Origin of the sequence: Flagellimonas marinaquae (assembly GCF_003992675.1) — a bacterium.
In the GTDB taxonomy this organism is placed as follows: Bacteria; Bacteroidota; Bacteroidia; order Flavobacteriales; family Flavobacteriaceae; genus Flagellimonas; species Flagellimonas marinaquae.
Genome location: NZ_RZMZ01000015.1, coordinates 403700 through 461370, shown reverse-complemented (window position 1 = coordinate 461370; position 57671 = coordinate 403700). Strand labels below are relative to the sequence as shown.

Genomic DNA, 57671 nt, shown 5'->3' with positions numbered 1-57671 from the left:
AATGGCAATCCAAACAATGACATAAATTTTGATCGCACCGAGGAAACCGGTGTTTTACGTGGTTTTGAAGGTGGTGACATCCAAGGTATCACACAAAAAATCAAGGAAGGTTACTTTACCGATTTGGGCATCAATGCCATTTGGTTCACTCCGATAGTGGAACAAATCCATGGTGCAACGGACGAAGGAACTGGAAAAACTTATGGCTATCACGGTTATTGGGCCAAGGATTGGACGTCCATAGACCCTAACTTCGGGACCAAAAAGGATTTGGAAGAGCTGGTAAAAACAGCGCACGACAACGGTATCCGCATCTTGTTGGATGTAGTGCTTAACCATACTGGTCCCGTTACGGAAAAAGACCCTGTATGGCCAGATGATTGGGTGCGTACCGGTCCAACATGCGAGTTTACTACCTACGACAATACAACAGCCTGTACCTTAGTTGACAACTTACCCGACATCCTAACCGAATCCGACGAGGCGGTGGAACTGCCCGATGCCCTTTTGGCCAAATGGAAACAGGAAGGACGACTGAGCAAAGAACTCGACGAACTGCAACTCTTTTTTGAACGTACAGGATATCCAAGGGCACCACGCTATTACATTATCAAATGGCTTACGGATTACATCAATGATTTAGGGGTGGACGGTTTCCGCGTGGACACCGTAAAGCACGTCAATGAAAACGCTTGGTCCGACCTGCACAAAGAAGCTACTTATGCCTTTGAAATGTGGAAGAAGAAGCACCCAAATCAAATTTTGGACGACAACCCGTTTTACATGGTAGGTGAAGTATACAACTACGGAATTTCGGGCGGACGGGAGTTTGATTTTGGGGATAAAAAGGTAGATTTCTTTGATTATGGTTTTAAAAGCCTTATCAATTTTGAACTGAAAACCGATGCGGACAAAAGCTATGAGACGATTTTTTCAAAATACAACAAACTGCTCCAGACCAAATTAAAGGACAAAAGCGTACTCAACTACCTCACTTCACATGATGATGGCGCTCCTTATGACAAAGAGCGGAAAAAACCCTATCGCGCAGCCAATGTGCTCCTCTTGACCCCTGGGGCCTCGCAAGTGTATTACGGAGACGAAACCTCCCGCAGTTTAGTTATTGAAGGAACCGTAGGAGATGCCACATTGCGGTCGTTCATGAACTGGGAAGATTTGGACAGTCTTCCTGAGGTACAAAAAGTGCACAAACACTGGCAAAAGTTGGGACAATTTAGGGCCAACCATCCAGCGATTGGAGCGGGAAAACATAAGCGTTTGGCCAAATCACCATATGTTTTCTCCAGAACATACGTCAGTGGAGATTACCGGGACAAAGTGGTAGTAGGATTGGATTTACCTAAAGGTAAAAAATCGCTTTGGATCAAAGGTTTTTTCGGTGATGGCACAGTCCTGTACGACACCTATTCCGAAACAGAGGTTACTGTCGCCAATGGAAAGGTGCTATTGGACAACGATTATGATATTGCCCTATTGGAATTAGTGGAGTAGTTCCGTTACTGTCTGGAGTGCAAAGCAATCCGGTTGCCCTCCGTATCCAAAAACACGGCCATAAAACCGATTTCAGGGCTTATCTGGGTCTTGGACTGCACAATTTTTCCTCCGTTGGACTCGATTCGGTCCAATTCGTTCTGCACATCCAAGCTATTAAAATAGACCAGAACTCCTTGACTATCACTGGGCTTATACCAATCTTTATTTTGGATCAGTGAACCCGCAGCTCCGGGTTTGTCCATATCCGATGGAAACCAGCCCATTTTGGTGCCACCAAAATCCTGCAGTTCGATCTTCACTTGAAAAACCGTTTCGTAAAATGTTTTGGCCCGTTCCATATCCGTTACGGGAATCTCGAACCAGCCTACCATATTTCGTGTCATAATTATTGGTTTTCTAGAATTTCCTTCAAACTTGTAAGTCCCTCTTCAAAATCTCTTCCTACCATTTTATCCATGCTCATAAAAAGCATCATAATGCTCATGGGAAATTTATTTTTCCGGAAAAGCCCCACATTACCTGAGTTGTATCGGCATCCACCGTTTTGGTCTCCATATAGGCGTCGGAGGTAGATTTAAAAGGCTTGAGAAACCGAAGCTCGGATTCGATACGTTCACCATCCACTATTCGGGTTAACTCCTGCTCTCCTTCCCCAACATCCTTGTTGCCTTTCCAACTGCTAACAGCGCCTACTTCGCCATCGGTACCTACAAAGCTTTTTACCATGTTAGGGTCTCGCTTGCCCCAAGGCGACCATTCATCCTGATTTTTGAGAGATTTGAGATAGTGGAAAACAACACTCTTGGGACGGTTGACCTCTATAGATCGTGAAACATTATAGCTCTTGGGCGCAATGACCGCCAACAAAATTATAAGGGCCAATATGGCCGCAAGGATATAAAGTACTATCATGCCTGTAATTCATTGGTTGTCAACTAAAAGTACAAAAAAATCAGTCAGATAAGTACCTTTTGATTATTCCTTCAACATGCTTGATGGATTTTCTGGTCCACTCCAGGCGTTTCTCTAGTATTTCTTCCTCCGTTAAACGCCAGTCGAGGTCGGAATCCCGGACTTTTTGCGCCAATTGCTGAATGATAATAGCCGCCGAAACAGAAACGTTGAGACTTTCCGAAAAACCGACCATTGGTATTTTAAGGAAACCATCGGCCTGCCGCATTACAGTTTCGGAAAGACCCTCTTTTTCAGTACCGAAGAATATGGCTGATTTTTTTTCTGGAAAAAAATCGGGCAGCATACATGAATCATTATGGGGCGTTGTTGCAATAATCCGATACCCTTTATCCTTCAAACGGGAGATGCAATCTGCGGTGCTACGGTACCGATGCACGTCCACCCATTGCTCCGCGCCCACAGCGATGTTCTTGTCCAATCGTTTCCCAAATCGCTGTTCGATAACATGAAGCTCCTGTACCCCGAACACATCGCAACTACGCAATATAGCACTGGTATTGTGCAACTGATAAACGTCCTCGACGGCCACTGTGATATGTTTGGTCCTTTTTTGGAGCACGCTCAAAAATCGCTGTTTTCGCTCTGCTGTAAGGTAGGTCTCCAAGTATGTCAACAAATTATGGTCAATCATATAACCAAGATAAAAAAATGGTTTTTTTTAATGTACATTCGCTTGATGGAAAACCATACGCATGGAGCTTTTCAATCAAATTTCCTTTTTGGGATACAAGTTTATTCCTTGACTTTAGCCGCAACATCAACTCTTAAAAAATTATGGTTTTCTTTTTGAGGAAAACTCCCTATCTTTTTAAAGAACAAGGTTCCATATTTTGTGACATATGAAAACAAGTGTACTTCAAAAATCAATGCGGATCATCTTGGGAGGTTTAATGGTGCTGGCAGGTATTGGCCATCTGACCTTTCAAAGGGAAGAATTTCAGGCACAGGTTCCACGATGGCTACCCAGCAGTCCCGAATTCATGGATTTTTTGGTCGTTGCTTCGGGCGTAGTGGAGATTGGTCTTGGCTTGGCCATGATTTTTCTTTGGAAACACCAAATTAAAGTGGGAATCGTATTGGCCATTTTTTATGTACTCATATTTCCTGGAAACATTTCCCAATATACCAATGGAATCGATGCCTTTGGGCTGGACACGGACAGGAAAAGGTTCATTCGGTTGTTCTTTCAACCCGTATTGATACTTTGGGCGCTATGGTCTACAGGAGCATTAAAACATTTGATGAACAAATCAAAAGAATAATATGAACGCATCTTTTTATGATTTTGAAGCCAATAGCCTAAATGGCGAAAAAATAGCCATGGAGCAATTTAAGGGCAAGACCATTCTCGTCGTTAACACCGCAAGTGCATGTGGATTGACCCCACAATACAAAGGCTTGGAGAAATTGTACCAAAAGTACAAGGATAAAGGATTGGTGGTTTTGGGCTTTCCCTGCAACCAATTTGGCAATCAAGAAAGTGGGTCCGCAGAGGAAATACAAGAGTTTTGCCAGCTCAACTATGGCGTTAGTTTTCCTATGTTCGAAAAAATCAAGGTGAATGGCAGAAACGCACATCCCATTTTTAAGTTTTTAAAGTCCAAACTGGGCGGCGGTATTTTTGGCAGCAAGATCAAATGGAACTTCACCAAATTCTTGATCAATAACAAAGGGGTTCCTAAAAAGCGATTCGGTCCAACCACCATACCCAAGGATTTGGAAAAGGACATCGAAAAATTGTTATGACCATTAATAGGCTGCTTTAAAAAATAAATTGAAGCATATGTCCAAACCGAAAATTGTAGTGCTCACGGGAGCAGGGATGAGTGCCGAAAGCGGGTTGAAAACCTTTAGGGACGAAAATGGACTTTGGGAAGGTCACGATGTGATGGAAGTGGCTTCGCCCCAAGGGTTTGCCCGAAACCCTCAATTGGTGCTGGAATTTTACAACCAGCGCAGAAAGCAACTATTGGAGGTGGCCCCGAACCCCGGACACATTGCTTTGGCCCAACTGGAACAAGCTTTTGATGTGAGCATTGTGACGCAAAATGTGGACAATCTGCACGAACAGGCCGGAAGTTCCCATGTGATTCATTTGCACGGAGAATTGTTGAAAGTTCGCAGTACCATGGATGAAAACCATGTGCTGGATTGGGAAACAGATCTCGTTTTGGGAGATACTGACCCGAATGGACATCAATTACGGCCCCATATCGTTTGGTTTGGTGAAATGGTGCCGATGTTGGAAATCGCAGCCCAAATAACCCATCAGGCAGAAATATTGATTATCGTGGGCACATCCATGCAGGTGTATCCCGCCGCAAGTCTGATTCATTACGCGCCAGGTCAAATTCCTATCTATTTCATTGACCCTCGCCCGAACATCCGTTCCTCAGATTTTGAAAATCTTACAGTGATTCCCAAAACCGCGGCCCAAGGCGTTCCAGATTTAGTAGAGGAACTTCTTAATAATTGGCTCTAGCATCTTTTGCCCAAGACACCAAGGCGTTGATCTGCTCTTGGGTAAGTTTAGCATCCCCGTGGGTCCAAGTGTATTCCTTTAAGGGCATTTCGCCCTCTTTTACCTCCTCGATAAGTTCTTCCAATTTATGGTCCTTCTTTTTGGCATCATAATTCTCCCAATCAGAAAAGTTCAAATGTTTCTTCCCATCCTCAATATGGTCCGCCAACCAATACGAAACAGGGGCGATGTTGTTGTACCAAGGATACTCGGTATTGGCACTATGGCAATCATAACAAGCGGTTTTCAAAATGGCTTTAACCTCTGGCGTAGGGTTGGTCTCAGTTTCAAAAGCGGCTACATAATCACCTGTTGCCACATTTTTTTCAGGACGGTAAAACTGCATACCAACAAGCACCACCAAAAGTACTATTGCGATTTTTTTTGCTATTTTCATTGGATAAGTATTTTGGTAAATATATTGAATTTTCATGACCGCGAAACAGCTCCATCTCGCACTTTCTTCTGGTAGGGTCCCAAAAGCCCAAATTGATGTTTTGGTAGGGCAACTGGAGAAAGAGCCAGCATTGGCCGAAGCACTTTTCCAATACGTTTTGCAAGAAGACAAAGAAGGTACCTTTAATGCAAGCTGGACTTTTGACCATTTGATGCGAAAACAGCTTCACTATCTGCTGCCCTTTATGGAAACCTTTACCGATAGGCTTTCGCAACTACAATCAGAATCCTGTATTCGGCCCATAGCCCACGTTTGTGAAATGGTATGCGAAGCCTACTTCAAGAAAAAAGACCCTGCCTTTGTAAAAAAGGTTACCAACGACCAGTTGGAAAAAATAATGACAGCCTGCTTTGATTGGCTCATCGGACCCATGAACATTGCGCCCAAGGTATTCGCCATGAGCAGCTTGTATTACCTAGGTTTCAAATTTGATTGGGTGCACCCCGAGTTGAAACAGGTTCTGGAGGACAATTACCCTATCGGGACCAGTGGTTACCGAAACAGAGCCAAAAAAACTCTGGATAAGTTGGCCCAATTGGGCGTCTAAACTGTAGACTTTAAGTATCTTTGGAGCTTTCAAAATTTTCTGGAACATGTCGTTGACCCAACTAAATGCCATTTCACCCATTGACGGTAGGTATCGAAACAAGACCAAGGCCCTTAAAGACTATTTTTCGGAAGAGGCCCTGATTAAATACAGGGTTCTTGTTGAAATTGAATATTTTATAGCGCTTTGCGAGATTCCCTTGCCCCAGTTGGCAGATTTTGACAAAGGACTATTCCCTGAGCTACAGAAGATTTATCAAGATTTCACCACCGAAGATGCGCAAATCATCAAGGATATTGAAAAAACTACCAATCACGATGTAAAGGCGGTGGAATACTTTATCAAACAAAAGTTTGATGAACTCAACCTTCAAAAATATAAGGAATTCATCCATTTTGGATTGACATCCCAGGACATCAACAATACCGCCATTCCACTTTCTATCAAGGAAGCCATTAACGATGTATATGTGCCATCTTACATGGAGGTTTTTGAAAAATTGAAGGAATTGGCAAAGGAATGGGAAAACATCCCCATGTTGGCACGAACGCATGGGCAACCGGCCTCCCCGACGCGATTGGGGAAAGAAATTGATGTTTTTGTGGAACGCTTTAAAGAGCAGTTCAATCTATTGAACGACATTCCAAGTGCCGCAAAGTTTGGCGGAGCAACGGGAAATTACAACGCCCATAAAGTAGCCTACCCAAACAACGATTGGAGGACTTTTGGAAAGCAGTTTGTGCAGGAGAAATTAGGTTTGCACCACTCCTTCCCTACTACCCAAATTGAGCATTACGACCACATGGCCGCTTTGTTCGATTGCCTAAAGCGCATCAATACCATTTTGATTGACTTGGACCGCGATATGTGGACCTACATCTCTATGGATTACTTTAAGCAAAAAATCAAAAAAGGGGAAGTGGGCTCATCGGCCATGCCGCACAAGGTAAACCCTATCGATTTTGAGAATTCCGAAGGAAATTTGGGCTTGGCCAATGCGGTTTTTGAGCATTTGTCCGCCAAACTGCCTATTTCCCGATTGCAGCGAGACCTTACGGACAGCACCGTTCTGAGGAACGTAGGTGTGCCTTTTGCACACACCTTGGTTGGATTTCAATCCACTTTAAAGGGGTTGAACAAATTGGTCTTGAACCCCACTAAATTTGAACAGGATTTGGAGGATAACTGGGCCGTGGTGGCAGAGGCCATCCAAACCATCTTACGCAGGGAAGGCTATCCCAATCCTTATGAAGCGCTCAAAGGGTTAACGCGTACGAATGCCAAAATCAACCAGAAATCCATTGCAGATTTCATTGAAACCTTGGAGGTGTCGGATGGTATTAAGGCGGAGTTGAAACAAATCACCCCAGCAAGTTATACCGGGGTTTAGGCTTGTTATTGACGGAGGCCAATACAAAAAATTGATGGCTTAAACCATCACTAAAAGGAAAGAAGTTTTCTATTCCTTTTTCTCGATGTTGACCCTATGCGGATATGGTATTTCGATGCCGGCTTCATCCAAGGCCAGTTTACTGTTTTCGTAAGTATCAAAGTACACATCCCAGTAATCATCCGGCTCACAAAAGGGACGGACGGCAAAATTCACGGAACTATCCGCCAGCTCCAGTACATTTACGGAGGGAGCTGGGTCTTTCAAAACCTTGGGATTGGAAGTAAGCACCTTCATCAACACCTCCTTGGTTTTTTTGATATCCTCCCCATAACCGACCCCGATTACGGTGTCTACCCGAACTTTGCCTTCGGCAGTGTAGTTGATGATGTTCCCATTGGCCATGGCTCCGTTGGGCACAATGGCCAATCTGCTTTGGGGCGTTACCAATTTAGTGGTAAAGATTTCAATGCCCTTTACCTTTCCCAAAACACCTTGGGCCTCGATAAGATCACCAATTTTGTATGGCTTAAAAATCATAATAAGTACCCCACCAGCAAAATTGGAGAGTGACCCCTGCAAGGCCAATCCTACGGCCAAACCTGCAGCAGCGATAACTGCGGCAAAGGTAGTGACGTCGACCCCTAAACGGGAAATCACAATAATGATCAAAAATATTTTGAGTGCCCAAGCGAAAAGATTCAGCAAAAACTTTTGGAGGGATTCATCGTATTTGCTTTTGGACATTACTGAGCGGGTCCCTTTGATGATTTTCTTTACCACCCACATCCCCAAGATATAGATGATGAGGGCTGTTAGTAATTTGGGACCAAATTCCTTACTAAGTTCAATACCGTAATCGAACCATTCCTGCGCTTTTTCCATAAGGTTGAATTTTTGTTAGTGTGCTTGTTATGAGACACTAAGATACTAAACCAAGTCACAGTTTAAGGAATGGAGTTTCATTGAACATAAAAAAAGGGCGACAAAAGTCGCCCAGATTTGATGCATATAATGATTGGTCTTAGCCTTTTAAAAAGTCTCCAATTTCGCCAAGGCCTTCACCTTTGTAGTCGGATTTTTGAATGGCCTGCATTAATTGGATAATGTGGGCGGGGTTCATGTCCTTGCCCAGTACACGTACCAGGGCAAATCCCTTATCTTCGCTATCCCCATAAATAATGACTTCATCGATGGCGTCTTCGTCGCCCAAATATTTGATCACGCCCTTTCCATATTTGGAATTGATTTTCATCAGCTCTACAAAATCGTCGCCTTTAAGGATTTCGCGTACTTTCTTCTTCTCGATTTCATATTCTGCTGCGTTGTCAGCATTCTTTTTGAAGGCCAGCAGGTTGAACTTACGCAGGGATTCGATGGCCTCCTTTTGGGTCGGGTTCAAATCCTCTTCATTCAATTTTAGGATGCTTGCGGGTACGTCAATGGACAAAAAGTTGGGGTTCTCCGAATTGTCCACGTAATATTCTTGCAGGCTAGGCTGCGAAGCACAGGAAGCCAGAAGCACTGCTCCGGCCAATACTAGTGTTTTTACAATATGTTTCATCTGTTTCATTTTTTGATTGATAGAATACCTTAAAATTGGTTGACAGTAATGAGTTGTTGTTTCTTGTGTTTTGTTACAAGTCGCACCCGATTACTGTCAACCGATAGGTTTATTTAGTTCTTTTTACTTGCTTCGTTCAATTCTTCAGGCAAGTTCATCTTTTTGGTCAAAGAGCTAATGTTGTTCAAATCTATATCACCGGTTAGTGATAAAATTACTGTTTCAAATTTATGCCCGTTGGCCTCCACATCTTTCATACCCGTTACAAACATCAATAGTTCGCTTACATGGTCGGCATCCTTACCTTCCTTAATGTAGAACTTCACGTTGGCATCTTTGTCCTTAATTCGCATTAACTCTTCCATTTTGGATGAACTCAGATAGCTGTCCACCGAAGATTTCATATCGTCACCTATCTTCTTGTTTTCAGTGGTGAACACCTTCAAGCTTTTTAGACTATTCACTATGTTAATGAATTCTTTTGCTTCTGGATCATCTGTTTCGATATCCATTTTGGCCAACAGGTTGAACATGCTCTTGTTCACGATTACCGTAGTTACATCATCCAGATCTTCGAACTTGTCAAAAACTGATTGTGAAAATCCTGCCAAAGGCAACACGGTCATTACTGCGATTAAAATATACTTTTTCATTTTGTTACGTTTTTTAATTGTTACTGTAAATTTTTTGTTTTGCTTCTTCAAACTCGTTCAGGTAGGCCACTTTTTCTGTTCCCCGACTAAAGTTTTCTGCGAGGAGCTCAAAAGCTTTTTTGGTTTCCTGATAGGCGTACTCCGCCTTTTGCTGTTCCAAGCGTTTTGTTTCTTGGTACTGATTGCCAAAATAAATGCCAAAGGCGAGAACTACGGCCGCTGCTACGGATAGCCACTTGTAATAGTTTACTCTAGGTTTTAATGGTACCTGCTTGGTGTACTTTTCTTCCTTGGCTTTGGAAAAGTAGTTGAACATGGGTTTGTACTGTTCCAAGTGAGGTGCAACCTCATCTTGTGCAAAATACGCCCTAAGTGTTCTTTCTTCGTCCACTGTGGCAGTGGCCTCGAAGTACTTTTCCAATATTTTCTCTATGTTACCCAATTCCATAGTTGTGTTTTTTTATTAATTCTTCTCGTACTGTTTTTCTAGCCCTCGACAGCGCTACGCGCACTGCAGTGGGTTTCATGTCCAAGAGCTCGCATATCTCGTCGAACTCATATTGCTCCACATCCCGTAGCTGCAATATCATTTTTTGTTGTTCTGGCAGTTCTTCCATGATCCGTTCCATCCAACTCACACTGTCTTCGGCCTCCAATTGTTTCTGTAGGGAGGTGTTGTCGTCGCTGTAATTGCTGTGGACCAGTTTTAGGTTCCCTGCTTGTTTGGACTTTAAGCGGTCCAAACAAAAGTTTTTGGTCATCGTCATGGCAAAGGCCTCAACATTTTTGTACTCTGACATGGACTCGTTCTTTGACCATAGCTTCAACAAAATTTCCTGAGTGGCATCTTCTGCTTCTTCCCGGGAAACCAACAGTCTCTTGGCGAGCCTGTACAGTTTATCCTGAAAAGGTAAAACCACATTTAAAAATTCTGTTTGTTTCATTTGGTTGTCTTCGTTGTTTTTATGTCTTTCTTATCGACCTACACTATCACGACGACACATATCGAAATTTGTTACAAAAAATTTGAAATATGCCGTTATAAGCCTATTTTGCAGGGAAATTCTACATGGTAGACCATGTAATTTTACTCAAATCAACCTTTACATCTGATAGATTTGGAACAAAATTTGAGTAAATTCACTAAAAATTGAATTATGAAAAAGTATTTCTTCCTGTTTTTAGGGGTGTCTTTGTTTTTTTTATCCTGTAACAGTGATGATGATGGTATCCAAAACGGTCCTACCCCAAATCCCGACCCCAGTGCGAATGTAATTGCACAAGATTTTATGTGGCAAGCCATGAACCTCTGGTATTTTTGGCAGGGCGATGTCGCCGACCTCGCCGATGACCGATTTGCTACCGATGCAGAGTACACGGCTTTTTTGGAATCGTTTACCGACCCTGAAAGCTTCTTTTTAGAGACATTGCTTTTTGAAGAAGACCGATTCAGCTTTGAGAATGAAAATTACGAAGAGTTGGTGAGCAGCCTTTCTGGTATCTCTCAAAGTAATGGGGTGGAATTTGGATTGGGACTTATCGGTGACACCAATAATGTTTTTGGTTTTGTACAATATATTTGGCCCGATTCTGATGCATCTACCAAAAATATTTCACGAGGGGAGTTCTTTACCCGTGTGGATGGAGTACAACTTACGACAGGAAATTACAGAGAACTCTTATTTGGGGACAACAGCACCTATACTCTCGGTATGGCCACGGTTTCCAATGGGGCCATATCCGATAGTGCCAAAGAGGTGACCTTGACCAAAATCGAAAACCAAGTGGAAGACCCCATTCTTGTGGCCAAAACTTTGGATGTAAACGGCACCAAAGTGGCCTATTTGATGTACAATCGCTTTTTGGGCAGTTTTAATGAGGATTTGAACGATGCGTTTGCCACCTTTAAGGCCGAGGGTGCCACAGAACTGGTGTTGGACGTAAGGTATAATCCAGGAGGCTCCGTGAATACTTCTCGCCTATTGGCAAGTATGATTTATGGTACCAATACCAGCGACGTGTACATTAGACAACGTTGGAACGATAAGATACAGGCGCAGTTGTCGGATGACTTTCTAACCGACTACTTCGCCAATTCCACAGGAAGCAGCCCTATTAATTCTTTGAATTTAAGTAGAGTTTTTGTCATAGCTACCGAGAGTTCTGCCTCTGCCAGTGAATTGGTGATGAATGGACTTGCACCTTATATAGATGTCATCCATATTGGTGAGACCACTAGTGGAAAAAATGAATTTTCCATTACCTTGGTGGACGACCCTGGTAATTCCTTTGTCTACAACAGTGATCGAGAAGGTAATATCAATCCTCAAAACAGCTGGGGATTACAGCCTTTGGTGGGTAGAAATGAAAATGCAGCTGGCTTTTCCGATTACACCAGCGGTTTGGTTCCCGATATTGCCATCAGTGAAGATTTGACCAATCTTGGGACCTTGGGTGAAGTATCCGAGCCATTGCTTGCTCGTGCGCTGGAAGAGATTGCTCCAGGGATTACCAAAATGGACTTCACAGTGGAGATGCCTGCGGATGCCTTTACCACCTCAAGAATCCATACACCTGTAAGGGACCATATGTACTTGGAAAAACCTTTGCAATTGAACAAATAAAAAAAGCGGCCATCTGGCCGCTTTCTTTTTTAAAGGTTGAGACTGAAGCCCAATCTAAAGTTGCGTCCCCTTGTGGTAAATCCTAGCAATTCCCTATAATCCTCGTTCAGCAAATTATCCGCATTCAGGAATACGTTTAACTTGTTTTTGATCAACTCATGCCGGATGGCAAAGTTTAGCAAGGAAAATGGTTCCAAAGCGATATCCGAAAAGGTATTAAAATCGGTGTCAAAACGTTCGCCGGTATAAGCATAATCCAATGATGCGTTGGTACTTTCGGAAAACTGGTACCAAAGCGATAGGTTCGCCTTGTGTTTCGGGATACGGATGGCGTTATCGCCTTTGCGTTCCGTGAACGTATAATTCGCATTGACGCTAACATTGTTCCATGGCAACCATGTGGCTTCTACCTCTACTCCATTGGCATCGATCTCATCCGCCACATTAATGCTTGTGAAATTAGCATCAAAACCAATCGCATTGGTTTCATTCCTATCAAAATAAAGGGTGCTGATTCTGAACGTGTTGTCCAATTTCAACTCCACTCCACCCTCAATGGTGGTGTTTTCTTCAGGTTCCAAATTGGGATTTCCGCCAAAGGCGCCGAACAATTGGGTTAAATTAGGCGTGATATAAGAGGTGGCATATGAACCCAATAATTTCACATAGCCATTTTCAGTATCAAAAACGAACGAAGGATTCACATTATATACAAAGTGGTTTCCGTATTCCGAATGATTATTGAGCCGAGCACCCGCATTCAAATTCAGACCAAAATCCGAAACATACACAACATTGGCGTAAGGGTCCACAATGGTAAAATCAACCTCCTGCGTGAACCTTGCCTCATCCTTGATGTAGTTCACCCCTAAAATGGTATGGAATTGCTCCCCGAACACATATCTATGGTACAGATCAAGCACCCAGTTATTGCCCTCCGTGGTACTCTCACCAAAGGTGTCGTTGGCTATGGATTCATAATCCGAGTAGGCCGCATTTAGGTGTACAGAACCTTTGCCATAGCTATATTCCGAGGATAGTCCAACCCGTTGTTGTTCGTTCTCGCCCAAATTTGGGGCATCCATCATGCTGGCGTCATATTCATTTTTAAACTTGGTCTGGTTTCCATACACCTGAAGCTCAAATTGTTCCGAAAACTGATATCCTAACCGCACATTGGTGCTGAAATGGGAAAAAATATCCTCTTCGTTCTGTGGGGTGACCGCTGCGGACATTCCGCTTTTGTACCTGTTGGAAAAATCGACCCCGTAATTAAACTTGCCCAACGTACCGTTTACACTGGCCGAATTTTGGATGCTTCCCAAGTCGTAACTCTGGTCATCGGCAGTTTGATTGGTCCCAATACTGGTTTCAAAATTACCAGCCACTTCCCTCTCGGAACTCTTCTTTGTCGTAATGTTGATAACGGCTGTTGCGGCGTTGGTTCCATAAAGTGTACTGGCCGCCCCTTTAATAATTTCGATGGACTCAATGGTGTTAGGCGAAAGCAAACGAAGGTCGTACTCTGCCGAAAATGTGGAAGGGTCCGACACCCGAACCCCATCAATAACAATCAGTACTTGGCGGCCACGTCCGCCACGGGCAAACGCCCCAAGCACGACACCATCCCTACCACGGCTGCCCGCAATTTCGATACCGCTTTTGGTGTTGATGATTTCCGCTACGGTCCTGCCTTGGTTCCGTTGCAGTTCCTCTGTGGTAATCTTAATCACCGTTTTACCAGAGTTTTCTCGTTTCAGCTCAAATTTTGAATCGCTGACAACAACCTCGTCCAGTTCCTGCACTTTAAGTGAATCTTGCGGCACATTTTGCGCAAAGACCCCCTTACCCGCCAACAAGGCGGTAATCAACCATAAATGATTTTTTTTCATTTCGTTTAATTGAATAAACGGGAGAATAGTATGTGATGCATACGTAAACTTTTATCCCGAAAGTTTAACATTGTTTGTTTGAATTTGGCAGGTCTCCTGGCTTGCGTATTGTCGTCTACCTTCCCACCCAGTCGGGCAGTGGCTTTGAAGTTGAGACAATCACCTACTACGTACTGATGCTCAAAAACATCAGTGCCGATTCGGTACAGCTTACAGTTGCGGGAACAGCTCCGGTTTTGCACCGGATTCCCTTTTAATCCCACGGAAACATCCGTGCGAACCAAAATTCAAGACCAAAGCTAGTCATTCCGTTTAATCTTTTATCAAAATCTTTACAATGATTTTTACCGCCTGGCATATGTTGTTATTCCCCCGCAGTAGAAGTATCTGATGGACACACCTGTTACCGCATATCTTTGAGGAAATCCGTGTAATTCCTGTTAATAGAGATGGCTATAAACGAGATGAAATGTCTCGACTGCGCTCGAAATGACAAATTTGAAACGAATCATTACTTGCGACCCACTCAAGAAATACGCAAATAATCTTACTTTTGACCCATGGCAAAAAAACAGTGGTCACTTCCAGTCTTGGGATTCGTATTGTTGGTATTGATAGGGTGCAAACAGAAAGAAAAAGCACAGCTCCATCAAATTGAAACAGTGCCATCATCCATAAGCCACGCCAAAGGTTTTACCGTTACCAAAGAGGGAGACATCACACTGATTGAAGTTAGTGCAGCATGGCCTGGGGCAAAAAGTTTTACCTACGCTTTAGTTCCAAAGGAAAAACTCGCGGTAATGACTTTTCCTCGTGATGCCTACGATGCCATCATTGGAACGCCTGTTGAAAATATAGTGCTGACCTCCACCACGCATGTGGAACCCATCATCCAACTGGGAGAGCTAAATTCCATTGTGGGCTTTCCAAACACCGATTACATTTCGTCCCCAGCAGCGAGGGAACTCGTGCAAAAGGGAGCAATCAAGGATTTGGGAATGAATGATCGGCTCAATACCGAAATGGTGCTCGAACTGAATCCCGAGCTTATTGTTGGTTTTAGCATCAATGAGGATAACAATGCCTACGATATGATGCGCCGGGCGGGTATTCCAGTAGTGTACAATGGAGATTGGGTAGAACACAGTCCGTTGGGCAAAGCAGAATGGATAAAATTCTTTGCCCCCTTCTTTCAAAAAGAAGCTTTGGGAGATAGTATTTTTACAAAAATTGAAGCTTCCTACGACCAAGCAAAGAACCTTGCACAAAAAGCCACCTCAAAACCCACGGTGTTAACGGGCGGATTATACAAAGATGTGTGGTACGTAGCAGGTGGAAAAAGTTGGATGGCACAATTTCTGGAAGATGCCAATGCCGATTATTTGTGGGCCAACACCCCTGAAACAGGAAGCATTGGGCTGAGCCTAGAAACTGTTTTGGCCAAGGCACAGAATGCAGAATTTTGGTTCAATCCTTCCGCACAGACCACATATACCGAATTGGCCCAAGCCAATACCCATCATCGGGAATTTGAGGCGTTTACAAACAAAAAGGTGTATTCCAATGCCATTGACAAAGGAGAAAAAGGTGGGCTCATTTTTTATGAAACCGCTCCACAACACCCTGATATCGTACTCAAAGACCTTATCAAAATATTGCATCCAGAGCTATTGCCGGGGCATCAACTAAAATTCATCAAACCCTTACGCTAAATGCTAGCCTCCCGAACATATCGGTTATCCTTTGTGCTTTTGGTCTTGGCGTTGCTGTGCTCTTTGCTATTGAACATCAGTTCGGGTTCGGTGAGCATTCCGTTTTCCGATGTGCTTTCCCTTTTAGGAGGTACAACACCTGAGATTGCTTCTTGGGGCTATATTGTTTGGGAATATCGCGTACCAAAGGCCTTTACCTCCATCTTTGTTGGTGCGGGACTGTCGTTGAGCGGACTTTTGATGCAGACCTTGTTCAGAAATCCGTTGGCAGGGCCTTTTGTCTTGGGAATCAGTTCAGGGGCCAGTTTGGGCGCAGCTTTGTTGCTGATGGGCACCTCTTTGTTGGCTGGCTACACCGCTTTTGGATTTTTGGGCGATGTTACCTTGGCCATTGCAGCAAGTATCGGTAGTTTTTTGGTGCTTTTAGTGGTGATGGTTGTGGCACAGCGCGTAAAGGACACCATGGCGTTATTGATCATCGGTTTGATGTTCGGCAGCATTACCTCGGCCATTGTAAGCGTATTGGCCTATTTTTCAAGTGCCGAAAACCTACAGCGCTTCATATTTTGGTCGTTTGGAAGTGTAGGCAATCTATCGATAAATCAACTGCTGTTATTGGGGGGCATTGTCCTTTTGGGTGTTTTGCTGAGCATCACTTCCATAAAATCATTGAATGCCTTTCTTCTGGGCGAGCATTACGCACAAAGTCTGGGCGTGTCCTTGAAGAAATCCCGATTGATCATCATCATTGCCACGGGAGTATTGGCAGGTGGCATTACCGCCTTTGCCGGACCCATTGCTTTTGTGGGTTTGGCGGTGCCCCATCTTACCCGTCAAATCTTTGATACCATGGAACACAAAGTGTTGATTCCCGCTGTGATGCTATATGGTGCAATTTTAATGCTGCTTTGCGATACGCTGGCCCAACTGCCCAATTCCGCCAGCGTGTTGCCCATCAATGCCATTACCTCCTTGGTCGGGGCTCCCGTCGTTATATGGCTATTGGTACGTAAACGTAAAATGATGTTCTGATGGCAAAAACGGAGAAAAACATACTGTCCATTGCCAACCTGTCCATCGGGTACGGGAACAAAAGTGTGGCCAATAATATCGATTTCGATTTGGAAGCTGGAATGTTGTGTGGAGTTGTCGGCATCAATGGCATCGGAAAATCAACATTGCTACGCACCTTGGGGAGGTTTCAACCCAAACTTGGTGGAGCTATTTCGTTGAATGGCCAATCCTTGGAAAAATATGGCTCCAACGCGCTATCCAAAGTACTTAGCGTGGTGCTGACGGAACAACCTGCTTCCAAAAACCTTACGGTACAGGAATTGATTGCTTTGGGAAGACAACCCTACACCAATTGGTTGGGAACATTGACGCAAACCGACAAACAACAGATAGAGGCTAGTTTGGATGCTTTTTTGTTGAACGAACTTCGGAACAGTAAATGCCACGAACTTAGTGATGGTCAACTACAGCGAGTATTGGTGGCAAGGGCCATGGCACAGGATACTTCTTTAATCTTGTTGGATGAACCCACTACACATCTGGACCTTTATCACAAGGTACAGATCTTAAAAATGCTGCAACGATTGGCACATGAACGTCAAAAAACCATTCTGTTTACCACCCACGAAATCGACCTGGCCATACAGCTATGTGACCGAATCCTAATTTTGGACGGAAAGGAGCATCCCTTCGGAGACCCGTGCGAACTTATCGAGCAAAAACACTTTGATCGATTGTTTCCTTCGGAAATGGTACAGTTTGATGCTAAAACGGGTTCGTTTAAGGTTTCAAAATAGAGATTGCCAATAGTTGTTATGTCTAAAAAGTTCATTTTATCAAAAACTGTCAATTCGAGTGAAATTCCAAGGGAATTTTGTATCGAGAATTAGTTTTTGGATTTGAAATTTAAGTTCTCGATACGTTTTTTCCAAAAACACTCGAACTGACAAATTTCAACATTCATTTTATGGATTTCTGCTTTCGCAGAATGACATATTATCTTTGTAATCTGTTATCTTTATCCTTCAGAATTTTTTTAATGGGTGCAGAACTTATCTATATCATTTTAGGCTTCATCATTACATTGGCCATTGGATTAATTATCGGATGGCATATTCGAAAGTTAAAAACCAAAGCGAATGAAACTTTTTGGGAAAGCAAGGAAAGAGAATTTAAGAAAGTAGAATTTTCTTTAAAAGAGGAGATAGAGAAGATTCAAACCAAAAAATCTGAGCTTGAGATTGCTTTGGCCAAAGAAGAGTCTAAATCAGGACATCTGGAAGAAAAACTGTTCGAACAAAAACAAGAACTAGAAAAACTACAGGAAAAGTTCACCAAGGAGTTTGAAAACCTGGCCAACAAGATTCTCGACGAGAAAAGCGAAAAATTTACCAAAAGCAACAAAGAGAATATTGAAAACATCCTGACGCCCCTCAATAAAAAAATTAAGGAGTTCGAGGAAAAAGTTGAAAAATCGCAAAAGGAAAATATCAGCATCAACTCTTCGCTGAAACAACAGTTGGAAAGCCTGCAACAACAAAACCTAAAAATCACCCAAGAAGCTGAAAACTTGACCAAAGCTCTGAAGGGCGATAGCAAAATGCAAGGGAACTGGGGCGAATTGGTCTTGGAACGGGTTTTGGAAAAATCTGGATTGGAAAAAGACAGGGAGTACAGCGTTCAGCAAAGCTTCCAACGCGAAGATGGGAGTCGGGTGATGCCCGACGTAATCATCCACCTGCCCGATGGTAAAAAAATGGTGGTGGATTCCAAGGTTTCGTTAACGGATTACGAACGATTCACCAACGCGGAAGAAGAAGACAGACCAAAGTTTTTGAAAGACCACATCAACTCCTTACGAAGGCATGTGGAACAACTCTCCTCAAAAAAGTACGAAGACCTATACGAAATGGAGAGTCCTGATTTTGTGCTGATGTTTGTACCTATAGAGCCTGCTTTTGCCATTGCCATCAACGAAGACAACTCCCTATACAACAAAGCGTTCGAACAAAATATTGTTATCGTTACACCATCGACCCTATTGGCTACGCTGCGAACGATAGATTCGATGTGGAGCAATGAAAAGCAACAACGCAACGCCATTGAGATTGCACGACAAGCTGGTGCGCTATACGATAAATTTGAAGGATTTGTAAGCGATTTGACCAAAGTTGGAAAAAAGATGGATGAGGCGAAAAGTGAATATCGCGGCGCCATGAACAAATTGGTCGAAGGGCGCGGCAATATCGTAACCACCATAGAAAAGTTGAAGAAAATGGGGGCCAAGGCCAAAAAATCCCTTCCTGAACCTATTTTAAAAAGGGCCCATGAAGACGATTTGGAAGAGTTGGATTCATAACATACATTTAAACACTGACCATGAAAAAAATTGTAACCATTCTTATTACTGCCATTGTAATTGGCGTTACAGGATATTTTGCTTTTGTATATTACGTACCATACAGTGAGGGCTACCGTTCCGGGGAATTGATCAAGTTCAGTAGAAAGGGAGTCGTGGTGAAAACCTGGGAAGGGCAAATCAGCCAAGGGTTATCTGGAACCAATGTATTTTCGTTTTCCGTGGAGGATGGTGAAAAGGAAATCATTGAAAAAATGAAGGAGTATCAAGGGCAGTATATCAAAGTTACGTACAAGGAACGCTATGCTACCTTTTTCTGGTTGGGCGATACCAAATACTTCATCACCGAGGTGAACTCAGAGAAATCCCCGATTTTTAGGAATTAGACACGCCCCTAACCCCTCTTTTTAGAGGGGAACGTTGCGTCCCTCCTAGAAAGGAGGGATTGAGGGAGGTGTATTTCCATTCGCTTCAAATTGAAAAATATATTCCTCTATCGCCCTCAAAACATTATCCATATCGCACAATACTTGGGTATCGGAAAATCGTAACACTTGAATACCAAGCTCATTCAACCTTTTTGTCTTAACAACATCCTTCTTCCAAGTCCCTTCCAATTGATGAGAATAGCCATCCAACTCTATCGCCAACCTCAATTTATTACAGAAAAAATCAACAATATAATCGTCAATCGGTTTTTGTCTATGAAAATCATATCCGTGCATTTGGTCACGCTTTAGCTTTTGCCATAATCTAATTTCAGATTTGGTGGCATTCCTTCTGAGTAACCTTGCGAGTTCCTTGAGCTTTGGGTTATATTTGATTATCATAATGCATCATAGCTATTCCCCCGAGAAAAAGGATTCTATTAAAAACCCCACCAAAATATGAAAAAATTCAAGTCATCCCGAGAAAGCAGGGTATCCATCACAGAACTTATGCTGCCCTCCCACTCCAATTTTGGTGGGAAGGTACACGGGGGACATATCCTAAATCTTATGGATCAAATAGCGTTTGCCTGTGCCTCCAAACATTCGCAAAGTTATTGTGTAACGGCTTCGGTAAACCGCGTGGATTTTTTGAATCCCATTGATGTGGGTGAACTGGTGACTTTAAAAGCATCCATCAACTACACAGGAAAGACTTCCATGGTGGTCGGGGTCCGTGTAGAATCGGAAAATGTGACCACAGGAATGGTCAAACATTGTAATTCCTCTTACTTTACCATGGTAGCCAAGGGAAAGGATGGAAAAAACAAAACAGTTCCCGGGCTGATTTTAAAAACAAAGCAAGATATTCGACGTTTTGCCCGCAGCAAGGAGCGTAAGCAATCTGCCTTTCAGCGCGATAGCAAATACGAATCCAACAACTTTAAAGTGAACGAATACTTGGAGTTTTTACAGGGCGAAAACGTTAAGATGGATTTTGATTGAGCTCTGCAGCAGCCTCCTCATCCAAAAACCATACTAAATTACCAGATGACGGATTGACCAAAGACGCTGGATAAGCATCAGAGCCTTCGGTTTTATCTACCACAGCCTTCACTTTCTCCGCCTTTGATGCCCCTGTGACCAAAAAAGCTACTTCTTTGGCCATATTGATGACTTTTCCGTTGATGGACACCCGCTTTTGTCCCGAATCAGGGTGCGTGGCCACTACGCAATGGTCCTCGGCATCCCACAGCTCAATTTCATGTGGGAAAATGGAGGCCGTATGCCCGTCGTCTCCCATGCCCAAAATGATCAAATCGAATTGGGGTACACCTTCTACCCTATCCAAATTGATTTCGAGCAGATTGGCATAGCGCAAGGCTTCGCCCTTAGGGTCATTTTCTCCCAATATCCGGTGAATGTTCTCCTTGGGCACCTCAATTTTGGAAAACAGGTGCTCCACTGTCATTTTATAGTTGCTCTCATCGTCTGAAGGAGGCACACAACGTTCGTCTCCCCAATAAAAATGTATCTTCTTCCAATCCACCTTATCCGAAAAGCTTTCGGCCAGTACATCAAATACTATTTTAGGAGTGCTTCCTCCAGAGAGGGCTACATGAAACGTGCCCTTGTCTTTCACTTGATCCACAAAATAGCTGGAAAACTGCTCGGCTACCTCTTGTTTATTGCTATATATTTTTAAATCCATTTCGAATTAATTTTGGTTCTCGACTTTTCCTTCGACTGTGCTCAGGATGACATCTCGAACAGAAAACTGTTCATTGTCTATTGCTTATTGATAATCGTATCTAGCAGATTACACAATACCCTGGATCATCGGCCAAGTTTTCACTAGGATTTCGCCAATACCCGTCATCTTCAATCAAGTCATCCGCATTTTCTGGTCCCCAGGCACCAGCGGCATACCCGTACATGCGAACATCCTTGCCACTGCTCCAATAATTCAAAATAGGATCTACAAATTCCCATGCCGCCTCCACCTCATCGGCACGGGCATAAAGCGTAGCGTCACCTTGCATGGCATCCAACAACAAGCGTTCGTAGGCTTCCATCACATAGGTTTCGGCCAAATTGGCGTAGTAAAAATCCAAATTGGCGCGCTCTACCTTAAATCCTTGTCCCGGAACCTTCACACCAAACTTGATAAGAATCCCCTCATCGGGTTGGATACGGATAATCAATTTATTGTCCATCTCCTGCATTTCGGAGCCTTTGAATATTTGATGGTGCGGCTTTTTAAAGTGAATCACTATCTCCGTTACCTTGGTGGGCATTCGTTTGGCAGTCCTCACATAAAAGGGAACCCCGTGCCAACGCCAGTTGTCCACATAGAATTTAATAGCTGCGTAGGTTTCTGTGGTGGAATTAGGGTCTACTCCATCTTCCTCCCGATAACCTTTTACATCTTTTCCATCCACTTTGGAAGCCACGTATTGAGCTCGAATGGTATTCTCAAAAAGTTCTTTTTCGTCCGTCATAATACGGAGCGACTTCAACGCCTTTACTTTTTCATTCCTGATTTCTTCGGCATCCGCACCAATGGGGGGCTCCATCACCACCAAGGAAACAATCTGTAATAAGTGATTTTGGAACATATCCCGAAGGGCACCTGATTTATCATAGTAACCACCACGTTTTTCTACGCCAACACTTTCGGCATTGGTGATTTCCACCCGTTGGATATAGTTTCGGTTCCACAAAGGCTCAAAAATACTGTTGGAAAAACGGGTCACCAGTAAGTTTTGTACCGTTTCCTTCCCCAGATAATGGTCAATTCTGTAGATCTGGTGCTCCCTAAAATATTTGTGAAGTCCTTTGTTCAATTTCTGGGCCGTCTCCAAACTATAACCAAAAGGCTTCTCCACAATCAAACGTTTCCAACCGTTGTTCTGCGTGTTCATGCCAGCATCGGAAAGGTTGTGGGAAATGGTTTCGTAAAGCGTGGGCGGTGTGGACAAATAATAAATAATATTGCCAGAAGTATTGTACTTTTCCTTGAGCGCCTCCACCCGTTTGCGGAGCGTACCGTAATCCGTATCATAACTCTTGCCCAGATCTTCATAAAACAGCTTGTCCGCAAAAGCTTTTACCTTGTCTTTGTCCAGGTTTTCGATCTTTGCCGCCAAATACTTGCTTTCGTAAACCACGCGGTCGCGGAAAGCATCATCCGACAAATCACTACGGCTTACGCCAAGCACGACAAAATTTTCCGGTAGTTGCTTGGCCATATATAGGTTAAATAGAGAAGGTATCAGCTTTCTAGCGGTTAAATCACCCGATGCCCCAAAAATTACGAGCATTTGATTATCGGTCTTCTTCATAGTCTTTTTTGGTTTCTGGCAGATTATGCTCCGTGAACACCGCTCTTTCAAAAGGTGTCATTATTTTTGAGCATCACGAATATAAGGTTTATTTTAGGTTCTTAATTTAAGAAAGCACAACCTTTGGGTTGTCTTAACATCAAAAAAAGAGAAAATATATAATGGCGGATACGTATGATTTTGGCCTTGTGGGCCTTGGGGTAATGGGACGTAATTTTATTTTGAATGTGGCCGATAACGGATTCACCGCATTTGGAAACGATTTGGATGAAGAAAAAGTAAGCGCTTTGATCAAAGAAGGCGGTGACCCTGCCAAGGTAAATGCCACTTCCGATGTGAAAACCTTTGTACAGTCGTTGTCAACTCCGAGAAAAATCATGTTGTTGGTGCCCGCGGGAAAGATTGTGGATAGCGTTATCGAAGGATTGCTGCCCCATTTAGATAAAGGAGACATCATAATTGATGGTGGGAACTCCTTTTACACCGATACCGACCGTAGGGATGCCTATTTAAAGGAAAAGGGAATCAACTTTTTTGGCGCCGGGGTTTCCGGAGGTGCCGAAGGTGCCCGAAAAGGACCGAGCATCATGCCCGGTGGTTCCAAAGAGGCCTATCAACACGTAAAGCCTATTTTTGAAGCGGTTTCCGCTAAATACAACGGGGAACCCTGCGTGGCTTATTTGGGACCAAAATCTGCCGGAAACTATGTGAAAATGGTACATAACGGCATCGAATACGGTTTGATGCAGTTGACTTCCGAAATTTATGATCTGCTCAAAAAAGCGGGCGGACTCACCAACGATGAACTTCATAAGACCTATTCGGAATGGAATGAAGGACGTTTGCAATCGTTTTTGGTAGAAATCACATCTGAAATCTTTGATCAAAAAGATGATTTGACCGACAACGACCTCGTGGATATGATTTTGGACAAGGCTAAGCAAAAAGGAACGGGAAAATGGACCTCTCAAAACGCCATGGATTTGGGCATTCCAGTACCGACCATCGATATTGCGGTGAGCATGCGGGAAATATCCGCATTGAAAGACGAACGTATCAAAGCAGATGAGTTGTACGGCCGCCCCACCCCAAAAGCGGTGGACAAGGCTGATTTTACCGCAAAAGCGGAGCAGGCACTCTACTTTGCCTTTATCATTACCTATGCGCAAGGCATGCATCAGTTGGCCGATGCCTCCAAAGAATACGGGTACGAACTGGAACTGGGCGAAATTGCCAAAATATGGCGCGCGGGCTGTATTATTCGGGCAGCCTTATTGGCCGATATTACCGAAGCCTACCAAGCCGATAAGGATCTGCAAAACCTCTTGCTCTCCCCTTCTTTTGTGGAAAAAGTACAAAGTACGGTAGATGCCGCAAGGGAATTGGTCAGTTATGGAGCAGCCAACGGCATTCCGTTACCGGGATTGTCCAATGCACTCACTTATTTTGACGCCTACTCCAGCAGCCGTTTGCCATTGAACTTGATTCAGGCGCAACGCGATTATTTTGGCTCCCACACCTACGAGCGATTGGATCGTGAAGGCATTTTTCATACGGAGTGGGGGAAATAAAAAATGACCATGAAAAAAACACTTCTCCTTTTAGCTTTCACCCTATCCCTTTTGACCATATCCGCTCAAAAAGCACCCTACATTATTTACAACGCCAAAGGAAAAAAGGTTTCCTATAAAAAAATGCTCAAAACCCTTGAGGATAAGGATATGGTGCTCTTTGGGGAGCTGCACAACAATCCCATTGCCCATTGGTTGCAATATGAGCTTACGGTGGACCTACATTCCAAGCGACCGCTTATTTTGGGCGCCGAAATGATTGAGGCCGATAACCAAGATGAACTCAACGATTACCTATCGGGAAACATCGATTACAAAGCACTGGACTCCACAGCAAGACTCTGGAACAACCACAAGACGGATTATGCCCCCTTGGTGGACTTTGCCAAGGACAGTAGTTTGGTTTTTGTGGCCTCCAATGTGCCAAGGCGCTACGCCAGCATGGTGTATAAGGGTGGTTTTGAAGCCTTGGATTCACTCCCAGCCCAAGAAAAGGAATGGATTGCTCCTTTGCCCATTGCTTACGACCCTGAATTGCCCGGATACAAAAACATCCTCGAAATGATGGGCGACCATGGCAGCGCTACCTTGGTGATGGCACAAGCCATTAAAGATGCCACCATGGCCCACTTTATCCTTCAAAATTATAAGGAAGGCTCCCTGTTTTTGCATTATAACGGGGCCTATCACTCCAATAATTATGAGGGTATTCTGTGGTATTTGCAATTGGAACGGCCCAATTTAAAATACGGAACCATTTCCACCGTAACACAGGAAAATGTTCACAAACTGGAAGAAGAAAATAAGAATTTGGCTGATTTCATTATCTGTGTGGACCAAAACATGACCACAACCTATTAATTGCACTACTTTTTCAGAGGTATGTTCCAACAAGGGATAATTTCCTTATTTTTAGGGAACTAAATAACCACCCTCATGAAAAAGTTACTCGTCGCACTGCTACTGTTAGTGGCTACCACTCCTGTCACCTTTGGTCAAGTACAATCCAATTTGGAGCTGTTGGACATCTTCAATATGGAATATGTTTCTGACCCACAGATTTCTCCAGATGGTTCCAAAATCATCTATGTTAGAAATTTTAAGGATGTGATGACGGATAGAAACCTTTCCAATCTTTGGGTCATCAATTTTGATGGTTCCAACAATCGGCCATTGACCACTGGAAACCACAATGATTTTGCCCCCAAATGGTCACACGATGGGGAAAAGATCGTTTTCAAATCCAATATGGCGGATGACAAAATGAAGCTCTACTTAATGTGGTTGGATACCAAGGAAACCATGGCCTTGACCAATACGCCGCAGTCGCCAGGGTCGGTTTCGTGGTCTCATGATGACAAATACTTGGCATTTAACATGTTTGTTCCCGAAACCAATAAATCCATTGTTAAAATGCCCGGTAAGCCGGAAGGTGCCAAATGGAACGACCCGCCCAAGTACATTGATAAAATGAACTATCGTGGCGATGGTGCCGGATACTACAAAGGCGGTAACTCGCAATTATTCACTTTGCCCATCAGCGGTGGCACGCCAAAACAACTGACTTTTTCAGAATTTGACCATGGCAGCCCTATCTGGTCCAAAGACAACACCCATCTGTTTTTTAGTGCCAACTTCCATAAAGAGGAAGAAATGGAACCTGCGGACAGTGAGATTTACTCCATCAATTTTAACACTGGGCAAACTACTCCGCTAACCGACCGCTATGGCCCTGATGGAAACCCCGTGCTGTCGCCTGATGGCTCCAAAATCGCTTACTTGGGATACGATGACCGCCTACAAGGTTATCAACTTACTCAATTGTATGTAATGAATACAGACGGAACTGGTTCTCAGTTAATCTCTGGTGATTTTGACCGAGATGTGGAAGATATGGTCTGGAACAGTAAAGGCAATGGATTCTATTTTAGCTACACCGACCAAGGCTTGGGAAAATTGGCATCGATGAGTTTATCAGGCAAGGTAAACGATATTACGGATGGCTTGGGTGGACTTTCATTGGGAAGACCATACAATGCTGCAAGTTTTTCGGCCTCTTCCAATAATCGATTCGCCTATACCTTAGGACGTGCAGACCATCCTTCGGATTTGGGGGTTACGGATACCAAAAGTACCAAACGTTTAACCGCAGTGAACGATGACCTTTTCTCCTTTAAAAAATTGGGCAAGGTCGAAGAAATGTGGTGGGAGTCTTCCTATGACCAAAGAAAAATTCATGGTTGGGTGGTTACCCCTCCCGATTTTGACCCATCCAAAAAATATCCAATGATTCTTGAGATACACGGTGGTCCATTTCAGAGTTATGGAGCGGTTTACTCTGCCGAAATACAGGCCTATGCCGCAGCCGGTTATGTGGTGCTCTATACCAATCCACGCGGAAGCACGAGTTACGGAGAAGAATTCGGAAACCTGATACACCACGATTATCCCAACCACGATTATGAGGATTTAATGTCGGGTGTGGATGCACTTTTGGAAAAAGGCTACGTGGATAAAAACAACTTATTTGTAACCGGAGGTTCAGGAGGTGGTGTGCTCACCGCTTGGATTGTGGGTAAAACAGACCGTTTTAAAGCGGCCGTAGTGGCCAAACCTGTAATCAACTGGACCAGTTTTGTGCTCTATGCCGATGGTGCCCAGTTCTTTTCCAAATATTGGTTCGGCAAAAAACCATGGGAAGACCCCGAAAACTATTTAAGACGCTCTCCCCTCACTTATGTGGCCAATGTGACCACTCCAACCATGCTGTTGACGGGTGAAGAAGACTACAGAACCCCAATTGCAGAATCGGAACAATTTTATGCCGCATTAAAATTGGAAAACGTGGAAACTGCCATGGTGCGGATTCCCGGTGCTTCGCACGGTATCGCGAACAAACCCAGCAATCTGATTGCCAAAATTGCGAGTGTGCTAGCATGGTTTGATAAGTACAAGGGAGACAAATAAATTCAAGGAAGATGAGAGATGTAATAGTTCTTCTTTTAGTTTGGACCCTTATATCCTGTGGAGAAAAACAGGACAAAGTGATGGTGAAATAGCTTTTAAAACATATTTGATATAGTTCCCCCGCACAAAACAGTGTATTTATTAACCCATTAACTATATCATTATGAAAAATCAATTCGTATGTATTCTTTCAGCATTGCTGTTAGTTCTGTTTGCTACAAGTTGTGAGCAAACCACACCTGAACCGATGTCAGGAGAAGCCTATTCCGCCGAAATCCAAAAAATCATTGAAGCAAAAAATGAAAAAATCCAGGGATTTTACGCTTCGGGCATGATTGACTCCGCCGCTGTGCACTTTGCGGATAATTGTATTCAATTTATGCCCAACCAGCCAGCCATCGTTGGATTGGAAAATTATAAGGCTGCCTGGAAACAAAATATCCAGTTTGGAAAATGGCAGTTAGACCTCAATACCCAAGAAGTGAAAGCCAGTGGCGATTTGGCAACAGAGTACGGCAAATACAGCTTAACATTTACACCCAATGAAACCTCACCCATTCCCGCAATGGAAGATAAAGGCAACTATTTGGTGCTCTGGGAAAAAATGGATGGGGATTGGAAAGTGCTCTGGGATGCTCCCGTTACCGAGCTGCCGTTGCCTAGTCAGCCTATGGACACAACGATGGTAGAATAAATACAACCCACAAATGATTCAACAACTCCACATACCCTCAAACCCAGCTCTTTCACAAGTGGTGAATTTTATGACCTATGCGGAGTTGACCAAAGAGGACATCGTGGACGGATGGACAGCCATCTTCCCAAACGCTACTACCAATATGATGTTTAGTTTGGATGACGACATACTCGTCAATCGAACCTCAACGGTTAATTCTGTTTATACCTCTTGCCGTTCAACCGTGTTTTTTAAACCTTACGTGGGCATGAAGTTCATGACCATTCAATTTAGTAGTTATGGGCTTTCATATCTAAAAAAAATCCCGGCCCATGAACTTTTGGATACGCTGAGCCATCTAGATTTGATTTTTTCTGCAAGCGAGATTGATTGTATCTCAACACGATTAAAGGAAAGCAAATCCATTACAGATAAGTTTGCCATTTTGGAGATGTTTATTAGTAAGAAAATAGGATTACCTGAAGTGGACCCCAGGCTCCCCTACGCCTTACAGTTTTTGAATTCCGAACACTCCATTTCCATTGATGCATTGAGCCAATCCCTTTGTATTTCAAACAGAGGGTTACAAAAGTTGTTCAAAAAACATATTGGCATGAGTCCGGCCTACTATCGCAAAATCATTCGTTTCAATAAAACGGTCCAGTTACTTTCGAACAATTCCGAGAATTCACTTACACAGATTTCCTATGCCTGTGGTTATTTTGACCAAGCCCACTTCATCAAGGATTTTAGGGAGTTCGGTGGTGTCTCTCCTTCTGAATTTTTACGGTACAAAGCTAAAGGTTCGGATTTTTACAATTACCGGATTACAAAGTTGGATACCTTAGTTGACCTCATCCACTAAATTATCGAAACATGAAAAACATATTTACCGGATTGTTATTCATATCTATTTTGGGAACCCTTTATGCCCAACGCTACTCTGGACCTATTATCGATATGCACGTGCATGCATACAATCAGGAACTTGGAGGCATGATGTTTGGTATGGACCACCCAAATCCGCTCAAAAACGAAACGTACAAAGGGGTAAAAACGCCAGAAGAACAGAAAAAGGAGACCTTTAAAAAAATGGACAAACACAACATTGTGCTGGCGCTCACTTCCGATGGTCAATTATGGAAAGTCGACAATCCTGAACGCATATTGGTAAGCGGACGAAATATGCCATTGGACCAATTAAAAGAGATGGCATTAAAAGGAGAATTGGCGGCTATTGGCGAACTCAATCCATTTTATGGCGGAATTACTGCGGACGACCCTTCACAAAAACCTTTTTTTGACCTCGCTGAGGAACTGGGTATTCCTGTTGGTTTTCATGTTATGCCCGGTGGACCTCCTGGCGGACTTTATCATATGGGGATGAATCAAATCCGAGTAAAGAATGCCAATCCCAAACAGTTGGAAGAAGTATTGGTAAGCCACCCCAATCTAAAGGTATTTGTAATGCACGGAGGCTGGCCTTATTTGGAAGATATGAAGGCCATGCTCTACATGCATCCGCAATTATACTTGGATGTGGCTGCGATTGACTGGGTTTTGCCCAAGGCAGAGTTCCATAACTTCATCAAAGGATTGATAGATGCCGGTTTCGGGAAAAGAATTATGTTCGGTACCGATCAGATGGTTTGGCCCGAGACCATTGATATCGCTGTAGATGCCATCAACTCCGCTGATTTTTTGACCATGGAACAGAAAGAGGATATATTCTATGATAATGCCGCTGAGTTTTTGGGGCTATCCCAAACTCAAATTGACAGTCATAAGAACCCATACTGAATGATATCCGGAAGCATGAAAACCAAAAATTTACCATTTGTTTGCTGCCTTTTTATATGGTCTTTGACCTTTGGTCAACTTACAAAAAAGGATGCACCCCAAATTGAGGGAGTGGCCAAGAAGCTATTTGATGAAGGAAAAATACACGGTGCCCTTTTGGTTGCCGAGGGGGAAACCATAATTTATGAAGGGGCGTTCGGACTTGCCGACCGTAGCCTGAAAATACCCAATGCTCCAAAAATGCGCTTTTGGGATGCGAGCATAGGTAAAATGTTTACAGCTGTACTAATTTTACAACTGGTTGAAGAAGGTAAGGTTTCTCTGGAAGATCCCATCTCCAAACATCTTCCATGGTTCAAACACCGTGAGGCGAATCATATTACCATTCACCATCTTTTAAGTCATCGTTCCGGGTTCTTGAGCAAAGTTTATGAGGAAAGAGAAAAAGCTGAACACGACCAGAAAAGTCAGAGGAGTATTCTTGAGGAAAAAATTGCCAAAATAACGTTGGCCTTCAAGCCAGGTACAGCTTTTTTATACAGCAATACGGGATACGTCATTCTTTCTGAAATCATTATGGCACATTTAGGAAATGATTACAATCTCATTTTACAGGAAAAAATTTTCAAACCCTTGCACATGGAGGACACCTATTGGTCTGCGCCCATTTATGGACCAAGCATGCCCGTGTATTACCTTGAACACGGAAACCCGCTTCTACCGGCAGAGAAACTTGATTTTACAGGGCCTGGTGGGGAAAAAACAACCTTGCAGGATTTACACAAATTCATGTTGGCCGTGGGAACGGACAAATTGCTCTCAAAACAGTCCTGGACGCTTGCGTTTCAACCTCACTCCCTGCCCGAAGAAGCAAAAAGTGAATGGGGACCACACCAAAGTCCATACGGGTATGGGTTTAGCCTGATCGATTTCCCTTATATGGAAAATCAGTTTGCCGCAACAGTCAGTCATGGTGGAGCTTCGGCCGGAACTTCCAGCTATGCACTTCGTTTTATTGACAACGACCGTATTGTTGTGCTTTGGAACAATGAATTTAAAAACCCGGTACTATTTGAACTTTATCAAGCTTTAAGCGATATCGCCACGAAATAATTCATCATAAAATCAGAAGCCCGATTTACAATTGTAAACCGGGCTTCCTTTTGGGTAAATCAATAGCCAAGGCAGTAGGTGAAACTATCGATTTGGGACACTTAATTCCAGCCACCTCCCAAGGCGCGGTACATATTTACCTGGGCCAGCAACTGGTCTTTTTTGGTCTCTACAAGCTCCATACGGGACTCCAAAGCCTCACGCTGTGCCAAAAGCACCTCGATATATTCCACCCTTGCAGATTGGAACAAACGCGTGGAGAGGTCTATGGATTCCGTTAGGGCCTGTACTTGACCATCCTTTAATTCATAGCTCTTTTTTAAGTTATCGATGTTGGACAACTGGTTGGCCACCTCGATATAGGCATTCAAAATGGCCTTTTCATATTCAAAAACTGCTTGCAGCTGACGGTCCGTAGCATTTTTGTACTGAGCCTTTATTGCATTTCTGTTGATCAAAGGCGCTACCATATCACCAATAGCCGAATATAGAACGGATTCTGGAGTAGTGGTCAGGTATTTCGTATCAAAGGCTTCCAGCCCTAGACCTGCCTTTATGGTAAACTGAGGATAAAAATTGGCCTTGGACGCTTTGGTGTCCAATTTAGCCGCAGCCAATTCATATTCGGCTCTACGGACATCGGGCCGATTCTGCAATAATTGGGAAGGTATTCCAGCGTAAATGGTATCAATAGGTGCATCAATAAAATTATCGGATGCCCTTTGAATGTGCTGAGGTGAGCGTCCAATCAAAAAATTCAATCGGTTTTCCACTTCCACGATTTGCTGTTGAATCTCATATTTATGGCTCTGGTTTTTCATCACCTCGGCCTGAAAACGCTTCACAGCCAATTCCGTGGCTCGCGCGGCCTGCTTTTGCAGTTTCACCATGTGCAGGGCATTTTGCTGTATCTCCAGGTTTTGGTCTATGATGGCCATTTGATTGTCCAGCGCCATTAATTCATAATACGAATCGGCAATTTCCGCGACCAAGTTGGTCACCATAAAGTTTTTGCCCTCTACGCTGGAAAGGTATTCATAAACCGCAGCCTTTTTCTCATTACGGAGCTTCTTCCATACGTCGAGTTCCCAAGTGGCGAAGGCCCCGACCATATAATTGGTCAGGGGCTCGGGGAACTCTTCGCCTTCTTTTACCTCGAGGTTTTTTTCAACGGCGCCATTTCGGGTGTATTCGCCTACTTTGTCGACCTCAGCTCCCGCCTGGATATTGACAAAAGGCAAATACTCCCCTTTTTTGGCTTGAATCCTATTTTGGGCCATATCCACTTGCTGCAACATAATGTTCAGCTCTTGGTTTTTTACCAAGGCGGTATCGATCAATGCAACCAGATTTGAGTCCTTAAAAAACTGCTTCCATTCCACCAATCCTGTGTTTACGGTATCGGTTGACAAATTTTGGTAGTTTTTTGGGACCGCTACGTCCTCGTTCCTGATTTCTCTAGTGGGCACACAGGAATAAAGGACAATCATCCCTATCATTCCAATTAAAAGTGTTTTTCTATGATTCATCCTGATCGCCTTTTTTATTCTTATTTCCATTTTTTGCAGTCGTCATTTTTTTCAAACGTTGATTCATCAAGCGCAGACGGGCCTTCAATTTGAACACCGTGTCATTTCGATGGAAAAACTCCTCCGACATCGGTTCGTCGTGCTGATCCTTGATCAAACTTTTTCCATCCGCCATTTTTGCAAATACGTAATATAGGCCAGGAATCAACAGGACTCCGAAAATGGTTCCGACAATCATACCGCCCATCGCCGAACCGCCAATAGTCTTATTTCCAATGGCACCGGCACCTGTGGCAATGACCAACGGAATCAACCCTGCGATAAAGGCAAAGGAAGTCATCAAAATAGGTCGGAAACGTTGTCTGGCTCCTTCTATGGCCGCATCCCGAATGGTGGAGCCTTCGCGACGTTTTTGAACGGCAAATTCTACAATCAGAACCGCATTTTTACCCAGCAGCCCCACCAGCATGATAATACCGATCTGGGCATACACATCGTTGGCTAGTCCCATGGCTTTCAAAAGGAAAAAAGAACCGAAAATACCAACCGGAAGTGATAAGATCACCGCCAAGGGTAGCAAGAAGCTCTCATATTGTGCAGCAAGCACCAAGTACACGAAGATGAGCACTACTATAAAAATGTAGAGAGATTCATTTCCACGCTGCGCTTCATCGTAGCTAAGCCCTTCCCAGGCAATGTCGTAGCCTCTTGGCAAGGTTTGTTCTGCAACCTCCTCAATAGCCTTTATGGCGTCACCACTTGTAAAACCTGAAGCTGGCAAACCACGAATAGCAGCCGAGTTGTATAGATTATATCGGGTAATTTCGTTGGGGCCCAATCTTTTTTCCATGGTCATAAACGCAGAATAGGGCACCATTTCCCCTTCTTCGTTCTTGACGAAGAGTTTTTCCAAGTCGGATGGCATACTGCGATATTCTGGAGCAGCTTGGGTATACACCTTAAAGAAACGACCGAAACGGATAAACCCTTGCTCGTAGGTACTACCAATGAGAATGTTCAGGTTTTCCATGGCTTTTCCTATGGAAACTCCTTTTTGCATTGCTGCTTTATTATTGATTTTCAGCTCATATTGCGGATAATTGGCCGCATAGAACGTAAACAAACCAGCGAGTTCCTTACGTTCACGCAAGGCATCCATAAAATCATTGTTGATTCTTTCAAACTCATGATAATCTGTACCGTTGGTCTTGTCCAATAGACGCATCGCAAAACCACCTGATGAACCAAAGCCGGGTACTGCTGGTGGCTCAAAGTATTCGATGACCGCTCCCAGGTCTTTGGTCTCTTCCTCCAATTCTTCCATTATTTCGTGCACGGAATGTTCCCGCTGCGACCATGGCTTTAAGTTGATGAGACAAGTTCCGGCGTTGGAGCCCCGTCCTTCGGTCATGATTTCATATCCCGCCAAAGATGAAACAGATTCCACACCTTCGGTTTCCTCGCAAATGGCCTGAAGCTTTCTGGCAACATCGTTGGTCCGTTCCAAAGTGGCGCCAGGAGGCGTCTGGATGATCGCATAGATCATTCCTTGATCTTCATTGGGGATAAATCCTGCAGGAAGTGTCTGATTGGTAAAGAATATTCCGGCACAGAAAACGATCAACACACCAAAAGTGACCACTCTTCGGTTTACAATCTTGCTCAAAATACCTATATACCTACCTGTAAGTTTTTCAAACCTCCTGTTGAACCAATCTATAAACCGATTTACAGGTGATTTTCTTCTGGGCTTCCCATGATTGTTCTTCAGCATCATGGCACATAGCACTGGTGTAAGGGTAAGTGCGACCAAAGCGGAAATAATAATAGACCCCGCCATGGTAATGGAAAACTGTCTATAAAATACCCCAACGGGTCCCGTCATAAAGGAAATGGGAATGAATACGGACACCATCACCATGGTAATGGCAATAATGGCTCCACCAATTTCTCCCAACACTTCGTAAGATGCTTTATACGGTGTCAAGTTTTCCTTTTCCATCTTCATGTGGACGGCCTCTACCACAACAATGGCATCATCCACCACAATACCGATGGCCAAAACCAAGGCAAACAATGTAATCAGGTTAATGGAAAGTCCAAACAGCTGCATTACAAAGAATGCCCCGATGAGCGATACCGGTACCGCAATGATTGGAATCAAAGTCGAACGCCAATCGCCCAAGAAAAGGAATACTACTACGGCCACCAGAATAAATGCATCACGCAACGTGTGCAATACTTGTTCAATCGATGCATCCAAAAAGTTGGAAACGTCATAACTGATCTTGTAATCAATTCCAGGGGGCAATTCTTCTTCCAACTCGGAGAGCTTGTCCTTTACGGCATCTATAACATCACTACCATTACTTCCAAAAGTCTGTTTTAATACAATTGATGCCGATGGTTTTCCATCGAGATTGGAATAGATATCGAAGAACTCGCTTCCCAATTCCACATCGGCCACATCGCCTAACTTTAACAACTCTCCTTCTCCATTGGCTTTAATAATGATATCCTTGTACTGTTCAGGCTCATTGTATCGGTCTTGATATACCAATACATATTCGAGTGACTGTGCCCGTTTCCCCGAACTTCGTCCTAATCGACCCGGCCGAGCCAGAATACTTTGCTCTTCCATCGCTTTCAGGATTTCTTCTGCGGAAACATCGTATGCTCGCATTCTATCGGGTTTCAACCAAACACGCATGGCAAACTTGCGGCTACCCAGAATTTGGGCACTGGCGATACCATTGATACGCTGTATTTCGGGAATAATTTTGGTGTATGCATAATTGTACAGGAACTTTTCGTCATTGTTCTTGGCATCACTGTACAAATTCACATACATCAGCATACTGGGCTGTACAGGGGTAATGATCACCCCTTCACGTTGCACCAACTCTGGCAATAACGGCATTACTTGGTCTACCCGCGTCTTTACCCGAACCACAGCTTGATTGGGGTCGGTTCCCGGTTCAAAAATCACCCTCAGGGTTCCTTCACCGGCACTAGTGGCGTCCGACGCTATGTAGCGCATGCCCTGTACCCCATTGATGGATGTTTCCAGAGGTATAAGGGTTGATTTTACCAGAACATCAGCGCTCGAACCTGGATAAGCTATAAATATATTTACCGTAGTTGGGGCAATTTGCGGGAACTGCGAAATAGGCAGTTGTTTTATGGCCAACAGTCCCGTAAACACGATTATGACCGAAATCACAATGGCCAATACCGGCCTGTGTATAAATTTTTTAAACATTGCTTATGATTATGGGATTGTTACTCAGCATACAACTCTAGGTGTGACAATACGGATTCAGGTTTTTCGAATTCGTAATGAATCTTTTCCCCGTTCCGAACCATACGGATACCTTCCAAGAGTACTTTATCGTTTAATGAAAGTCCTTTTTCCACTACAAAAAGGTGCGGTAGCTCGGCACCTACAACAATTTCGCGTTGTTGCACTGTTCCGTTCTCATCTAGGACAAAGACAAATTTTTTGTCCAACACTTCAAAAGTGGCCTTTTGTGGAATAAGCATCGCTTTATCCAACGGTACCTTCATCAAAATGCTTCCGGTTTCCCCATGCCTTAAAATACCTTCGGGATTGGGGAACGTTGCCCTAAAGGCAATGTTTCCGGTTTCGTGGTTGAACTCTCCTTCAATGGTCTCCACAATTCCCGCCTGGTTGAACTTTTTGTTGTTGGCCATCAGCAGTTCCACCTGTTGTTTTTCACTTTTTTTGGTAGTGGTAATGTAATCCAGGTACTCTGCTTCGGGCACATTGAAATACACCCACATTTTAGAGTTGTCGGAGAGTTTGGTCAGCAGTTCTCCTTCATCCAAAAGACTTCCCTCCCTAACTTCGAGATGGTCCATTATACCATCGAAAGGGGCTCGGATGTCCGTAAAGCCCAAATGGGTTTCCGCCAGACTAACCTCTGCTTTGGCCCTATCCAATTCTGCTTTGGCCATGGCCAACTCATTGGCTGAAACAACGTTCCCGTCTGCCAATAATTTGGTGTTTTTATATTCAATTTCAGCCACTTCGGCCTCAGCCTTTGCCTTTTGCAGGTCGGCTTGGTAAACATTGGGCATAATATGAAACATGCGCTGTCCTTTTTTTACATGCTGCCCTTCATCTACATAAATATGTTGTAGGTAGCCTTTTTCCAAAGCCCTAAGTTCAATATGGCGTATGGAATGAATTTGGCAAACGTAATCTTTAGTGATAGAAGTGTCCATTTGGATTGGACTTGATACAAGGTACTTGGTCTCTTCCTTGTTTTCGTGCTTATTGGATTCGCAGCTCGCATAGCACATGGCTACAAGCAAGCCGATGAAGATGGAAAATCTCCTCATAGTTTTACTGGTTTAAAAAATATTTTGAAATGGTCAAGGGAAGTCCGAATCCACATAAAGGGACCTACCCTTGGTTATTGATTCTTACCCAAAGGGATGCAGTTGGTCGCAAAGCACAGGAGTAGCTTTGCTAGATGTAAATTCTAAATTCGGAATACTTGGAACCTCACATGCTTCTTTATGGTTGAAGCTGACTTGGGTCGAGATAACCCAAAATTGGTGTTGGATTCCAAAAAGAGTTGCCCCCAAGAGGCGGGAAATTCATAAGCGGTCGAGAAATTACCATTTTTTAGCGAAAAACTATGTGATGCTACTTCCTCTTCACGTTCTTCTTGTTCTTCAAGGTCAATTTCTACGAAATGTCTTTTTTCCAATCCCAGTTCAAGGGATTGAAATATTTCTGAGGAATGTTGACTCTCTAAATTCTGGAGATAACAGGCATTTTCCGCAATTGGTTTCTCTTGCGGATTTGTATGGAAATTAACGAATCCACATAACCATAAGGTAAGGAGTGGAAACAGATATTTTATGAATGCCTTTTTCATTTCGAGGAACAAAGCTATGTTACTCAAACTTCTCGAACAAATGGTAGTTGTTAATTATGGTTAAAATCGATTTATTCGCTATTTTTTTTGATGAAAAATTTCTAAAGACAGCTAAAAAATCAAATAAATATAAAATTGACTTTTCAAAAATTACCCAAATTGGCATAAAAGCATTAAAACCCTATCTTAGGTGTACCTGAAAAACAAAGGTTTCTATATGCGTTACCGTTTGCTTGTTCCTATAATTGTACTTGTTCTCTCTTTGGTTTCGTGCAAGGATTCCAAGAATCAAAAAGAGGATTCCGATGGTTTTCATACCATTTCCGTGAACAATGAATACCGTATTGACGTGCCCTTGTTTATGACGGGAACCACAGGATTGAACGAAGAGGCCTCGCTACAATTTCAGAGTCTAAGAAAAGAAGCCTATCTCATTGTTATGGATGAGCAAAAGTCCAGGTTTGAAGAAGTGTTCAGGGACTTGGAGCAGTATGACGATTCGCTTTCTGTCATACAAAATTACAGGGATGCCCGGCTACAAATTTTATCCCGTACCACCCAAATCACCCATAAATCTCCCTTTACATCACGATTGATATATGGCCTGGATGCAGAATCCTTGGAGCTCGATGCCAAGGTGAACGGAATGGATCAAGAAATCTCTTATTTTTTGACCTTTGTTGAAGGCCATGAAAACGTTTACATGATTATGGCCTGGACCTTGAAGGACAAGAAAATGGAGCATAAAAAAACCTTTAAAACGATTGCCGAATCTTTTCAATTAATAGATTAGCCAACCGCTTTAAAGGTCTGTATGGATAAAGAGATGGTTTACTACTTGCTCAAGTACATTTTTCTCCTAGCGTAGAGATTGTAAAACTCATCATCCTTTAAATTGTCAATAAACAGGATACTCTCGCCAGTACTCTTCATTTCAGGTCCCAGATTTTTGTTTACGTTAGGGAACTTGTTAAAAGAGAACACCGGCTGTTTAATGGCATAACCTTCCAATTGCGGGTTAAAGGTGAAGTCCTTTACTTTTTTCTCGCCCAACATTACCTTGGTGGCATAATTCACATAGGGTTCTTTGTATGCCTTCGCAATAAACGGAACCGTACGCGATGCCCTTGGGTTGGCTTCGATGATATACACAATATCGTCTTTCACCGCAAACTGGATATTGATCAAGCCCACCGTGTTCAGAGCCAACGCGATTTTTTTGGTATGATCTTTTATTTGCTGCAACACAAACTCGCCCAAGTTAAATGGGGGCAAGGTAGCATTGGAATCCCCAGAGTGGATTCCACAGGGCTCAATGTGCTCCATGATTCCGATGATGTACACATCTTCACCATCACAGATGGCATCTGCCTCAGCTTCAATGGCTCCATCCAAGTAGTGGTCCAAAAGCAGCTTGTTGTTGGGTATTTTTCGTAACAAATCCACCACATGGGCTTCCAGTTCTTCTTTGTTGATCACAATTTTCATACCCTGCCCCCCCAAAACGTAAGATGGCCTTACCAATAATGGAAAGTTCAGCTCTTCGGCCAAGTCCAAGGCTTCATCTGCAGTTTCAGCAACCCCGAATCGTGGGTAAGGAATATCATTTTCTTTCAATAGCGTAGAGAAACTTCCCCTATCTTCTGCCAAATCCAGCGATTGGAAACTTGTCCCAATAATGTTGATGCCATACTTGTCGAGCTTCTCGGCAAGCTTCAATGCTGTCTGTCCGCCCAACTGTACGATGACACCCTCTGGTTTTTCATGAAGGATAATATCGTAGATATGTTCCCAGAAAACAGGTTCAAAGTATAATTTATCGGCCGTATCAAAGTCCGTGGAGACGGTTTCTGGGTTACAGTTGATCATAATGGTCTCATAACCGCATTCGGCAGCGGCCAAAACACCGTGCACGCAGCAGTAATCAAACTCGATACCTTGCCCAATCCGGTTAGGTCCAGAACCGAGTACTACCACCTTTTTCTTATCGGTCACCTCGCTATCGTTGGCCACGTAACGCTCTCCACTTGGGGTCTCGATTTCTTCCTCAAATGTGGAATAGTAGTACGGTGTCACCGCCTTAAACTCAGCGGCACAGGTATCCACCAATTTATACACCCGGTTGATGTTCAAATCCATTCGCTTGCTGTGTACCTCACTCTCCCAACAATCCAACATGTGGGCAATCTGTCTGTCCGCAAAACCTTTTTGTTTCGCCTCTAGCAATAGGGCTTTTGGCAAGCTCTCTATGGTATATTTTGATATTTCCATCTCCAAGAAGTGCAATTCCTCGTATTGTTTTAGGAACCACATATCTATTTTGGTGATGTCATGGATTCGTTTTAATGGAATTCCAAGTTGAATGGCATCATAGATGACAAACACCCTGTCCCAACTGGGCACACGTAATTTCTCGATGATGGTTTCGTAATCCTTGTATCCTTTACCGTCTGCACCCAAGCCGTTTCGTTTGATTTCGAGGGACTGGGTAGCTTTGTGAAGGGCTTCTTGGAACGATCGCCCAATACCCATCACCTCGCCAACAGATTTCATTTGAAGGCCCAAAGTCCTATCGGAACCTTCGAACTTATCGAAATTCCACCTTGGTATTTTTACGATGACATAGTCCAAGGTCGGCTCAAACAAAGCTGACGTGGATTGTGTAATTTGGTTGTCCAACTCATCCAACGTGTAGCCTATCGCCAGTTTTGCCGCAATTTTTGCAATCGGGTACCCTGTTGCCTTGGAAGCCAAAGCGGAAGATCGGGAAACCCTTGGATTGATCTCGATAGCAATGATATCCTCTTTTTCGTCCGGGCTTACGGCGAACTGTACATTACACCCTCCTGCGAAGTCCCCTATACTTCGCATCATGTGGATGGCCATGTCCCGCATGCGCTGGAATGTTCTATCGGACAAGGTCATAGCCGGCGCAACGGTGATAGAATCCCCGGTATGGATACCCATGGGGTCCATATTCTCGATGGTACAAATAATGACCACATTGTCGTTTTTGTCACGTAGCAGCTCCAACTCATATTCTTTCCAGCCCATCAAGGCCTTATCGATCATCACCTCATGGATGGGGGATACTTCCAATCCATGGCTTAGCATGTCATCAAAATGCTCTGGATCATAAACAATGCCCGCACCTGCTCCTCCCAAGGTAAAGGAAGCCCTAATAACCAATGGAAAACCGAATTCCTGGGCAATCTCTTTTCCTTTTAGGAAGGATGTTGCGGATGCCTGTGGCGGCATACCAATGCCAATTTTCAGCATCAACTCCCTAAACTTTTCACGGTCTTCTGTAATGTTGATAGCATCGATGTCCACCCCTATGATCTCCACTCCAAAATCTTCCCAAATCCCTTTTTCATCGGCCTCAATACAAAGGTTCAATGCGGTTTGCCCGCCCATGGTTGGCAATACGGCATCGATATTTGGGTGTTTTTTAAGGATTTCTATGATGGATTTTGTGTTCAACGGCTTCAGGTACACATGGTCCGCCATGGTAGGGTCGGTCATAATCGTGGCTGGATTACTGTTGATCAAAATAGTTTCAATCCCATCTTCCCGAAGGGAGCGAAGGGCCTGGGAACCGGAATAGTCGAACTCACATGCCTGGCCAATGATGATAGGACCAGAACCAATAATCAGAATGGAATTTAAATCTTTTCTTTTGGGCATTTTCTATAGGGGTTTCTCGGTTATTTGCTTATATGTCAAAAAAAAGGTGTTACCTAGAAAAGTAACACCTTTAATTTAAATAATAAATACTATCATTATTTTTTATGTCTTGGCTCAGAGGAAACAGTTAATCTTTTTCTTCCTTTGGCTCTTCTTCTCGCAAGAACTTTTCTACCATTGGCAGTCGCCATGCGCTCCCTAAAACCATGCTTGTTTCTTCTCTTCCTTTTGGATGGTTGATACGTTCTTTTCATTTCCGAACTGTTTTATGGATTTGTTGATGGGAAGTAATCTCCCCTAAAAATTCTGGGCGCAAATATACGAAGACTTTTTACTTTGGCAAGTCCAAACCTAAAATATTTAAATTAGTTTTTAGTACTTTTGCGGGCACTTAATTAAAGGTAAAAACTCAAGACTGTATGTTCAACAAAAATATAAAGCTCGTCATTGCCGTCCTCATCATTGCTTATGCCGTATACCAGTTTATAGAAGGCAATATTGGCAACGGAATTGCATTGATCTTGCTATCCCTCGTGTTCATTTTTCTATACTTTCGTAATGAGTTTATCCTTTTGGCCTTTCTTAAAATGAGAAAGCAGGACTTAGAGGGTACGCAAAGGTGGTTGGCCAAAATCAAAAACCCTCAAGCGGCCTTGATCAAAAAACAACAGGGATACTATAACTATCTCCATGGTATCATCTACTCTCAAAAAAACCTAACTCAGGCCGAGAAATACTTTAAAAAGGCCTTAAAATTTGGTCTGACCATGGATTATGATGTGGCCATGGCCAAATTGAGCTTGGCGGGCATTGCCATGCAGAAGCGAAGAAAACGTGAAGCAACTACTTTATTGCAGGAAGCCAAGAAATTGGACAAAAACAACATGCTTACGGAACAAATCAAAATGATGCAGCAGCAGATGAAGAAGATTTAAGCATAAACTTCAACCATCAAAAAAATTCATCTTCCTACTTGATAGTCCATTTTGATTATGGACACAAAATCGCATTCGTTGATTCAGACGCACCATCCATCAATTGAAAAGGGGTATCCGTCAATTTGTGTGCTATTAAAAATCGTCAATCCCTTACCTTCACGCTTCGAAGTGGAATTTTGTTCCACCCTTTATTTAATTTACAATTCAAATTTTGCCTATTGATGAGAATAACAATTATTGGCGGAGGAATTACAGGATTAACCACTGCCCTTGCCTTAAAGAAAGTTGGTTTTCAATGCGAGGTTTTTGAAAAAGCGAGAGAAATAAACGAAGTCGGTGCAGGAATTTGGGTTCAACCCAACGCCTTAAAAATCTTGGATTGGCTAAACCTCGGCCAATTGATAAGGGATAAGGGTACCATTTTAAACCAAGTAGATATAACAAATCCCCAATTGGTTCCATTTAAGAAAACTACCAAAGAAGCGGTACAAGATGATCATGGTAATAAAATAGTGGCCATACTTAGGGCCGATTTGCAGAAAATATTGTTCGATGCGCTACCAGAGCAACTCGTACATCTTGGACAAGACTTTAAGTCTTACCAATATGAAAGCAATGAAATAAATGTTTTAATTGGCAATAAACAGGTTTCTTGTGATTTGTTAATTGGTGCTGATGGAATCCACTCTAAAGTAAGAACCGAAACATTTGAGAACACCGTTAAAAGATTTTCAGGACAAACCTGCTGGAGAGGTGTAGCCGATTTTAACCTTCCCAGCGAATTTGAAAGTTCAGGAATAGAAGTCTGGGGCAGAAAAATAAGGTTCGGATTTTCACAAATAGGCCGCAATAAGGTGTACTGGTTTGCGGTAATCAATGCAAAGCAGGGCGAGATTGATGAATTGGGATCAATAAAACCTAAATTATCAATACTTTACAAAGATTTTCATGAAGTGATTCACAAAATCCTAGATCATACAGCCGAAGAAAAAATCATTCGAAGCGATATCTCCGATTTAAAACGATTAAAATCATGGCACAAGGAAAATGTACTATTGCTCGGTGACGCAGCCCATGCCACAACACCGAATATGGGTCAGGGTGCATGTCAAGGCATTGAAGATGCGTACTATCTAGCAAACACTTTAAAAAAGCACAATGGTAACCTAAGGGTAGCATTGAATGAATTTGAATCATCCAGAAGAGAAAAAGTAGAGTACGTTGTCTCCAATTCTTGGAGATTTGGTAAAATGGCCCATAGTCTAGTAGGTCAGTTCATTTTAAAGAGCATAATACGTTTGACCCCGGAGCATAAAATTAATGAACAAATGAAAAAGCTCTACCATGTTAAAGAATTCTCTTAGTCCTAAAATACAAGACAATCATTCTCTAGAAAATGCGTATTACTCGGTTGCTCAATAACAAATCAGTACTGTTTGACCTATTGCAACTAGCCGATCCATCAAAAACCCATATTGAAGCCTATCTTACAAACGGGACCTGTTATCTGGCCAAGATTGGGGACGAAACCATCGGGGCAATGGTCTTGCAGGAGTTGGACGGTACAACCATGGAACTTAAAAATATTGCAGTCTCACCCTCACAACAAGGGAGGGGTTATGGAAAAGTACTTTTGGAATACGCCATCAAAACCTGTAGGGATTCAGGTTATAACAAATTAATTGTAGGTACGGGCAATTCCAGTATTGGACAACTTGCGTTTTACCAAAAATCAGGTTTTGAAATCGACCATGTTATAAAAAACCATTTCGTGGACCACTATGCCGAACCCATTTTTGAAGATGGCATTCAATGCAAACATATGGTTGTTTTGGAGAAAAGGCTTTCGTAATCATTCTATGGTTACATTTGTTTGATTTTACGAACAGTTTACCCATGTACTACCCACTATGCCTCAATGGCGTCGATGTCCACCCCTTATTCGGTAGTTTCCTAAAAGGAAGGCCGTTCATCTTTGATTTTTCATCCAATAACCCGAAAACATTGGACTACCCGCTGACGGACTTCCATCAGTTTAACCAAATGATTTTTGATGAATTAAAGGATGCATCCCGAAGCTGGGGCATTGGCAAGTATCTGGAAGAACGGAAAAGCCTCCTTCGCGACTATTCCAACATCATCGAAGAGGAACGGTATTATCATCTGGGTCTGGATATCATCGTGCCCTACAACATACCAATGTTTTCCCCTTTGGATGCCGAAGTCTACAAAACCGGAAAAGAAACTGTCCTCGGTAATTACGGGGGCTACATCATCCTAAAACATGATATGGACGGAGTGGTCTTTTACTCACTCTATGGACACTTAAAAACCCCTCACTTGGTACATGTTGGAGAAAAAATAAAGGCTGGTCAAAAGTTTGCCCATATTGGACAAGAAAGTGATAGCGGAGGTTGGTTTTGCCACGTGCATCTTCAGATTCTTACCCAAAAAGCGATTGACGAGGGTCTTATGGAGTGGGGTTATATTTCACCTGCACTACTACCTAAAGTAGAAACGCTTTTTCCGTCTCCTTACTTTCTGTTCAAGTACTAAAGCAACAAACTATTTTCCAGTACTCCCCACCCGGTAGTATCCCTTGTTCGGAATTTCGATGGTGTACTTTTTTCGTGATGCATTGTTCAAATGGGGTTCGCGCAGCCATGGGTTGTGACGCTTCAAAACCTTGTAATTGATTTCGTAAAGCTCGGCAAAATCGGCCCAGTTGTTTACTGCCGAATCCACTTCAACCGTAAAGGTGGGCACTTTTGTGTACATATCGTCCTCTTCCAACTGAAAACCATACTTGTCACGGTTGGATAAAATCTCCTTAATAGCCAGAATACGGAACACATAGCGTCCGGTCTCCTGTCCCAGCAACAAATCGTAATAATCCTCCACTTGCTGAATGTCCATGTATTTTTGAATGCCTGCGGGGCCTGCATTATAGGCAGCAGCGGTCAACGTCCAGCTTCCAAAACGCTCTTTCCATTTGTTGAGGTAATCGCAGGCTACCTGGGTTGCCTTTTCTATATGGTAACGCTCATCTACGTTATCGTTCACTTCAAGACCATATTCTCGTCCCGTACCTTTCATAATCTGCCAAAAACCAGTGGCGCCTGCAGGGGAAACTACATTCTCAAGACCGCTTTCGGCTACGGCCAAGTATTTGAAATCGTCAGGAATGCCATTCTTTTTAAGAATGGGCTCAATGATCGGGAAGTATTTGTTGGCCCGCTTCATCAATAAAAGGGCGTTCGATTGCCAATAGGTATTCACCAAAAACTCACGGTCTACCCGCTCCATAATCTCGGGGTCGTCTTGGGGCACCGGTTCGCCCGCAAAATTCAAATCTTGGGGTATTTCAATCGCACTGATTTGGTAGGTGTCCGCCACACTTTTATCCGTGGTTTCCGGTTCCGTTACCTTTTCAATGCTTTTGTCTTCCATTTCATTCGACTGAACAGCAAAAATCAAGGTGCTTACCACAGCTATCAATCCGATAAATGCCAATATATTTTTGAGGTGTTTCATGTCTTCCCTTTTAAAATGTTACGTAAAGATACTATTATAAAGACGAATTTATTTCAAAATAATTGTGGGGAGGTGCTCATTAAACCATTTGGCCCGATGAATGATCATGGTGTGGGTGCCATTTTTAACGGAAATACAATCTTTGATGTTGGTCATGGGAAAAACAGCATCCTTTTCCCCTTGAATGTGGACCACGTTATTAGGTGGAACTTCTTGGTCCCAATTCACAATTTGATCGATGGACCAATCAATATAATATTTTTCGCGAATGGATAGATATTTTTCGTAAAGATGCAGTCGTTTGGTCACGGTTTCGCCAAAGGCATATTTGGCCAAAAGTTCCACATTGTTCACCAGACCGGTGGGCAGCAGCTTGTGTACCTTGGTGTATTTGGCAAAAAGCATTCGTTTGGGCAATTCGTGCTTACTCTTCACGGATGAGACCACAAGTATTTTTTGAACAGGAATGATTTTGGCCATTTCCTGCACCAGCATACCGCCGAAGGACACACCTAGCAGCACAGGATCGGGCTCTTTGATCAGTGTGCACATTTTTTCGGCATAATCCTTCAGGCTCATCCCTTTCTCGGGTACAAACCATTCCAAGGTATGTGTCACAAACTGCTCGTCTGGAAGTTTGATGTTTTCAAAAATGGATGGGTTGGCAGCCATTCCCGGCATAAGATAGACATGGATTCTATTATCGGACATATGACACCAAATATCGATAAGGACTAGGAAATTAACAATATTTTGACTAATTTTGTATCCCTTTTGCAGCTTACCCCGCTTACTGAATGCATATTTTTAATCTTATGGGGTAATGGAAATGCCATTTTCAGGTAGTTCCGCTAAGTCATGAAAAAAACAAGTACTATATGACAACAATGGAAATCACTGACAATAGTTTCTTACGTCAATTTGAAACTAGGGTCAATGGGCATTTAGCCAAGATTGAGTACTCTTCTCAAGAGCGTAAAGTATTTTTGACCAAACTGGTTATTCCTGAAGAAATTACACAAGAGGGTTTTAAAGAGGATTTCATCAAAGCGGTTTTAAATGAAATTCAAGAGAACAACCTAAGAGTTGTCCCAACAAGCCCCCAAATTGCAGGATTTTTGAGAAAAAACAGGCAATACAAGGAAATGTTACCCGTTGGTATCCGCATCTGATCTAACCAATCATCAGAAAAGTATTGAAACCTCCTAGACCAGGAGGTTTTTTTATGCCGTTATGGCCTTGGAAACAAACTCAAACCGAACGAGTCCATCGGCATCAATGTCCAAGAGCTCCACTAGGTGCAAAGTATTCACCAAAGCTGGGTCCCATGGTGCTTTTACCTTCACATAGTTTTCAGTGAATCCGTGAATGTAGCCTTTTTTGTTTTCCCCTTCGAACAATACCGTTCGAACGCTTCCCAATTGGCTTTCATAGAAGGCCCTGCGTTTTTTGGCCGACAATCCGCGCAACATTTTGCTTCGTTTGTTACGCACTTTTTTGGGTACCACTTCGTCCATTTCGGCAGCCACGGTATTGTCCCTTTCTGAATAGGTGAACACATGCAGATAGGATATGTCCAACTCGTTCAAAAAATGATAGGTTTCCAAAAAATGTTCGTCCGTTTCCCCGGGAAAGCCTACGATAACATCTACCCCAATACAGGCATGCGGCATGGCTTCTTTGATACGTTTCACCCTATCCACATATAGATTGGACAAATACCGACGTCGCATTTTTTTTAGGATATCGTCGCTCCCGCTCTGCAAGGGCACATGAAAATGGGGCACAAAGGAATTGCTTTGCGCTACAAAATCGATAGTCTCGTTTTTGAGCAAGTTGGGTTCAATGGAGGAAATGCGCAGGCGGTGAATCCCATCTATGGTGTCCAAGGCCTTTACCAGATCCAAAAAGGTGTGCTCGTGTTTTTTGTTGCCAAACTCCCCTTTCCCGTAGTCGCCGATATTCACGCCCGTCAGCACAATCTCCTTAATGTCCTGCGAGGCGATTTCCTTGGCATTTTTGAGTACGTTCTGCAAGGTATCACTTCGTGAAATCCCGCGAGCCAGAGGAATGGTACAATAGGTGCACTTGTAATCACAACCATCCTGCACCTTTAAAAAGGCACGGGTACGGTCGCCAATCGCATAACTGCCTACATAAAAATCGGCGTCCTCGATTTCGCAGGAGTGCACTTCTCCCTTATCATTTTTGGTGAGGTCGTTGAGATAATCGGTGATTTTGAACTTTTCCGTAGCACCCAACACCAAATCCACCCCATCCACTGCGGCCAACTCATCCGGTTTTAGCTGCGCATAGCAACCTACTGCAGCTACAAAAGCATCGGGATTGGCTTTTTGGGCCTGCCTTACAATGGTCTTAAATCGCTTATCGGCATTTTCCGTGACCGAACAGGTATTGATCACATATACATCCGCTTCTTCCGAAAAGTCTACACGCTCAAACTCCTCTTTTTCAAAACCCCTAGCTATGGTAGAGGTTTCAGAGAAATTGAGCTTGCAGCCCAGTGTATAGAATGCGACCTTTTTGTTCATATACCTGCCTAGTGTTTTAGGGGCGCAAAGATAGTGATTTGTTGGGAGTTATCGCAAGCCGTCTTTGGTTCACAGCGATTGTTCAATACTTTTAAAAACAAAAAAGAACAAAGTTTTCCCTAAATTAGCGTCAGATTGACAAATTCCAGTAGCCCCGCTGGTCGCGCATAACCCCGTTACACTTTTAAAACCGTTATCGTAAGAATGAAAAAAATCATTAAGTATGTGTTGATTTCCATTGGGGCAATCATCATTCTCATCGCCAGTCAGTTTTTTATAATCCGAAAACTGGACCGTAATTTCGAAGAATCGCAAGAAATAGGTTTAAAAACCACGAATCAAAAACCGTTTAAATTGCCCTCTACGTTTTTGGACGGTGCCCGATTTATGGTCAAATTGCCTTTGCCATCCAAGGATACCCTTTTGGCATATTGCGATACTGGGGGCGGCATAAGTATGTTAATGCCTTCGCTTAAAGATCATCCAGAAATCGCTCCAATGGTAAAAAAAGGATTGGTTAAAGGTTTGATGCCCATAGATTATGTGCTTTTACCCAACCTTTTGGGCAACAAGGAATTTCCCCAACCTACCACCACACCCAACTTTATCTTGAGAAAACCATTTTCAATGGTAAAAGAACCCTATCTGGTTATACCCAGTCTAAATGAGGCACTTCAGCAAAAAATCGATAAAATGCCCAGGTTGGATGCTTTTTTAGGACAAGGATTTTTTATGGGGAACGCATGGACATTTGATTATCCCAAACAAGAAGTATGGGTCAACACCCCTATAAAATCAGCGGATAGCATCAAACCCAATGTGCTGCCGTTAGGATTCAAGAAAAATAGCCATGGAGTTGCCGTGTATGGGCATCCTAGCATGAGCATAGAAATCGATGGTGCAAAAATCGATGTCCTTTTCGACACCGGGGCCAGTTTCGTGTTGTCCGACAAGGGAAAAGAGTACTTCAACACCGAAAAAAACACCTTGGCCGGGTCCTTTATCGCAGCCAGTATTTTCGACCAATGGAGAACTGATCATCCGGACTGGAAGTATTATCCCGAATCAGATGGAAACCAAGGAATCATTGAAGTTCCTTTGGTAAAGGTCGCAGGATACGAAGTAGGCCCCGTGCAGTTTTCCCGAAGACCGGACCGTGTTTGGTCCGAAATGATGGCCCAATCCATGGACAAAGTCGCAAAAGGTGCCATTGGTGGGTCCCTACTGAAGCATTTTAAGATTAAAATTGATTACAATTCGGAGCTCGTTCAATTTCAAAAGCACAACGACTCCACCTTGGTTGAAAAGCTATAATCGGTTTGGTCGCTTTTCATGCCTAAGCGTTGGTTTAAAATGGTTATCTTATACCAATTTTAAACCAACTCTATGAAACTTCGATTATTCCTGATTGGCCTTGTCCTAATGGCGGGTTATTCCTGCAAAACAGAACCCACTTCCTCCTTGGCCGACTACCAAGGTGAGGAAAACTATTCCGTAATCATAAGCGAGACCAAGGTCGGCTATATGAAAGCCAATACCGTTGGCGACACCATTCAAATCGATTACGATTATAAGAACAATGGCCGTGGCCCGACCATGAAAGAGACCATTGTGCTGAACGCCGAAGGGTATCCCCTAAGCTGGCACGTCACTGGAAACACTACCTTTGGTAATGCCGTGGACGAGCAGTTCACCCAATCAGATGGCGAAGCTTCCTGGACCGATGCCACAGGCTCTGGAAGTACTTCTGTGGATACGCCTCAGCTCTACGTAAACCAATTTGGCAGCCCATACTCCGTAGTTTTGGCCGCGCGCTTGCTGATGGACGCCCCGGACAACACCCTGCCCGTTTTGCCTGCGGGAAACCTGACGCTGACCAAAATGGAGGATTTGACCGTACCCCATGCCTCTGGCGAAGGGGAATTGCCTCTAACAACATATGCGCTCTCCGGTGCGGAGATGAACCCCTCCTACTTTATCATGGATGATAGTAACCGCTTTTTTGCCTTTATCTCCCCCCGCTACATTGTGATTCGTGATGGCTATGAGACCGAAGAGAAAGAACTGCGCCAATTGGCTGAAAACTATTCCGCCGAACGCTATGAAAAACTGCAAAAGGAATATGCCCACAACTACGACAAAAAAGTGCGCATTGCCAATGTAAAAGTGTTCGACCCCAAAACGCTATCCCTTACCGAGCCCGTTTCTGTGGTGGTGGAAGGTGAAAAGATTTCTGCAATCGAGGCAGCCGATGCTACTGGTGACAACGAAGTGGTGATTCAAGGGAACGGTGGCACTTTGGTGCCAGGACTCTACGAAATGCATGCCCATACTGGCGACAACGGTGCATTGCTAAACGTTTTGGCCGGGGTAACCTCTTTCCGAGACATGGGCAACAACACCGAAGTGCTCAGCAACCTCATCGAAAAAATCAATTCTGGAGTATTGGCAGGGCCCCGTGTGACCCGACTTGGATTTATCGAGGGAAAAAGTCCGTACAGTAGCAATAATGGGATTCTAGTGGAATCCCAAGAAGAAGCCCTAGCCGCTGTGGACACCTACGATAGCCTTGGGTTTTACGGCATCAAACTGTACAACAGCATGAACGGCGATTGGGCCCCGGCCATCGTAAAAAAAGCGCACGACCAAGGGCTGTTCGTTACAGGGCATGTGCCCGCGTTCTCCAACGCCAATGCCATGCTTCGCGCTGGGTACGACGAAATGACCCACATTAACCAGACTATGCTCGGATGGGTACTGGAACCCGAAGAGGACACCCGCACCCTGTTACGCCTCACCGCCATGAAACGTTTTCCCGAACTCGATCTCAACAGCGACAAAGTGCAAGAGACCATGGACCTTTTTTTGGCCAACAAAACAGCAATGGACCCTACCTTGGCCATACATGAGCGATTGATGCTCTCCCGAAACGGAGAAGTGACTCCCGGTGCCTTGGATTATGTAGACAATATGCCGCCGAACGAGCAGCGTAGCCTCAAAGTGGCCTTGGCCCAAATTGCCGACAAGGAGGAGGACAAAGCCTATCGCGAAGCTTATGATAAAATCGTGGAAACCCTGCGAATGATGAAGGACAAAGGGATTCTGATCGTAGCGGGAACCGATTTGGGCGGCGCCTTTAACCTGCACCGCGAACTGGAACTGTACACCGAACAACTGGGTTACACTCCTGCCGAAGTGCTCAAACTCGCCAGTTACGATATGGCGCAGTACTTGGGACACGATAACTTGGGCAGCATTGAACCCGGAAAGTGGGCCGATTTCTTTTTGGTGCCCGGCAACCCGGTAGACGATATCAAGGCGATAAAAACCATATCCTTGGTATCTCGTGGAGGGACTTTTTACTACCCATCCGAGGTATACCCTGCCTTTGGCATTACTCCCTTTACAGAAAAACCTGAGGTAAAGAACTAAAAGCTTATAATATGATTTATGGAAAGCCAGTAGCATGTTGCTGCTGGCTTTTTTATTGAATTGTACTTCAGAATTATCTAACAGGCTGGATGAGTGCAGCTTTCATTTATTTTTTGTTACTTACATCCACTTCCCCTGCGTAAAGAAACCTGCGATGTGTCCATCGTAGCGTTATTGATTAAAATTTAATCTCAAAAATGAAAAGATTTATATTGGTATTGTTACTGCCACTGCTAGGGAACTCCCAAACCTCTGACCAACCCATAATCGATATGCACCTGCATGATTATACCGAAGCGAGCTATTACGTAGCTCCAGCGCCAGATGGAGTTGTTTCTCCAAAAGATTATAAAACCTATAAAGAGGAACTGCTAAGAGCACTCCAAGAAAATAATATTGAAAAAGCTGTGGTTAGCACCATTGGAGGAAAAAACACCTTGGATAAAGAAGGTGTTTTTATCCCTGGATACTACACCAACTCCCCACCTACTGATACAACGGCATTCAAAGCCTTGATCAATTCTGGAAAACTTAAGGTCTTTGGTGAAATAGGAGCCGTATACGATGGGTATACTTTGTCCGACCCCGAATTTGAACCCTATTTAAAAATCTGTGAGCGCTATAACATTCCGGTGGCCGTACATACCGGTGGCGGTCCGCCGGGCATCACCTACCGATGTTGTCCCAATTTTAGAATTAAGCTCGGAGACCCTTACACCTTGGAGGATGTGCTCGCCAAACATCCCAAACTAAGAGTTTATATAATGCATGCCGGCGAAGTGTTTTATGAAAATACCCTTCGCATGTTGCTCCAATACCCACAACTTTATACGGATTTGGGGGTAATCTTATGGGTGGACGAGCAACCCAAGGACTATGCGGAGCAATTTATACGAAAAGCAAAAAAATATGGCATCCTGGATAGGGTAATGTTCGGCTCCGATCAAATGGTTTGGCCCCATGCCATTAAAAAAAGTATCGACCAACTGAATAGCTACGATTTTCTGACCGAAAGCGACAAAAGAAAAATTTTCTATGAAAATGCTGTACAATTTCTGCAATTGAAAGAGTAGCGCTAAAAAGAAGAACCAAGTTCGAAAACTATATTGCCTATTTTTCTTTACCGCTTAAAATCCTTATAGAATACCAAGTTTACGGTGTATTCATAAAGTTTTGTGCTGCCAGCCACTAAGCATATTACAAGCCGGTAATTAAACTCCCAAAATTCTTTTTTGTTTATACCTACGTCAGGAAACCCAATTCCCTCCGACCAATTAATTATCAAAAAACGAACACATGACACTTTTACGCAACACCCTTTGGGTGGGTATGCTGGTAGCTGCCCACTTGCTCCACGGCCAAACCACACAAAACATTCCCCTACAACCTAGCGCTTGGACCGCCGAACCGGGCAGTGAGCTTACCTTCGAAACCTTTGATGGTCGTCCTACCCTGCTACTGAACGGTAAGGCCTTTGCCAATGAAATCGACTTCTCCAACGGCGTGCTGGAACTGGAGGTATACGCCAACCAAAAGCGCAGCTTTGCCGGCTTTCTGTTCCGCAAAAAAGAGCGAAACTTTGAGGAGATCTACATGCGTATGCATAAATCCCGACAGGTGGACGCCGTACAGTACACGCCTACCTACCATGGGGAGAGCAATTGGCAGCTTTACCCCGAACATCAGGCTCAGGTCGCCTTTCTCGCTGAAGGTTGGAACCAGTTGCGCGTAGAAGTGCAAGACCTTAGCGCCACTGTTTTTGTGAACGGTGCGCAAGTACTGCAAGTAGACCATCTCAAATCGGGGAACCTCTCTGGTGGCGTTGGTATATGGGCGTTGTTCGGAAATCGGTTTGCCAATATCAAGGTCACCCCCACAGGCGAGGCGGTTGCCAAAGAGCCCTACCCTATCCAAACCCCTCCTGTAGGAATGATTACCGAATGGGAACTCACTGAGGCAAAACTGTACAAAGAAGGCAGTATCAACCCGGCCCAATTTGCACAAATGCCCACCCAAAGGGTACGAACAGAAACTTCGGGCCTATTGCCCATTTCCAAATATGTGCCCAAACCCAGTTCGGGCAATTTTGAGGGCAACCCAGAGGTGTATTCCGTGGCATCGACCACCATTAGCACCAATCAAGCACTTACCCAATGGTTTTCGTTCGATTATAGCGATAAGATTATCCTATATCTGAATGGAGCACCCATTTTTTACGGAAACAATGCATTTCGGTCCAAGAACAATCAATTTCAGGGGCATTTGGGCCTTGGCGCGAACAAAATCCTATTACATCTCAAAAAAGGCAGCAACACCTTGCACTGTGTGGTCATCGACAAGGCCAACGGTTGGGGATTGATCGGGAAGTTGGAATAGGGATTAAAAATTCCGCCACTGCTGCGTCAACTCGAATAGTTGCCCAAAAATTAGGGCCGGGCCATGCCTAATTTGTTCTTGCTTAGTCCTTGTCAAAATCCTTCCCCATGGTCGGTTACACTAAAAAGTCAACTTATTCGTTTACTTTTTAATATATTTGTAAACACATAGGTTTACTTATTAACCGTTTTATCAACCCAAAAAGCAACAAATGGCAAGAAACAAGCAACGACTTTTAATAGAACAACTGGATGAAAAACTCCGCCCCTTCCATCAGGCCAAAACCATAATAGTTCCTGAAAAGGGATGGATTCATACCATTCGGACCACCCTCAACATGACCATGGCCCAACTTGGGAACAAACTGAACATTACTCGGCAAGGCATCAAAAAAATGGAGGACAGCGAGGCCAATGGTACGCTGACCCTAAATTCCTTGAAGGACGTTGCCCATGCACTTGATATGCAATTGGTGTATGCCATAGTTCCAAAACAAGAAAGTATCGACGACCTCATCACCGAAAAAGCCGAAAAACTGGCCCAAAAAATTGTGTTGCGGACCAACCAAAACATGAAATTGGAAAACCAAAGCATTGGGGACGACAAGCTAAATAAGACCATACAAGACCTCTCGGATGAACTAAAAAGGGACATGGGTAAATCTTTATGGGATTAGAACTGTCATATGGCTATGGACAAACCCCTTTGGATGAGGAAGAAAGGGAAGGCTTAAAAATAAAATCGATATCTACCCAAAAGGAACTCGATGAATTTGAACAATTGAATATCGAGAAAGCTATTTTATGGACCATTCGAACCAAGCTAAAGGCGGAAAACATACTCACCGAAAAGTTTATCAAGGCTTTACACCAAAAAATGTATGGTGATGTTTGGAAATGGGCAGGCGAATTTAGAAAGTCAGAAAAAAATATTGGAATTGCATGGCACCAAATCCCCATGGAGCTAAAAAATTTGTTGGACGACACCACCTACTGGGTAGCCCATAACACCTATTCTCCAGAGGAAACCGCCATTAGATTCAAACATCGATTGGTTTCCATCCACTGTTTCCCGAATGGGAATGGAAGGCATTCCAGAATCATGGCGGACACCATCATGGAATTCGTTTTTGGCAAGGATATATTTAGTTGGCATCAATCGAATATGGTGAAGCCGGATGCCACCCGAAAAAAATACATCCAAGCTTTAAGGGAAGCCGATAGAGGAAACATAGAACCTTTGATTTTATTCGCAAAAAATTAGGCGCACTGCCTAAAAATTCCGCCACTGCTGCGTCAACTCGAAGACGTGCTGTAAAATTTGGGCTTCGGTCTCGTTAAATTCCATATTACGACGCTTCATGATGGCTTCGGCCACCTCAAAGGCCTTGTTCGTCTTAAACGCAGTATAGCCTGCCGTGGCACCACCCCAACTGAAACTGGGAATAAAGTTTCGCGGGAAGCCACTGCCAAAAATATTAGCGCTCACCCCTACCACGGTCCCTGTATTGAACATCACATTGATGCCACACTTGCTATGGTCGCCCATCATCAGTCCACAAAACTGCAAGCCTGTTTTGGCAAAACCTCCGGTTTTGTAGTTCCAAAGCCGTACAGGGGCATAATTGTTCTTCAAGTTGGACGTATTGGTGTCTGCCCCGATATTGCACCACTCTCCTAAGACGGAATTGCCCAAAAAGCCATCGTGCCCTTTATTGGAATTGGCAAAGAGCACCGCATTGTTCACTTCGCCACCCAATTTACAACCCGGGCCCGCCGTAACGGCCCCGTAAATCTTGGCGCCCATTTTTAAAATGGCTCCTTCGCAAAGCGCCAATCCTCCACGCACGGTACAGCCTTCCATCATCAAGGCATTCTTACCAATATAGATGGGCCCTGTGGAGGCATTCAAAATACAAAAATCCACCGTAGCGCCTTCCTCGATAAAAATATGTTCAGGACTCTTGACTTGGTTGGTATCGGGTATCGGCTGACTTGTCCTTCCTTGGGTCACCAAATCAAAATCCGCTTGAAGGGCTTCAGCGTTCTTGGAAAAGATATCCCAAGTGTTTTTGATGGTCAATACCTCGTCCTCAAAAAGAATAGCGGTATATCCCGATTCCTCGAAGCCGGTTTCCAAGTTCTCGGTCACATAGGCGATATAGCCCTCATCCCCTATCAACGCTTCGCCCATATTGAGGTTACGAATGGCCTCCACCAACGCTTTGTTGGGCAGATAGCTGCCATTGATCACCGTATTTTCGGCTGCGGTTGTCAAAGGAAACTTTTGGGATAGATATTCCTCTGTTTGGAAGCTCACGGATGCATCCAGCCATTTTTCCCACTTCTCGCGAATGGTGAGAATCCCCACCCGAATGTCGGCTACGGGGCGGGTAAAGGTAAATGGATACAGGTCTTCGCGGTGGTAACCGTCGGATAGGATATAGTTCATAGCGTAGCTTTGAATACCAAAAATAAAAAACGCCCCCGAATAGTATCGAGGGCGTTGCTATATTTCGTTGAAAAGTGTGACCTATTCGGTCTCTTCCTCTTCTTTCTTGAATTTCTTGTACTTGTTTTTGAACTTATCGATCCTACCAGCGGTATCCACCAATTTGGTCTTACCAGTGTAGTAAGGATGCGAAGTTCTTGAAATTTCCAATTTTACCAAAGGGTATTCAACACCATCCACAGTGATGGTCTCTTTCGCTTCAGCAGTGGACTTTGTAATGAACACGTCGTCGTTGGACATGTCTTTAAAAGCAACCAATCTATAGTTTTCTGGGTGTATACCTTTTCTCATCGTCTTAAATGCTTAATCTCAGAATTTTCAGGGTGCAAATTTAATGATTTCTTTGAGACCTCCAACTTAAAATCACTAAAAAAATAAAAGTAAATTTATCTGTAACAAATGTAAGCATTCGATAACTAACCTCTGTAAGCAACACTAATTTTTAAACAATGGAAGAACAACAAGCTAAAACTGGAAAATTTGCGCTCAACTACGGACTATTGTCTGGGTTGGTCGCTGTGGTATTCGGCGTAATGCTGTACACCCAAAAAATGCATTATGAAACGAGCACGCCGATTATCATCATCTCCATCGTCATTCTGGCGGCGATCGTTTTCTTTGCGATCAATGCCTATAAAAAGGCCAATGGCGGCTATTTGACCATTACCGAGGCCTTAAAGGTAGGCGTAGGCGTAGCCTTGGTGAGCGCTATCATTTCTTTGATCTATCAATTTGTTTTGACCAACGTTATTGAACCCGATTTTATGGACAAGGTCATGGAAATAGCCAAACCCAAAGCGATGGCGCAAAACCCGAATATGACGGAAGAGCAATGGGAACAAGGGGTGGAAATGCAAAAAAGCTTTGCTTGGATCCAATATCCCGTGCTTTTGATTATGAACGCCGTATTGGGATTGATCTTGGGTCTGATCAGTGGACTCATCTTGAAAAAGTCCCAACCCGAATATTAATCCAAAAAAATGCTACTTTTGAAGGGAATTCCAGAATCGAACAATGCAGATTTCCATTGTAATTCCCTTACTTAACGAGCAAGAATCGCTAAAAGAACTACATGATTGG

Annotated in this window: 58 protein-coding genes and 1 riboswitch (2 of these 59 running past the window's edge); of the genes, 34 read left to right on the top strand and 24 right to left on the bottom strand. The window is 43.6% G+C overall.

Annotation, left to right across the window (positions count from 1 at the left end; genetic code table 11):
- Positions 1-1512 carry the 3' portion of an alpha-amylase family glycosyl hydrolase gene (locus tag EO130_RS11415; RefSeq protein WP_127141636.1) on the top strand. Its footprint begins 174 nt before the window's first position, so 1512 of the gene's 1686 nt are visible here — the last part of the coding sequence; its start codon lies off the left edge, out of view; it ends in the stop codon at positions 1510-1512.
- A 5-nt stretch (positions 1513-1517) separates the two neighbouring features.
- Here EO130_RS11415 and EO130_RS11410 read toward each other — a convergent pair whose 3' ends face one another.
- From EO130_RS11410 to EO130_RS11400, 3 genes are all read right to left on the bottom strand, one after another.
- Entirely contained in the window at positions 1518-1898 is a 381-nt protein-coding gene (locus tag EO130_RS11410) for a VOC family protein (protein WP_241244345.1), read from the bottom strand.
- A gap of 97 nt (positions 1899-1995) precedes the next feature.
- Positions 1996-2427, bottom strand: a complete 432-nt coding sequence (locus EO130_RS11405) for an SRPBCC family protein (RefSeq protein ID WP_313781406.1) — start codon at positions 2425-2427, stop codon at positions 1996-1998.
- 40 nt (positions 2428-2467) lie between these two features.
- Positions 2468-3121, bottom strand: coding sequence for a TrmH family RNA methyltransferase (locus EO130_RS11400; RefSeq protein ID WP_127141635.1), 654 nt, complete (start codon positions 3119-3121; stop codon positions 2468-2470).
- A gap of 208 nt (positions 3122-3329) precedes the next feature.
- On the opposite strand from EO130_RS11400, the gene EO130_RS11395 reads away from it, so the two are divergent.
- Genes EO130_RS11395 through EO130_RS11385 form a run of 3 tightly spaced genes read left to right on the top strand, consistent with a single transcriptional unit; the run spans position 3330 to position 4972 of the window.
- Positions 3330-3752 carry a DoxX family protein gene (locus EO130_RS11395; protein WP_127141634.1) on the top strand — a complete coding sequence of 141 codons (423 nt, stop codon included), beginning with the start codon at positions 3330-3332 and terminating at the stop codon, positions 3750-3752.
- A gap of 1 nt (position 3753) precedes the next feature.
- Positions 3754-4236, top strand: coding sequence for a glutathione peroxidase (locus tag EO130_RS11390; RefSeq protein WP_127141633.1), 483 nt, complete (start codon positions 3754-3756; stop codon positions 4234-4236).
- 37 nt (positions 4237-4273) lie between these two features.
- The gene (locus EO130_RS11385) at positions 4274-4972 is read left to right on the top strand and encodes an SIR2 family NAD-dependent protein deacylase (RefSeq protein ID WP_127141632.1); all 699 of its coding nucleotides are present in this window, start codon (positions 4274-4276) and stop codon (positions 4970-4972) included.
- Here EO130_RS11385 and EO130_RS11380 read toward each other — a convergent pair.
- A complete protein-coding gene (locus EO130_RS11380; protein WP_127141631.1) occupies positions 4956-5408 on the bottom strand; it encodes a heme-binding domain-containing protein in 453 nt (150 codons plus the stop codon). The two genes, EO130_RS11385 and EO130_RS11380, sit on opposite strands and share 17 nt — an antisense overlap.
- A 34-nt stretch (positions 5409-5442) precedes the next feature.
- On the opposite strand from EO130_RS11380, the gene EO130_RS11375 reads away from it, so the two are divergent.
- Together EO130_RS11375 and purB are read left to right on the top strand one after the other, a co-directional pair.
- Complete coding sequence (locus tag EO130_RS11375) at positions 5443-6015, top strand: hypothetical protein (protein ID WP_127141630.1); 573 nt, start codon at positions 5443-5445, stop codon at positions 6013-6015.
- Positions 6016-6061: 46 nt separating this feature from the next.
- On the top strand, positions 6062-7405 hold the full coding sequence (gene purB / locus EO130_RS11370) for an adenylosuccinate lyase (RefSeq protein ID WP_127141629.1): 1344 nt from the start codon (positions 6062-6064) through the stop codon (positions 7403-7405).
- 69 nt (positions 7406-7474) lie between these two features.
- Here purB and EO130_RS11365 read toward each other — a convergent pair whose 3' ends face one another.
- The 5 genes from EO130_RS11365 to EO130_RS11345 all read right to left on the bottom strand — a co-directional run bounded on the left by EO130_RS11365 (position 7475) and on the right by EO130_RS11345 (position 10566).
- On the bottom strand, positions 7475-8290 hold the full coding sequence (locus EO130_RS11365) for a mechanosensitive ion channel family protein (RefSeq protein WP_127141628.1): 816 nt from the start codon (positions 8288-8290) through the stop codon (positions 7475-7477).
- Between the two features lie 139 nt (positions 8291-8429).
- Complete coding sequence (locus EO130_RS11360; RefSeq protein ID WP_127141627.1) at positions 8430-8969, bottom strand: DUF4252 domain-containing protein; 540 nt, start codon at positions 8967-8969, stop codon at positions 8430-8432.
- 113 nt (positions 8970-9082) lie between these two features.
- A complete protein-coding gene (locus tag EO130_RS11355) occupies positions 9083-9622 on the bottom strand; it encodes a DUF4252 domain-containing protein (RefSeq protein WP_127141626.1) in 540 nt (179 codons plus the stop codon).
- Between the two features lie 13 nt (positions 9623-9635).
- Positions 9636-10070, bottom strand: coding sequence for a hypothetical protein (locus EO130_RS11350; protein ID WP_127141625.1), 435 nt, complete (start codon positions 10068-10070; stop codon positions 9636-9638).
- Positions 10057-10566 (bottom strand): RNA polymerase sigma factor, encoded by a 510-nt coding sequence (locus EO130_RS11345; protein ID WP_127141624.1) that lies wholly within the window; start codon positions 10564-10566, stop codon positions 10057-10059. The genes EO130_RS11350 and EO130_RS11345 overlap by 14 nt, the downstream gene beginning before the upstream one ends.
- A 213-nt stretch (positions 10567-10779) precedes the next feature.
- On the opposite strand from EO130_RS11345, the gene EO130_RS11340 reads away from it, so the two are divergent.
- Complete coding sequence (locus EO130_RS11340) at positions 10780-12246, top strand: S41 family peptidase (protein ID WP_127141623.1); 1467 nt, start codon at positions 10780-10782, stop codon at positions 12244-12246.
- 29 nt (positions 12247-12275) lie between these two features.
- On the opposite strand, the gene EO130_RS11335 is transcribed toward EO130_RS11340, so the two are convergent.
- A complete protein-coding gene (locus EO130_RS11335; RefSeq protein ID WP_127141622.1) occupies positions 12276-14138 on the bottom strand; it encodes a TonB-dependent receptor plug domain-containing protein in 1863 nt (620 codons plus the stop codon).
- A 69-nt stretch (positions 14139-14207) separates the two neighbouring features.
- Positions 14208-14438: riboswitch (cobalamin riboswitch) on the bottom strand.
- Between the two features lie 260 nt (positions 14439-14698).
- Here EO130_RS11335 and EO130_RS11330 point away from each other — a divergent pair.
- From EO130_RS11330 to EO130_RS11310, 5 genes are all read left to right on the top strand, one after another.
- Positions 14699-15850 carry an ABC transporter substrate-binding protein gene (locus EO130_RS11330; RefSeq protein ID WP_127141621.1) on the top strand — a complete coding sequence of 384 codons (1152 nt, stop codon included), beginning with the start codon at positions 14699-14701 and terminating at the stop codon, positions 15848-15850.
- Positions 15851-16882: a FecCD family ABC transporter permease gene (locus EO130_RS11325; RefSeq protein ID WP_127141620.1), complete on the top strand. Its 1032-nt coding sequence runs from the start codon at positions 15851-15853 to the stop codon at positions 16880-16882.
- Positions 16882-17661 (top strand): ABC transporter ATP-binding protein, encoded by a 780-nt coding sequence (locus tag EO130_RS11320; RefSeq protein ID WP_127141619.1) that lies wholly within the window; start codon positions 16882-16884, stop codon positions 17659-17661. Before EO130_RS11325 ends, EO130_RS11320 begins: the two co-directional genes overlap by 1 nt.
- Before the next feature lie 242 nt (positions 17662-17903).
- Entirely contained in the window at positions 17904-19223 is a 1320-nt protein-coding gene (locus EO130_RS11315; protein ID WP_127141618.1) for a DNA recombination protein RmuC, read from the top strand.
- A gap of 20 nt (positions 19224-19243) precedes the next feature.
- Positions 19244-19609 carry a 6-phosphogluconate dehydrogenase gene (locus EO130_RS11310; protein ID WP_127141617.1) on the top strand — a complete coding sequence of 122 codons (366 nt, stop codon included), beginning with the start codon at positions 19244-19246 and terminating at the stop codon, positions 19607-19609.
- Between the two features lie 45 nt (positions 19610-19654).
- On the opposite strand, the gene EO130_RS11305 is transcribed toward EO130_RS11310, so the two are convergent.
- Positions 19655-20053, bottom strand: a complete 399-nt coding sequence (locus tag EO130_RS11305) for an endonuclease domain-containing protein (RefSeq protein ID WP_127141616.1) — start codon at positions 20051-20053, stop codon at positions 19655-19657.
- A gap of 57 nt (positions 20054-20110) precedes the next feature.
- On the opposite strand from EO130_RS11305, the gene EO130_RS11300 reads away from it, so the two are divergent.
- Entirely contained in the window at positions 20111-20656 is a 546-nt protein-coding gene (locus tag EO130_RS11300) for an acyl-CoA thioesterase (protein ID WP_127141615.1), read from the top strand.
- On the opposite strand, the gene pgl is transcribed toward EO130_RS11300, so the two are convergent.
- Entirely contained in the window at positions 20637-21362 is a 726-nt protein-coding gene (gene pgl / locus EO130_RS11295; protein WP_127141614.1) for a 6-phosphogluconolactonase, read from the bottom strand. The genes EO130_RS11300 and pgl overlap by 20 nt on opposite strands.
- Before the next feature lie 100 nt (positions 21363-21462).
- Positions 21463-22995, bottom strand: a complete 1533-nt coding sequence (gene zwf / locus EO130_RS11290) for a glucose-6-phosphate dehydrogenase (RefSeq protein ID WP_127141613.1) — start codon at positions 22993-22995, stop codon at positions 21463-21465.
- Between the two features lie 161 nt (positions 22996-23156).
- On the opposite strand from zwf, the gene gndA reads away from it, so the two are divergent.
- The 7 genes from gndA to EO130_RS11255 all read left to right on the top strand — a co-directional run bounded on the left by gndA (position 23157) and on the right by EO130_RS11255 (position 31122).
- A complete protein-coding gene (gene gndA / locus EO130_RS11285; RefSeq protein ID WP_127141612.1) occupies positions 23157-24566 on the top strand; it encodes an NADP-dependent phosphogluconate dehydrogenase in 1410 nt (469 codons plus the stop codon).
- Positions 24567-24575: 9 nt separating this feature from the next.
- A complete protein-coding gene (locus EO130_RS11280; RefSeq protein WP_127141611.1) occupies positions 24576-25427 on the top strand; it encodes a ChaN family lipoprotein in 852 nt (283 codons plus the stop codon).
- A gap of 75 nt (positions 25428-25502) precedes the next feature.
- Entirely contained in the window at positions 25503-27533 is a 2031-nt protein-coding gene (locus EO130_RS11275; RefSeq protein WP_127141610.1) for a S9 family peptidase, read from the top strand.
- 163 nt (positions 27534-27696) lie between these two features.
- Positions 27697-28227, top strand: a complete 531-nt coding sequence (locus EO130_RS11270; RefSeq protein ID WP_127141609.1) for a YybH family protein — start codon at positions 27697-27699, stop codon at positions 28225-28227.
- A gap of 13 nt (positions 28228-28240) precedes the next feature.
- On the top strand, positions 28241-29074 hold the full coding sequence (locus EO130_RS11265; RefSeq protein ID WP_127141608.1) for a helix-turn-helix domain-containing protein: 834 nt from the start codon (positions 28241-28243) through the stop codon (positions 29072-29074).
- An 11-nt stretch (positions 29075-29085) separates the two neighbouring features.
- Complete coding sequence (locus EO130_RS11260; RefSeq protein ID WP_127141607.1) at positions 29086-30009, top strand: amidohydrolase family protein; 924 nt, start codon at positions 29086-29088, stop codon at positions 30007-30009.
- A gap of 111 nt (positions 30010-30120) precedes the next feature.
- Positions 30121-31122 carry a serine hydrolase domain-containing protein gene (locus tag EO130_RS11255; protein WP_164732923.1) on the top strand — a complete coding sequence of 334 codons (1002 nt, stop codon included), beginning with the start codon at positions 30121-30123 and terminating at the stop codon, positions 31120-31122.
- Between the two features lie 101 nt (positions 31123-31223).
- On the opposite strand, the gene EO130_RS11250 is transcribed toward EO130_RS11255, so the two are convergent.
- The 4 genes from EO130_RS11250 to EO130_RS11235 form a co-directional block, all read right to left on the bottom strand.
- A complete protein-coding gene (locus tag EO130_RS11250; RefSeq protein WP_241244344.1) occupies positions 31224-32651 on the bottom strand; it encodes a TolC family protein in 1428 nt (475 codons plus the stop codon).
- Positions 32641-35913, bottom strand: a complete 3273-nt coding sequence (locus tag EO130_RS11245) for an efflux RND transporter permease subunit (RefSeq protein WP_127141605.1) — start codon at positions 35911-35913, stop codon at positions 32641-32643. The genes EO130_RS11250 and EO130_RS11245 overlap by 11 nt, the downstream gene beginning before the upstream one ends.
- 20 nt (positions 35914-35933) lie before the next feature.
- On the bottom strand, positions 35934-37016 hold the full coding sequence (locus EO130_RS11240; RefSeq protein WP_127141604.1) for an efflux RND transporter periplasmic adaptor subunit: 1083 nt from the start codon (positions 37014-37016) through the stop codon (positions 35934-35936).
- Positions 37017-37159: 143 nt separating this feature from the next.
- Positions 37160-37390, bottom strand: coding sequence for a hypothetical protein (locus EO130_RS11235; RefSeq protein ID WP_127141603.1), 231 nt, complete (start codon positions 37388-37390; stop codon positions 37160-37162).
- A 361-nt stretch (positions 37391-37751) separates the two neighbouring features.
- Here EO130_RS11235 and EO130_RS11230 point away from each other — a divergent pair, with 361 nt between their 5' ends.
- Positions 37752-38354, top strand: coding sequence for a hypothetical protein (locus tag EO130_RS11230; protein ID WP_127141602.1), 603 nt, complete (start codon positions 37752-37754; stop codon positions 38352-38354).
- A gap of 41 nt (positions 38355-38395) precedes the next feature.
- On the opposite strand, the gene carB is transcribed toward EO130_RS11230, so the two are convergent.
- On the bottom strand, positions 38396-41248 hold the full coding sequence (carB, locus tag EO130_RS11225; protein WP_127141601.1) for a carbamoyl-phosphate synthase large subunit: 2853 nt from the start codon (positions 41246-41248) through the stop codon (positions 38396-38398).
- Positions 41249-41343: 95 nt separating this feature from the next.
- Entirely contained in the window at positions 41344-41502 is a 159-nt protein-coding gene (rpmH, locus tag EO130_RS11220) for a 50S ribosomal protein L34 (RefSeq protein ID WP_072882462.1), read from the bottom strand.
- Between the two features lie 165 nt (positions 41503-41667).
- Between rpmH and EO130_RS11215 the strand changes: the two genes are divergently transcribed.
- The 4 genes from EO130_RS11215 to EO130_RS11200 all read left to right on the top strand — a co-directional run bounded on the left by EO130_RS11215 (position 41668) and on the right by EO130_RS11200 (position 44742).
- The gene (locus EO130_RS11215; protein ID WP_127141600.1) at positions 41668-42183 is read left to right on the top strand and encodes a DUF2892 domain-containing protein; all 516 of its coding nucleotides are present in this window, start codon (positions 41668-41670) and stop codon (positions 42181-42183) included.
- 224 nt (positions 42184-42407) lie between these two features.
- The gene (locus EO130_RS11210; RefSeq protein WP_127141599.1) at positions 42408-43550 is read left to right on the top strand and encodes an FAD-dependent monooxygenase; all 1143 of its coding nucleotides are present in this window, start codon (positions 42408-42410) and stop codon (positions 43548-43550) included.
- A gap of 32 nt (positions 43551-43582) precedes the next feature.
- Positions 43583-44038, top strand: coding sequence for a GNAT family N-acetyltransferase (locus EO130_RS11205; RefSeq protein WP_127141598.1), 456 nt, complete (start codon positions 43583-43585; stop codon positions 44036-44038).
- 44 nt (positions 44039-44082) lie between these two features.
- Positions 44083-44742, top strand: coding sequence for a peptidoglycan DD-metalloendopeptidase family protein (locus tag EO130_RS11200; protein ID WP_164732922.1), 660 nt, complete (start codon positions 44083-44085; stop codon positions 44740-44742).
- 9 nt (positions 44743-44751) lie between these two features.
- Here the strand turns inward: EO130_RS11200 and EO130_RS11195 are convergent, their stop codons facing one another.
- Together EO130_RS11195 and EO130_RS11190 are read right to left on the bottom strand one after the other, a co-directional pair.
- The gene (locus tag EO130_RS11195; protein ID WP_127141596.1) at positions 44752-45720 is read right to left on the bottom strand and encodes a lytic transglycosylase domain-containing protein; all 969 of its coding nucleotides are present in this window, start codon (positions 45718-45720) and stop codon (positions 44752-44754) included.
- Between the two features lie 48 nt (positions 45721-45768).
- Positions 45769-46431, bottom strand: a complete 663-nt coding sequence (locus EO130_RS11190; RefSeq protein WP_127141595.1) for an alpha/beta hydrolase — start codon at positions 46429-46431, stop codon at positions 45769-45771.
- 167 nt (positions 46432-46598) lie between these two features.
- Between EO130_RS11190 and EO130_RS11185 the strand changes: the two genes are divergently transcribed.
- Positions 46599-46892, top strand: a complete 294-nt coding sequence (locus EO130_RS11185) for a GNAT family N-acetyltransferase (RefSeq protein ID WP_127141594.1) — start codon at positions 46599-46601, stop codon at positions 46890-46892.
- A 51-nt stretch (positions 46893-46943) separates the two neighbouring features.
- Here the strand turns inward: EO130_RS11185 and mtaB are convergent, their stop codons facing one another.
- The gene (gene mtaB / locus EO130_RS11180; protein ID WP_127141593.1) at positions 46944-48272 is read right to left on the bottom strand and encodes a tRNA (N(6)-L-threonylcarbamoyladenosine(37)-C(2))-methylthiotransferase MtaB; all 1329 of its coding nucleotides are present in this window, start codon (positions 48270-48272) and stop codon (positions 46944-46946) included.
- Positions 48273-48476: 204 nt separating this feature from the next.
- Here mtaB and EO130_RS11175 point away from each other — a divergent pair, with 204 nt between their 5' ends.
- The 6 genes from EO130_RS11175 to EO130_RS11150 all read left to right on the top strand — a co-directional run bounded on the left by EO130_RS11175 (position 48477) and on the right by EO130_RS11150 (position 55343).
- Positions 48477-49586 (top strand): hypothetical protein, encoded by a 1110-nt coding sequence (locus EO130_RS11175; RefSeq protein WP_127141592.1) that lies wholly within the window; start codon positions 48477-48479, stop codon positions 49584-49586.
- Positions 49587-49658: 72 nt separating this feature from the next.
- Positions 49659-51704 carry an amidohydrolase family protein gene (locus tag EO130_RS11170; protein WP_127141591.1) on the top strand — a complete coding sequence of 682 codons (2046 nt, stop codon included), beginning with the start codon at positions 49659-49661 and terminating at the stop codon, positions 51702-51704.
- Between the two features lie 197 nt (positions 51705-51901).
- The gene (locus EO130_RS11165; RefSeq protein ID WP_127141590.1) at positions 51902-52777 is read left to right on the top strand and encodes an amidohydrolase family protein; all 876 of its coding nucleotides are present in this window, start codon (positions 51902-51904) and stop codon (positions 52775-52777) included.
- Positions 52778-53000: 223 nt separating this feature from the next.
- The gene (locus EO130_RS11160) at positions 53001-54080 is read left to right on the top strand and encodes a 3-keto-alpha-glucoside-1,2-lyase-like domain-containing protein (RefSeq protein ID WP_127141589.1); all 1080 of its coding nucleotides are present in this window, start codon (positions 53001-53003) and stop codon (positions 54078-54080) included.
- 211 nt (positions 54081-54291) lie between these two features.
- Entirely contained in the window at positions 54292-54756 is a 465-nt protein-coding gene (locus EO130_RS11155) for a mobile mystery protein A (protein WP_127141588.1), read from the top strand.
- A complete protein-coding gene (locus tag EO130_RS11150; protein WP_127141587.1) occupies positions 54747-55343 on the top strand; it encodes a mobile mystery protein B in 597 nt (198 codons plus the stop codon). The genes EO130_RS11155 and EO130_RS11150 overlap by 10 nt, the downstream gene beginning before the upstream one ends.
- A gap of 9 nt (positions 55344-55352) precedes the next feature.
- Here EO130_RS11150 and EO130_RS11145 read toward each other — a convergent pair whose 3' ends face one another.
- Together EO130_RS11145 and EO130_RS11140 are read right to left on the bottom strand one after the other, a co-directional pair.
- A complete protein-coding gene (locus EO130_RS11145) occupies positions 55353-56531 on the bottom strand; it encodes a GlmU family protein (protein ID WP_127141586.1) in 1179 nt (392 codons plus the stop codon).
- A gap of 81 nt (positions 56532-56612) precedes the next feature.
- Complete coding sequence (locus EO130_RS11140; RefSeq protein ID WP_127141585.1) at positions 56613-56882, bottom strand: type B 50S ribosomal protein L31; 270 nt, start codon at positions 56880-56882, stop codon at positions 56613-56615.
- Between the two features lie 158 nt (positions 56883-57040).
- Here EO130_RS11140 and EO130_RS11135 point away from each other — a divergent pair, with 158 nt between their 5' ends.
- Entirely contained in the window at positions 57041-57562 is a 522-nt protein-coding gene (locus EO130_RS11135) for a DUF4199 domain-containing protein (protein WP_127141584.1), read from the top strand.
- Positions 57563-57605: 43 nt separating this feature from the next.
- Positions 57606-57671 carry the beginning of a glycosyltransferase family 2 protein gene (locus EO130_RS11130; RefSeq protein ID WP_127141583.1) on the top strand. Its footprint extends 882 nt past the window's final position, so only the first 66 of its 948 coding nucleotides appear in the window; the start codon lies at positions 57606-57608; the stop codon falls past the right edge of the window.

Excerpts from the sequence above, each read along its gene's own strand:
- EO130_RS11400 (WP_127141635.1), bottom strand. The coding sequence starts at position 3,121 with ATGATTGACCATAATTTGTTGACATACTTGGAGACCTACCTTACAGCA.
- EO130_RS11245 (WP_127141605.1), bottom strand. The coding sequence starts at position 35,913 with ATGTTTAAAAAATTTATACACAGGCCGGTATTGGCCATTGTGATTTCG.
- EO130_RS11375 (WP_127141630.1), top strand. The coding sequence starts at position 5,443 with ATGACCGCGAAACAGCTCCATCTCGCACTTTCTTCTGGTAGGGTCCCA.
- EO130_RS11320 (WP_127141619.1), top strand. The coding sequence starts at position 16,882 with ATGGCAAAAACGGAGAAAAACATACTGTCCATTGCCAACCTGTCCATC.
- EO130_RS11215 (WP_127141600.1), top strand. The coding sequence starts at position 41,668 with ATGTTCAACAAAAATATAAAGCTCGTCATTGCCGTCCTCATCATTGCT.
- gndA (WP_127141612.1), top strand. The coding sequence starts at position 23,157 with ATGGCGGATACGTATGATTTTGGCCTTGTGGGCCTTGGGGTAATGGGA.
- EO130_RS11175 (WP_127141592.1), top strand. The coding sequence starts at position 48,477 with ATGAAAAAAATCATTAAGTATGTGTTGATTTCCATTGGGGCAATCATC.
- EO130_RS11160 (WP_127141589.1), top strand. The coding sequence starts at position 53,001 with ATGACACTTTTACGCAACACCCTTTGGGTGGGTATGCTGGTAGCTGCC.
- EO130_RS11140 (WP_127141585.1), bottom strand. The coding sequence starts at position 56,882 with ATGAGAAAAGGTATACACCCAGAAAACTATAGATTGGTTGCTTTTAAA.
- EO130_RS11275 (WP_127141610.1), top strand. The coding sequence starts at position 25,503 with ATGAAAAAGTTACTCGTCGCACTGCTACTGTTAGTGGCTACCACTCCT.
- EO130_RS11315 (WP_127141618.1), top strand. The coding sequence starts at position 17,904 with ATGGGTGCAGAACTTATCTATATCATTTTAGGCTTCATCATTACATTG.
- EO130_RS11345 (WP_127141624.1), bottom strand. The coding sequence starts at position 10,566 with ATGAAACAAACAGAATTTTTAAATGTGGTTTTACCTTTTCAGGATAAA.
- EO130_RS11200 (WP_164732922.1), top strand. The coding sequence starts at position 44,083 with ATGTACTACCCACTATGCCTCAATGGCGTCGATGTCCACCCCTTATTC.
- purB (WP_127141629.1), top strand. The coding sequence starts at position 6,062 with ATGTCGTTGACCCAACTAAATGCCATTTCACCCATTGACGGTAGGTAT.
- EO130_RS11185 (WP_127141594.1), top strand. The coding sequence starts at position 46,599 with ATGACAACAATGGAAATCACTGACAATAGTTTCTTACGTCAATTTGAA.
- carB (WP_127141601.1), bottom strand. The coding sequence starts at position 41,248 with ATGCCCAAAAGAAAAGATTTAAATTCCATTCTGATTATTGGTTCTGGT.
- EO130_RS11155 (WP_127141588.1), top strand. The coding sequence starts at position 54,292 with ATGGCAAGAAACAAGCAACGACTTTTAATAGAACAACTGGATGAAAAA.
- EO130_RS11410 (WP_241244345.1), bottom strand. The coding sequence starts at position 1,898 with ATGACACGAAATATGGTAGGCTGGTTCGAGATTCCCGTAACGGATATG.
- EO130_RS11145 (WP_127141586.1), bottom strand. The coding sequence starts at position 56,531 with ATGAACTATATCCTATCCGACGGTTACCACCGCGAAGACCTGTATCCA.
- EO130_RS11395 (WP_127141634.1), top strand. The coding sequence starts at position 3,330 with ATGAAAACAAGTGTACTTCAAAAATCAATGCGGATCATCTTGGGAGGT.
- pgl (WP_127141614.1), bottom strand. The coding sequence starts at position 21,362 with ATGGATTTAAAAATATATAGCAATAAACAAGAGGTAGCCGAGCAGTTT.
- EO130_RS11195 (WP_127141596.1), bottom strand. The coding sequence starts at position 45,720 with ATGAAACACCTCAAAAATATATTGGCATTTATCGGATTGATAGCTGTG.
- EO130_RS11360 (WP_127141627.1), bottom strand. The coding sequence starts at position 8,969 with ATGAAACATATTGTAAAAACACTAGTATTGGCCGGAGCAGTGCTTCTG.
- EO130_RS11340 (WP_127141623.1), top strand. The coding sequence starts at position 10,780 with ATGAAAAAGTATTTCTTCCTGTTTTTAGGGGTGTCTTTGTTTTTTTTA.
- EO130_RS11280 (WP_127141611.1), top strand. The coding sequence starts at position 24,576 with ATGAAAAAAACACTTCTCCTTTTAGCTTTCACCCTATCCCTTTTGACC.
- EO130_RS11335 (WP_127141622.1), bottom strand. The coding sequence starts at position 14,138 with ATGAAAAAAAATCATTTATGGTTGATTACCGCCTTGTTGGCGGGTAAG.
- EO130_RS11300 (WP_127141615.1), top strand. The coding sequence starts at position 20,111 with ATGAAAAAATTCAAGTCATCCCGAGAAAGCAGGGTATCCATCACAGAA.
- mtaB (WP_127141593.1), bottom strand. The coding sequence starts at position 48,272 with ATGAACAAAAAGGTCGCATTCTATACACTGGGCTGCAAGCTCAATTTC.
- EO130_RS11260 (WP_127141607.1), top strand. The coding sequence starts at position 29,086 with ATGAAAAACATATTTACCGGATTGTTATTCATATCTATTTTGGGAACC.
- EO130_RS11405 (WP_313781406.1), bottom strand. The coding sequence starts at position 2,427 with ATGATAGTACTTTATATCCTTGCGGCCATATTGGCCCTTATAATTTTG.
- EO130_RS11265 (WP_127141608.1), top strand. The coding sequence starts at position 28,241 with ATGATTCAACAACTCCACATACCCTCAAACCCAGCTCTTTCACAAGTG.
- EO130_RS11135 (WP_127141584.1), top strand. The coding sequence starts at position 57,041 with ATGGAAGAACAACAAGCTAAAACTGGAAAATTTGCGCTCAACTACGGA.
- EO130_RS11355 (WP_127141626.1), bottom strand. The coding sequence starts at position 9,622 with ATGAAAAAGTATATTTTAATCGCAGTAATGACCGTGTTGCCTTTGGCA.
- EO130_RS11350 (WP_127141625.1), bottom strand. The coding sequence starts at position 10,070 with ATGGAATTGGGTAACATAGAGAAAATATTGGAAAAGTACTTCGAGGCC.
- EO130_RS11190 (WP_127141595.1), bottom strand. The coding sequence starts at position 46,431 with ATGTCCGATAATAGAATCCATGTCTATCTTATGCCGGGAATGGCTGCC.
- EO130_RS11170 (WP_127141591.1), top strand. The coding sequence starts at position 49,659 with ATGAAACTTCGATTATTCCTGATTGGCCTTGTCCTAATGGCGGGTTAT.
- EO130_RS11325 (WP_127141620.1), top strand. The coding sequence starts at position 15,851 with ATGCTAGCCTCCCGAACATATCGGTTATCCTTTGTGCTTTTGGTCTTG.
- EO130_RS11380 (WP_127141631.1), bottom strand. The coding sequence starts at position 5,408 with ATGAAAATAGCAAAAAAAATCGCAATAGTACTTTTGGTGGTGCTTGTT.
- EO130_RS11385 (WP_127141632.1), top strand. The coding sequence starts at position 4,274 with ATGTCCAAACCGAAAATTGTAGTGCTCACGGGAGCAGGGATGAGTGCC.
- EO130_RS11165 (WP_127141590.1), top strand. The coding sequence starts at position 51,902 with ATGAAAAGATTTATATTGGTATTGTTACTGCCACTGCTAGGGAACTCC.
- EO130_RS11205 (WP_127141598.1), top strand. The coding sequence starts at position 43,583 with ATGCGTATTACTCGGTTGCTCAATAACAAATCAGTACTGTTTGACCTA.
- EO130_RS11305 (WP_127141616.1), bottom strand. The coding sequence starts at position 20,053 with ATGATAATCAAATATAACCCAAAGCTCAAGGAACTCGCAAGGTTACTC.
- EO130_RS11210 (WP_127141599.1), top strand. The coding sequence starts at position 42,408 with ATGAGAATAACAATTATTGGCGGAGGAATTACAGGATTAACCACTGCC.
- EO130_RS11310 (WP_127141617.1), top strand. The coding sequence starts at position 19,244 with ATGAAAAAAATTGTAACCATTCTTATTACTGCCATTGTAATTGGCGTT.
- rpmH (WP_072882462.1), bottom strand. The coding sequence starts at position 41,502 with ATGAAAAGAACGTATCAACCATCCAAAAGGAAGAGAAGAAACAAGCAT.
- zwf (WP_127141613.1), bottom strand. The coding sequence starts at position 22,995 with ATGAAGAAGACCGATAATCAAATGCTCGTAATTTTTGGGGCATCGGGT.
- EO130_RS11270 (WP_127141609.1), top strand. The coding sequence starts at position 27,697 with ATGAAAAATCAATTCGTATGTATTCTTTCAGCATTGCTGTTAGTTCTG.
- EO130_RS11365 (WP_127141628.1), bottom strand. The coding sequence starts at position 8,290 with ATGGAAAAAGCGCAGGAATGGTTCGATTACGGTATTGAACTTAGTAAG.
- EO130_RS11330 (WP_127141621.1), top strand. The coding sequence starts at position 14,699 with ATGGCAAAAAAACAGTGGTCACTTCCAGTCTTGGGATTCGTATTGTTG.
- EO130_RS11250 (WP_241244344.1), bottom strand. The coding sequence starts at position 32,651 with ATGAATCATAGAAAAACACTTTTAATTGGAATGATAGGGATGATTGTC.
- EO130_RS11150 (WP_127141587.1), top strand. The coding sequence starts at position 54,747 with ATGGGATTAGAACTGTCATATGGCTATGGACAAACCCCTTTGGATGAG.
- EO130_RS11390 (WP_127141633.1), top strand. The coding sequence starts at position 3,754 with ATGAACGCATCTTTTTATGATTTTGAAGCCAATAGCCTAAATGGCGAA.
- EO130_RS11240 (WP_127141604.1), bottom strand. The coding sequence starts at position 37,016 with ATGAGGAGATTTTCCATCTTCATCGGCTTGCTTGTAGCCATGTGCTAT.